Consider the following 55,778-nt stretch of genomic DNA (forward strand, 5'->3'; position numbering starts at 1 on the left):
CGCGAGTCGAGATCGAGTTCTGCGTCCCCTGCGGGATGCTCGACCGGGCACAGGACGTCCAGCACGCGCTGCTCTCGGAGTACGGCGAGCGACTCGAATCGGTGGCGCTCGTGACCGGCGACAGCGGCGTGTTCGAAGTGCGCGTCGACGGCGATCAGGTGTTCGACAAGGACGAGGACGAGTACGACGTCGACGCCATCGTCGACACCGTCGGCGAGCACGTCTCGGCGGCGGCGTAGGCGGGGACCTGCCGTCGAACGGACTCGCGACCGGTCGGTCGCGACGTCCGCGTCGAGCGGCGGCATCGCCGCGGTACCCAACGCGGTCCGCGATTCGGGTCAACCGCCGTCTTATCGGATTGCTACCTACCCCTTTGGCTCGCCCTTCGCCGACCTAAGTTGTGCCTCCCGAACACCGAAAGCGACGCGAGACGGAGGCGGCGTCACTGAGACCTCGAAGTCGGGCGGACAGATGCCGGGTCGGCGTTACGCCCGCCCTGACCCGGCGACGTCTCGACTGCGAGATAAAACCGTACTGAGGATTTATCAGCGTCCCCGTGGTCCACCCCGCAGGGGTTACGGAATGTCTCACAACCAGTACGGGGGCAGCTTCGGAGTTACAGGCGGCGCCGACGCCGACGACAGGCACCGATTGACCGCCGCGGGGAGGTGGTCGCCGTGAAGCTCGCGATGATCGGGTTCGGGCAGGCCGGCGGCAAGATCGTCGACAAGTTCATCGAGTACGACCGCCGGACCGGCGGCGAGGCCGTCCGGTCGGCGGTTGCGGTCAACACCGCGAAGGCCGACCTCGTCGGCCTCGACCACGTGCCCGAGGAGAACCAGGTGCTGATCGGGCAGTCGCGGGTGAAGGGTCACGGCGTGGGCGCCGACAACGAACTCGGCGCCGAGATCGCCGAGGAGGACATCGACGAGATCCAGGGCGCGGTCGACAACGTGCCCATCCACGACGTCGACGCGTTCCTCATCGTCGCCGGCATGGGTGGCGGTACCGGCTCCGGCGGCGCGCCCGTCCTCGCGAAGTACCTCAAGCGCATCTACACCGAACCGGTGTACGGCCTGGGCGTGCTGCCGGGCCGCGACGAGGGCGGCATCTACACGCTGAACGCCGCCCGGTCGTTCCAGACGTTCGTCCGCGAGGTCGACAACCTGCTCGTCTTCGACAACGACGCGTGGCGCGAGGCCGGCGAGAGCGTCGGCTCGGGCTACGACCGCATCAACGAGGAGATCGTCCGGCGGTTCGGCGTGCTGTTCGGCGCCGGCGAGGTGTCGCGGGGCGACGCCGTCGGCGAGAGCGTGGTCGACTCCAGCGAGATCATCAACACGCTCGACACCGGCGGCGTCTCGACCATCGGCTACGCCGCCGAGGAGGTCGAGAACCCGTCGGGCGGGCTGCTCTCGCGGTTCACGAGCGACGGGACCGACGAGGTCGACTCGACCCACGCGACCAACCGCATCACCAGCCTGGTCCGGAAGGCCGCGCTGGGCCGGCTCACGCTGCCCTGCGAGATCGACAGCGCCGAGCGCTCGCTGCTGGTCGCCAGCGGCCCGCCGGCGTACCTCAACCGGAAGGGCGTCGAGAAGGGCCGGAAGTGGCTCGAGGAGCAGACCGGCTCGATGGAGGTCCGGGGCGGCGACTACCCGGTCGACGACGCCGACCAGGTGGCGGGCGTCGTGCTGCTGTCGGGCGTCTCGGAGGTGCCGCGGGTCGAGGAGCTCCAGGACGTCGCGGTCGAGACCCAGGACAACATCGACGAGATCCGCCGGGAGAGCGAGCGGAACACCACCGACCTCATCGAGGACGACGACGGCGAACTCGACCCGCTGTTCTGAGCGGCCGGTCGGGGACGGGCCGGGTTCGCGCTACTTGCTCGGGCTCTGTCCGCCGGAGGTCTGTCCGCCCGAGCCCTGCCCGCCGGACGCCCGCTCGTCGCCCAGCACCTCGAAGATGATGACGCCGTCGTTCTCGTACACCGTCCGGTACTTCGGCGAGAGGTGCATCGACATCGCCAGCTTGCTGGTCCGGTGGTACTGCATCCCGCGGACCGTGAACTTCCCCTTCGGCAGGTAGATGTAGTCGGGGTCGACGTTCTCCGCCGCCAGCGTCTTCGACATGCAGTGGGCGCTGTTGCACCACGAGATGTCCCGGAACAGGCTCAGCTGGCGGGTGTACGGCTCGTGGCCCTTCCACTCGACGCCCCACGGCCCGACCAGCATCGTGCGGTGGGTCTGCTGGGGGAACCACTCGGCGGCGTCGCCCTGGACGACGAACGTGGCGCTCGGCTTGGTGTTCTCCTCCACCCACTCCATCGCCTGGACGTCGTCGTGGGTGATGAACTGCGGGAGCGACGGGCTCCCGGCGTGGGCGTCGACAGCGCCGGTGGCGTACATCGCGCCGCCGGCGAGCCCGACGGTCGCGATCAGCACGAGCGCGGCCGTGACGACGCCCCGCCGCCCGACTCTGACCGGCGACTCGCGCTTGAGCCACGGGCCGACCGCCTCCAGCAGGAGCACGGCGATGATGAACGCGCCCACGGTGACCGAGAGCCTGGCCTTGCCGAACGCGAGCACCACCGCGACGAACCAGACCGGGAGGAAGTACCGGCCCTCCTTCAGGAGGTACGCGATGCCGAGCAGCGGCACGACGGCCCAGATCTGCTCGACCAGCGCGCCGTGGAGGTTGAGGTGCGCGAACGCCTGGAGCGTCTTGAGGCCGCCCCCGATGCCGCCGTGGGTGCCCGCGGCGCTGGTGAACACGTCCACTCCGTGGTGGGCCATCACCTGCGCCCACCACGGCGCGGCCAGCAGGATGCCGCCGACGCCGACGATCGCGCCCCGGACGAGCCCCCAGAGCGTGCGGTCGAACGCGACGAACAGCAGGAAGTACGACAGCGCGAAGAAGGCGGTGTAGAGCGGGTGGGTGAGGACGGTGAGCGTGAACAGCGCCAGCGAGGGGACCACCCACCGCTGGTCGCGGTCGCGGTAGAGCCGGACGCCGGCGTAGATGCCCGACAGCGCGAACAGGAACGCCGGCGCCCGGACGATGCCGCCGGCCGAGATGTGCCACTGGAGGACCGGCGGGCTCACGGCGACCACCAGGCTGGCCAGGGCGGCCTCGGGCCGGGAGTCCAGCAGGTCGCGGGCCAGCAGGTACACCGGCACGAGGTAGAGGACGCTCACGACGCCCGGCAGCAACCGCGCGATGGTGATGGGGTCGAGGCCGGTCAGGTCCCGGATGACCGCGACGGCGTAGAACATCAGCGGCGGGTACGCGAACGGCACGCCCCCCTTCGTGTAGTACGGGATCGTCTCGGGCAGGGCGTAGCCCAGTTCGGAGATGCGCTCGGCGATGAGGAGGTAGAGCCCGGCCCCGAACGAGGGGTAGGGGTGCGCGCGGAGGTAGAAGTAGAACAGCACCACCGACGCGAGGAACGCGGGCGCGAGCCAGACGAACTCCCGTTTGTAGCCCTGCTCACGTACGGTCGTCTTCTGTGCGAGGTTCTGCTCAGTCATGTGGAGGATTCCCTGCGCCCGAAGCGGACGCGCTCGGTCTCGTCGGACCCTTCACGACGGGCCCCCTTTGTTATCCAGTGGCTATTCGGGACGGCGCCGCCGACCGCTCGCGCCCCGGCGTCGTTACTTCCGGGGGGTCGCGGTTCAAGGCCGGATTTCGGCGAGAACGGTTCGAAACGAACCGGCGCCGTCTGCCGGCCGCGGCCGTCCGCCCCGCAGGTGCGCGAAGGGGTCGTCCCTCGCCGCGGCTCGACGACACGTCCCGAATGCTGTCCGTGGTTCGGCACGAAGGGTTCAGCAGACTAATAACTTTTGTCAGGCAGCGTCTACGCCGCCGCTCGTATGCGACGCCGTCCCGTGCTTTCGCGGACCGCCTGGGGCGCTCACTCAACCCTGGCTCCGCGGCGCGCGGTATGCGGCGAGGCGGACTCAGCCGCGACCGGGCCCGCGAGACGACGCCCGCCGACGGGGTCACTCGTAGCGGAGCGCGTCGATGGGGTCGGTGTGGGCCGCGTCCCACGCCGGGTAGAGGCCGGCGAGCACGCCGACCACGACGCCGACCGCGACTGCGGCGACGAACCAGATCGGCTGGAACGCCAGCGGCAGCCCGATGGCCTCGGCGCCCGCGTACCCGCCGGCGATGCCGACCACCGCGCCCAGCGCCGACCCGAGCACGCCGAGCATCACCGCCTCGACCAGGAACAGCTGGAGCACGTCGCGGTTCTGGGCGCCGACCGCCTTCATGATGCCGATCTCGCGGGTGCGCTCGGTCACCGACACCAGCATGATGTTGGCGATACCGATCGAGCCGACGATGAGCGAGATGACCGCGATGCCCGAGATGTACGCGGTGAACGTGCTGGTCAGCTGCTTGATCTGGCCGACGATCTGGTCCTGGGTCGTCACCTGGAACTGGTAGGACTGGGCCTTGAGCTGGCGGGCGTCCGAGCGCTCGCCGAGGTAGTTGTACACCCGGCCCTGGACCGCGTCGACCTGGCTCGGCGACTGGGCCTTGACGAGGATGCGGCCGTACACCAGCTGGCGGGTCTGGAGGGTCGGGCTGGTCACCGTCCGCTCGTAGTAGGGCTGGGCCGGGGCGTAGACGGCGGGCTGGGCGCTCCCCCGGCTGAATCCGAGGACCTCGCCGCCGCGCTTCGGCTTGACGATGCCGACGACCGTGGCGTTCAGCGTCTCGCCGGTGGCCGCCCGGGTGAACGAGACGTTCTCGCCGACGGTGACGTTGTCGGCGAACATCTGGGCGGCGGGCCGGTTCAGGACCACCTCGCGTTGGCCCATCCGGAACGGTCGCCCCGACAGGAACTCTATGTTGCGCGCCTGGAAGTAGCCGGGCGAGGAGACGGTCACCCACTGTCTGCCCACCGACGAGTTGTTGTGAGTCACCGACGTGGCGGCGATGCCGCTCTCCGGGGCGGCGAGTTCGACCCCCTCGAGCTCCCGTATCTGCTCGACGTCGTGCTGGGTGAAGACGACCGACCCGCTCGCGCTGCCGAGCGACGGGACCCTGCTGTCGCCGGGCGACTGGGCGGTCACGTACATCGTGGCGGCGTTGCCGCCGGCCACGGTCCTGATGATGTCCTGCTGGAGGCTGGCCCCCAGCGTGACGAACGTGATGACCGCCGCGACGCCGATGATGACCCCGAGCGTCGTCAGCGTCGAGCGAAGCTTGTGTTCTCTGATGTTGCGCCAACTGATTCGTGCCCCTTCGATGACGTTCATCGTACCCCGGCCCCCGTACCGCTGTGGGTGGTCCGGGTACGGGACCGAGGGTCAAAAACCCCCGAACCGAAATCCGCCGTTACCGGGTCGGTGGAACTGTTCCGGCGGGGGCAGCCCCGTCGTCCCTCGATCAGCTCGCCAGCGTCGTGAACCGGTTGACGCCCTCGTCGGTGCCGGCAACGATGACGGCGTCGCCGTGCCGGAACCGGAACTCCGGGCCGACCTCGGTCAGGACGTCGCCGTCGCGCTCGACGCCCACGACCGTACAGCCGGTCCGGGCCCGGACGTCGGCCTCGCCGATGGTCTGACCGACCAGCCCCTCGGCGGTGGTCCGGACGACCTCGACCTGCTTGTCCATCGAGATGACCTCCTCGCGCTCCAGGATGGTCGAGGCCAGCATCCGGCCCGAGACGGTCGCCAGCGCGAGCACGTAGTCGGCGCCGGCGCGGTAGAGCTTCTGGACGTTCTCGGTCTCCTCGGCCCGGGCCAGCACCTCGACGTCGGGGTTGAGGTCGCGGGCGACCAGCGTCCCGAACCCGGTCAGGGTGTCGTCGGCGATGGTGAACACCACCGTCCGGGCCTGCTCGATGCCCGCCGCCTCGAGCGTCTCGGGGTCGGTGGTGTCGCCCACCACGTCGACGCCCGGCGTGTCCTCGAGGTCGACCACGGTGTAGGAGATGTTCGCCGACGCGAGCGCGTCGGTGACCGTCGACCCGACCTCGCCGTGGCCGACCACCAGCACCGTGCCCTGCCGGGGCCGGTGGGCCTGGGAACTCGTGAACTCCTTGAGCCGCTCGAGCTGGGACTGCCGGCCCGAGACCAGCAGCACCGTCCCGGCGTCGAGTTCGAGGTCCGGGGAGGGCGGCGTCTCGAACTCGCCGCGGACCCACGCGCCGATGACGTTGGCGCCCGACCGCTCGCGGATGCCGCTCTCGGCCAGCGTGTGGCCCGCGATCTCGCTGCCGCGCTGGACCGGGAGCTCGGCGATCTCGAAGTCGGCACCGATCTCGACCGCGTCGCCGAGCTCGGTCGAGACCGCGGTGGTCACCTTGTCGGCCAGGCTCTCGCCGACCAGCCGGCGGGGCGACAGCACCTCGTCGACCCCGGCGAGCTCGTGGTACGGCCGCTGGTCGGGGTCCTCCACGACGCTGACGACCCGGACGTCCTCGGCCGCCTCGCGGGCGGTCAGCACGATGCTCACGTCGACCTCGTCGCTGGCGTCGGCCACGAGTGCGGTCGCGGCGTCGAGGTTGGCCGCTTCGAGGGTCTCGACCGACTCGGGGTCGCCGTGGATCAGCGAGTGGCCCGACTCGTAGAGGTCCATCGCCCGCTCGCGGTCGGGCTCGACGATGACGTACTCGACGCCCCACGACTCCAGTTCGGAGATGAGCGTCTCGGCCCGCGGCGAGTAGGTGGCGATGACCACGTGGTCCTCCAGGTCGTCGACCGCGGTCGGCAGCGTCGTCGACAGCGCGTCCTCGAACAGCGGGACCACGAACACCGGCAGCGCCATGAAGATGAGGACGACCCCGGTCAGGTCCATGATCATCACCAGCACGTTCATCTCGGGGGTCGCCCACGGCGCGTCCGACCCGTACCCCGTCGTCGTGAACGTCTCGACGACGACCTGCAGCGAGTGGTAGAACGGCTGGGGGTCGTTCTCGTAGACGGTCATCCCGTAGTCGTAGACCACCGCGTAGCCGACGAAGACGACCGCGAGCGTCGAGACGTAGTACAGCGTCCGGCGCTTCCAGGTGTCCATCGGGTGGTCGTTTTCGGGAGAGGGTATAAGGGATTGGGGTCTCCGCGCCGACGCTCCCGGACCGAACCGGCGACCGGCGGGCCGGCCCTACTCCCCCGATCGGAGCCGCCGGAGCACGCTCGTGATCCTGTCGAGCGACGAGCTCGTCAGCACGGTCACCGCGGTGTCGGCCTTCTCGTAGAGGCTCCGGAGCCTCTCGACCTTCTCGAGGTCGCGCCGGGCGCGCTCGGAGTCGGCCGCCCGGAGGGTCTCGGCGGCGTCGTCGAGCGCGCGGGTCATGATGCGGACCTCGCTCCGGACCTCCTGGGTGAGGAACTGCTGGCAGACGTGCCAGAGGTCGGTCTCGGCCTCGAAGTAGGCCTTCTTGCCCTCGCCGGGGATCGACCGGCGGTGGACGAAGTGGTACCGCTCCAGCGCGGTCATCGCGGTGCTGACCGTCGACTTGGCGTAGTCGCTCCGGTCGGCGAGGTCGTCGAGCGACAGCGGCTCCTCGGCGAAGAACAGCAGGCCGTAGAGCCGGCCGTAGCTCGGCTTGATGCCGTAGACGTCCGCGGCCCGCGCCAGCGCCTCGACGACCTCCTCGCGGGCCTCCCGGACGGCCTCGTCGTCGGGTCCAGTCGCGTCGGCACCGGAGACGGGGTCGCCTTCGGCGTCCGTGTCGGAATCGGCGTTCGAGTCGGTCATTCGGTGTCGGGAATAGGCCACCGGAACAAATAAATCGTGTCCTACGGAATATTCGGTATATGGTGAATATAGAAAACGGAGTGCGGGACGACCGCGTTCCGGCCGACGGAGACGATCGCGGAGCAGCGGAGAACGGGCTCGACGGCGACCTGGTCGTCCGCGGGCGCGGGCTGACGAAGACCTACGACTCGCCGCTGCCGCTCGCTCGGACCGTCGAGGTGCTCCGGGGGGCCGACCTCGACGTCCGGGCGGGCGAGATCGTCGGCATCGTCGGCGAGAACGGGTCGGGCAAGTCCACGCTGATGAAGCTCCTCGTCGGCGCGCTCGAACCGGACGACGGCGAGGTGGTCGTCGACGGCGTCGCGGGGTGGTGCCCCCAGGACCCGCTGCTGTACGACCGGCTCACGGTCGCCGAGACGTTCCGGCTGTTCGGGACCGCCCACGGGCTGGCCGGCGACGAGATCCGCGAGGCCCGCGACCGGCTCGCCGAGCGACTGGGCTTCGAGGAGTTCCTCGACTACCGGGTCGACCAGCTCAGCGGCGGCAACCGCCAGAAGGTCAACCTGGGCGTCGCGGTGATGGCCGACCCCGACGTGCTGTTCCTCGACGAGCCGTACACCGGGTTCGACTGGCAGACGTACCTCGCGTTCTGGGAGCTGACCGAGGAGCTGACCGACCGCGGGGTCGCCATCGCGGTCATCTCGCACTTCGTCAGCGAGCGCGAGCGGTTTGACCGCATCCTCGAGCTCACCGACGGCCGGCTGGCCGACGTGACCGACGCGGACCCGGCGGACCGGCCCGGCGAGGACCCCCGGGACCCGGGCGCCGGCCGCGACTCCGCGGCCGACGAGGCGACCGACCGCGACGACCCCGCACCGGAGGCCGGGACCGATGCCTGAGAGCACACGAACCGCGGGCGGTCCGGACGGCGCTGGCGGACGGCAGGGGCCGGCCGGTCCGGCCCGACCGCAACGGAGGAGCCGCCTCCGCCGACTCCGGATCGGCGTGGCCTCGCACGTCCGGGCGTTCGTTCGCACGCCGCTGAACGTCGCGCTGCTGGTCGCCTTCCCGGTGGTCGTGATCGAGGGGTACGGCGCGGCGATGGCGGCGTTCCCCCAGTTCCCGGGGCTCGCCGTCGAGTCGATGGCCGAGATGGGCCGGGTCAACGGCGCGGTCTACGCCGCGGCCTTCCTCGCCGGGATACTGGGGCTGTTCCAGAGCATCGGCGCGGTCCAGGCCGACGAGCGCCTCCGGGTCTGCGGCTACGACCGCGCGGAACTGTTCGCCTCGCGGCTGGCGGCGGTCGCGCTCGGCAGCGCGCTCGTGGCGGCGGTCTCGACCGCGGTGCTCCAGTGGCGGGTCGAGCCCGCGGCGCCGGCGGCGGCGTTCGGCGCGCTGACGCTCGCGGCGCTGCTCTACGGCCTGGTGGGGATGCTCGTCGGGGCGGTGCTCCCGCGGGCGCTCGAGGGCTCGCTGGTCCTGGTCTTCCTCGTGGACTTCGACGACTTCCTCTCCAGCGGGGTGGTCGCGGTCGACTCGCCGGCGCTGAAGCTGCTGCCGCTGCACTACCCGCACGACATTTTCCAGGCGGCGGTGTTCGACGGGACGGTGGCGTCCGGTGACGCCCTCGCCGCCCTGGCGTACCTCGGTGCGGCCTTCGTCGCGGCGCTGGCGGTCTACGTCCGCGTGACCGGTCGGGGAGGTGTGCTGTCGTGAGCAGAATCGACGCCGGGGCGCCGGCCGGCGACGGCGGCGCTCCCCGCGACGGCGGCGACCGACCGGGGCTCGGATTCGCGAGACGGGTCGCCGCGGCGTTCGAGATGGGCCTGCGCGAGTACGCCCGGACCCCGGTGCTGCTCGCGCTGCTGGTCTTCCTGCCGGCGTACTTCGTGGGAGTGCTCGTCTACCTGCTGCCGGCGTCGCCGGTGCCCGTCGCGGTGGCCGGCGAGGGGACGGTCGCGGTTCCGTCCTCGGAACTGTACGGTATCCTGCTCGTCCCCCTGCTGTGCGCGCTGGTCGGGGGCATCGCGGGGCTGTTCCTGATGCTGAACGCCCGGGACGCCGACGGTCGGCTGGTCGTCGCGGGCTACCGGCCGGCCCAGTTGCTGGTCGCGCGCGTCGGCCTCCTGGCGGTCGCGGCCGGCGTCGCGGCCGGCGTCTCGCTCGGCGTCCTCTCGGTCGAGGTGGTCCCCGAGCGCCTCGGCTGGTTCGTCGCCGCGTCGGTGCTCGCGGGGCTGACCTACGGGCTGGTCGGCGCGCTGGCCGGCCTCGCGCTCTCGCGGCTGGCGGGGGTGTACCTCCTGCTGTTCGCGCCGATGGTCGACGTGTTCTTCTTCCAGAACCCGATGGTCGGCGACCCCCATTGGCTGGCCTCGTACCTCCCTGGCCACTTCGCCACCGAGGTCGCCGTCGACGCCGGGTTCTCCGCGAGCGTGTCGCTCGAACCGCTCGGGTGGGCGGTGGCGTACCTGCTCGCGGTCGGCGCCGCAGCCGGCGTCGCCTACTACCGGTCGATGCGATCCGGGTAGGGCGAGGGGCCGCCCCGTGGATTTATTATCCGGTGGTACAACCCAGTGTTCGTGACGCAGCTACAGCGCGCCCGGGAGGGCACGGTCACCGACGCGATGGAGCGAGTCGCCGAGCGCGAGCGGGTCGACCCCGAGTTCGTGCGCGAGCAGGTCGCCGAGGGGCAGGCGGTCATCCCGGCCAACGTCGGGCACGACCGGCTCGACCCAATGATCATCGGCCGGGAGTTCGCGACGAAGGTCAACGCCAACATCGGCAACAGCGAGACCGACAGCGGCGTCGAGGAGGAACTGGAGAAACTCCACACCGCGGTCCACTACGGCGCCGACACCGTGATGGACCTCAGCACCGGCGGGTACCTCGACCGCATTCGGGAGGCCAACGTCGAGCACTCGCCGGTCCCGGTCGGCACCGTCCCCATCTACGAGGCGGTCAAGCGAGTCGACGACGTCGCGGACATAACCCACGAACTCCTCCTGGACGTCATCGAGAAGCAGGCCGAGCAGGGCGTCGACTACATGACGATCCACGCCGGCGTGCTGATGGAGCACCTCCCGCTGACCGACGGCCGCAAGACCGGCATCGTCTCGCGCGGGGGCTCCATCCTCGCCCAGTGGATGGAGGAGAACGGGATGCAGAACCCTCTCTACGCTAAATTCGAGGACATCTGCGAGCTCTTCGCCGAGTACGACGTGACGTTCAGCCTCGGCGACGGGCTCCGTCCGGGCTGTCTCGCGGACGCGGGCGACGACGCCCAGTTCGCGGAGCTCGACACGCTCGGCGAGCTGACCGAGGTCGCACAGGACAGGGGCGTCCAGGTGATGGTCGAGGGGCCGGGCCACGTCCCGATGGACCGGGTGGCGGCAAACGTTGAGCGCCAACAGGCGGTCTGCGACGGCGCGCCGTTCTACGTGCTCGGGCCGCTGGTGACCGACGTCGCGCCGGGCTACGACCACATCACCAGCGCCATCGGCGCGACCGAGGCGGCCCGCGCCGGCGCCGCGATGCTCTGCTACGTCACCCCGAAGGAGCACCTCGGGCTCCCGGACGCCGAGGACGTCCGCGACGGCCTGGCGGCCTACCGCATCGCCGCCCACGCCGCCGACGTGGCCAACGACCGGGCGGGCGCCCGGGACTGGGACGACGCCCTCTCGGAGGCCCGCTACGAGTTCGACTGGCGCCGCCAGTTCGAGCTGGCGCTCGATCCCGAGCGCGCCCGGTCCTACCACGACCAGACGCTCCCGGGCGACAACTACAAGGAGGCCCGGTTCTGCTCGATGTGCGGCGCGGAGTTCTGCTCGATGCGCATCGACCAGGACGCGAGGGGCGCTGACGGCGAGATGACCGAGTTAGACGACGAGACCGACGTCGAGGCGTCGCCGGCCGCCGAGGTCAACCGACCGCCGGTCGGCACCCACGAGGTGTCGGGCGAGCCGACGCTGGCGGACGTCGACCTCGCGCGCGAGTACCCGACCACCGACGACTGAGACGCCGCGGTTCCCCGGTTGGCGCTTCCGTCTCCTACTCCACGCGTTCGAGGACGACGCCCTCGTCGAACCGGCCGCGCTCGTCGGCCTTCTCCTCGCAGAGTCGGTCGAGTTCCTCCCCGTCGATGTCCTCCGCGTCGCGTATCGCCGCGATCACCGCCAGCACGTCGGCGAGTTCTTCGGGGTCGCCGCTCTCGCGGAACTCCGCGGCCTCCTCGCAGAGCTTCTCGCGGAGGCGGCGTCGGTACTCCTCGCCCTCGGCCACGCGGGTCACGGGCGTCTCGCCGTTCGCGCGGATGACGGCCGGAATCTCGTCCCGGACCAGCTTGTCGTACTCGGTCACGCCGTGACCGTCACGGGGCCGGGAGGAAGCGGTTTCGGATTCGGCGGACGAGGAACCGGAATGACGTAGAGAAAGCAACTGGGTCGCGGCCCCCGCGCCGTGTGCCCGACAGTCTTCGGCGGAACGGGTGTCTGGTTATCGTTCCCTCGATCGGCGGGTTCCGGCCGGAACCCGGGGCCGGTCGCGACGCCGGTCTCAGACCGCCTCGGCGCTCTCGGCGGCGCTCTCGCCCGCCTGGAGGCACTCCTGGACCGAGTCGGTGAGCGCGTAGAGCTGCTTGCGGGCGTCGGGGATGTAGACGCGCTCGTCGATGACGCCCTGGTCCTTGAGGCGCTTGATGGAGCTGCGGACCGTGCGGGGCGACAGCCGGGTCCGCTCGCTGATCTGCTGCTGGGTCAGCGGTTCGTCGCTGTACTCGAGTACCTTCACGACCAGCTTCGCGCTCGGTGGGGCGTCGTCGTCGAGGCAGTCAGACATCGTGTTTCGAGCGTGGGCCGCCAGGGAATTATACGTTTCCTAACCCCCGTGAAAGGAGGTTACCGAGCGGTAACCGCCTTTGCCTCGGGAGCGCTCCACCGGACCGTCCCGGAGTACCGGACGAGTGCAGCTCCCGGTGGCGTTCGGGGGTCGCTCCGACACCGGACGCGGCGCAGTTCCCGTGATGCTACGGGCGGGGAAGCACTTTACTCGCTCGCCGCCGGCCTAATCGGTATGTACCTCGCCGACCAGACCTGGCCGGAGCTGGGCGACTACGTGGCCGAGGAGTCGCTGGCGGTCGTCCCGCTGGGATCGACCGAGCAGCACGGGCCCCACCTCCCGCTGTCGACCGACCACGCCATCGCGGAGGGGCTGGCCCGCGAGGCGGCGGCCCGGACCGGCTACCTCTGCACGCCGACCGTGAACGTCGGCGTCAGCGTCCACCACAAGCAGTTCCACGGCACGATGTGGGCCGACGCGCCCGCGTTCCGCGACTACGTCGAGAGCATCTCGCGCAACCTCGCGTACCACGGCATCGACCGCATCGTCTTCGTCAACGCCCACGGCGGCAACCAGACCCACCTCCGGGAGGTCGGCCGCCGCCTGCGCGAGGACGAGGCGGCCTACGCGGTCGAGTGGATGTGGGACGAGTCGATCCCCGACCTCGTCGACGACCTGTTCGCGACAAACGGTCCCCACGGCGGCCCCAAGGAGACCGCGATGATGATGCACCTCGACCCGGAGCACGTCCGGACCGAGAGGCTCGAGGACGCCCGGGACGGCGGCCTGGTCGACTGGGCGAACAGCGACGACGCGTACGTCCACGGGGCGCGCAACTTCTACGACTCCATCGACAACACCGCGAACGGCGTCCTGGGCGACCAGACCGACGCCACCCCCGAGAAGGGCGAGCGGCTGTTCGAGGCCGCCACCGAGCAGCTGGTCGAGCTCCTGGAGTGGCTTGACGCCCGGCGGTTCGAGGACCTGATGGCGAAGCCCCACGTCGACCCCCAGCCCGGCAGCCGGCGGGAGTGAGCCCGCACCGCGCCCCGCGGCCCGAACCGATAACCGCCGCGCTGGCGTCGCCTCGGGCATGGCGGACGACCCGTCCGACGACCGCGCCGGCGTCGGCCCGTCAGATGACCGCGCCGACGTCGACGCGGACGACACCGGGGTAGAGTACCGCAGAGAGCAGTCCGATGACAGGGACGACGAGGCCCTGCGCGCCGAGGCCACCGAGGACGAGAGCTGGTGGGACGAGGGACTGGTGACCCTGCTGCTGGTGGCCGGCCTCGCGCTGTTCCTGTTCCCCGAACCGGCCACGTCGGGCCTGGGCGTCGCGTTGATGGCGGTCGGCGCGGCCCTGTGGCTGCTCGACTGGCTCGCCTGATCGCGTTCCGGGTGCGCGGAGTGCCGATACTCGCCGGCTCGGCCCCAACCGATAACCGTTCTCCGGCCCGACTGGGGACCATGAGCGACGACAGCTACCCCGCCGACGCGTACGACGAGGAGGAGGTCGGAGACACGCGCGGCGTCCGCGAGGAGGAGGTCGACGACCCCTACGACGACACGCTACTGCCGCTGGGTGGCTCGATGTACCCCTTCTCCTGGCCGTTCTGGGCCACGGACGAGGACGACGTCTACGAGGACGAGTCGTTCGAGGGGGCCGAATACGACGGGGCCGACGCCGAGCGGGACGACGGCGCCGGGTGGGACGTGGGAGTGATCGGGACGCTCCTGCTGGTCGGTCTCGCGCTCTTCCTCATCCCGGAGCCCACGACGTCGGCCATCGGCATCTTCCTCATCTCGCTCGGGGTGGTCGCGTGGGTCGTCGACTGGCTGCTCTGAGGCCGTCTCGACGCCACGTCTCGACACTACTTCCGGCGTCGCCGCCGCTCGACCACCGGCTTGCGCCCGGCGTCGTCTGACACTTCGGCCACAGGTAATAACCCCGTCACGGACGTTCCGTTCGGCATGGCGAACGACCCGTACACCGACGACGAGTACGACGACACGTACCGGGAGGTCCACGGCGACGAACCCGCGGCGGACCGCGACGCGGTCGCCGACGACGACACCGGCTTCTTCGGGTACGGCCCCCGGGGCGAGTACTGGCCCACCGGGTGGGGGCTCTGGCCCGGCGGCGACACCGTCGACGCCGACCAGGACATGTACGGCTATCAGGACCCGGAGTACGGGGCGACCGACGAGGAGGACGACGGCTCGTGGCTCGACGAGGGGCTCATCGCCACCTTCCTCATCGTCGGCGCCGTCCTGTTCTTCTTCCCCGAACCCACCACGTCCGCGGTCGGTATCGCGATGCTCGCGATGGGCGTGATGGGCTGGGTCGTCGACTGGGCGATGTGAGGCGGCGGTCGGGCCGCGCCACGGTCCGGTCGACCGGTCGACGCCGTTACGGGGCGGCGCCGCCACGACCGACACGGAATGGCAACGCTGAATCCCGACTTCTCCGACCAGACGGTCGTCGTCACCGGCGGGGCCGCCGGCATCGGCCGGGCGGTCGCGCTGGCGTTCGGCGACGCGGGCGCGACGGTGCTGGTCGCGGACGTCCGCGAGGAACCGAAGGGCCCCGACGAGACCACGCCGACCCACGAGCGAATCAGCGACGCGGGCGGGACGGCCGAGTACGTCGAGACCGACGTCTCGGACCCGGACCAGATACGCACCGTCGTCGAGGCCGCCCGCGAGTTCGGGGGCGTCGACGCGATGGTGAACAACGCCGGCGTCTACACCAAGCGGCGGTTCCTGGACGTCACCCCCGAGGAGTTCGACGAGGTCCACGCCGTCAACGCCAGGGGCACCTTCTTCGGGACCCAGATCGCCGCCGAGGACTTGATCGAGCGAGGCGACCCCGGCGTCGTGATTAACACCTCCTCGGACACCCAGGGCCGGGCGGCGTGGGACCACTCCCACTACGCCGCCACCAAGGGCGCGGTCCGGATGATCACCCGGGGCGCCGCGCTCGAATTCGCGACCGAGGACGTGCGGGTCAACGCGGTCGCGCCCGGCCCGGTCGCCACCGAGATCCGCGAGGGCTGGGCCGAGGAGGCCGCGGCGATGGCGCCCGAGGGCGAGACCCCCGACCTCCCGCTCCGTGCCGCCGACCCGGAGGAGCTCGCCGGCGCGTACCTCTTCCTGGCGAGCGACGCCGCCTCCTACGTCACCGGCGAGACGGTCTGGGTCGACGGCGGCGGTCACGTCTGCTGACGGTTGCGACGCACCGCCGCGGACGGTAACGATAGTAACGACAGTAACGGAAACACCTTCACCGTCCGTCGGCCGCCAACCTCGGCCATGGTCGAGTGGTCGGACGTCGCCGGTCGCAGAGTCCCCTCCGTGTCGACGCACGCGAGGGCCGCGCTGGAAGCGCTGTTCGTCACGCTCCTCTGGTCGTCGTCGTACGTCCTCATCGACGTCGGCCTCGCGGACATCCCCGCGCTCACCTTCGCCGGACTCCGGTACGGCCTCGCCGCGATCGTCCTGCTCCCGTCGTTCGTCCGCCGGGGCCACCACCGGGCGGTCAGGCGGGCCGGGCGGTCGGAGTGGGGTCTATTGCTGGCGCTCGGGCTCCTGCTGTACGCGGTGACCCAGGGCGCGCAGTTCGTCGCGCTCGGCCACCTCCGGGCGGCGACGGTGAGCCTCGTGCTGACGTTCACCCCGGTCGCCGTGGCGCTCGCCGGGACTGCGGTCGCCGCCGAGCGACCGACCGCTCGCCAGTGGGCGGGCCTGGCGGTGCTGCTCGCGGGCGCCGGGCTCTACTTCCGGCCGTGGGCCGGCCCGCTCGGCTCCGCGTTCGGGCTGGCGGTGATGTGCGTCGGCCTGGTCGGGAACGCCGCGGGGTCGCTGGTCGGCCGACGGGTCAACCGGGACGGACCCCTCTCGCCGGTGGCGGTCACGACGGTCAGCATGGCCATCGGGGCCGCGGTGCTGCTGGCGGTCGGCGTCGCGGTGCAGGGGCCGCCGGCGCTCCCGTTGTACGCCTGGGGCATCGTCGGGTGGCTGGCGGTGGTCAACACGGCCGGCGCGTTCACCCTCTGGAACCGGACGTTGCAGACGCTCACGGCCGTGGAATCGAGCGTCATCAACAACACGATGCTCGTCCAGGTCGCCGTCCTGGGATGGCTGTTCCTCGGCGAGACGATTCGTGGTCACGAAATCGGCGGAATTCTCGCCGTCGCCGCCGGGGCGTTGCTCGTCCAGTTGGGGTCGGCCAGGCGGTGAGTGACTCGTACCGACGTGGTCGAAGGAGTACCAGCGTCGGTGAGACAGAATCGAGACGGTCCGACAGAGCCGATACCGTCGCATCGGTAACGACGTTTCCGTACTATTTTAACCGATGTGGCGGGAGAGGAGACCATGAACGACGATCCGCCCGTGGCCGAGCGCGTCCAGGTGGTCCCGCTCGGGTTCGAGTACGAGCGGCTCAGGCGACCGATATTCGAGTGGAAGGCCGACAAGGTGGTCGCCGTCGCCTACGACGACAGCCGTGCCGCGGTGCCGTACCTCGACCGACTCGTCGCGGAGCTGGCGGCCAACGAGCGCATCGAACTCGAGCGCCGGGAGTGCGACATCTTCGACCTCTACGACACCCTGGGGACGGTCGCGGCCGCCATCGACGACCACGAGGGCGACGACGTGTACGTCAACCTCTCGGGCGGCAGCAAGATCACCGCCATCGCGGGGATGATCGCCTGCATGGCGACCGGGGCGACGCCGATCTACGCCCGGCCAGACTACGGCCCGGCGGCAGAGCGGGTCCCGTCCGAACCGCTCCACGACGCGGTCGAGCGCGTCTTCTCGCTGCCGACCTATCCCATCGAGAGCCCCTCTGCGACTCACGTGGCGTTCCTCCGGTTCATCGACGAACGGGAGCGCGAGGTCGGGGCGGAGGGGGACGCGACGGAGACCGACGCGACCGCTGACGCCGACGCCGCCGACGCCCGCGGGCGGTACCGCGGCGCGAGCAAGAAGGAGCTCGTCGAGTTCGCCCGGGCGGAGCGGTTCCGGTTCGTCGCCGAGTCGTCGGCCGAGACAGAGAAGGGGCTGTACCGGCTGCTCGACCGCCACGTCGTCGATCCCCTCGAATCGAAGGGGTACGTCGACGTCGCGAAGGTCGGCCGCCGGAAGTACCTCTCGCTCACCGAGGCCGGCCGCAACACCCTCCGGGCCTACCGGCACCTCGCCTGAGGGGCGGAGGTCCGTCGCGAATCGGCCGACACCGGGGCTCCCGGTCCCGGTCACCGCCCATCTGACAGTTCCGCAACCTCTAATTCCGCGGGGAGAGACGTCTCCACCATCCGTGACTCAGGAGCTAGGTCCCCTCGCACGGCGGTTGGCGCTGCCCTACTACGACGACGCCCTCCCGGCCCACGACCGGTTCCACGCCGAGCGGGTCCGCGACGTGGCGCTCCGGCTGGCGGGCGAGTCCGAGGGTGCGGTCGACAGGGACGTGCTCGCCGCCGCGGCGTGGTTGCACGACATCGGACGGCCGCTCGAACGCACCGGAGAGATAGCCGACCACGACCAGTGGGCCGCGCGGGAAGCCGCGGACCTGCTCGCCACCGAGGGGGTGGCGACCGACAGCATCGACGCCGTCGAACACTGCATCCGGGCCCACAGCGTCCGGGCCAGCTCGCCCGAGCCCGAGACTCCCGAGGCCAGGCTGCTCTTCGACGCGGACAAGCTCGACGCCGCCGGTGCGCGCGGCATCGTCCGACTGGCCTGCATCGTCGGCGAGCGGTCGGGCCGAGCCGGCGAGCGGTACGCGGTCATCGACGACGCGTCCGCCGCCGGCGCGGACGCGCCGGACGACCCCGACGTCGGGCTCCTCCGGGAGTGGGCGCGGGAGCGGCTCGACGCGCTGTACACGCCGGCCGGCCGCCGGCTCGGCGAGTCGCGCTGGCAGTTCATGGAGGAGTTCTTCGCGCAGTTTTCCGACGAGATCGGCGTCGACGGGGAGCGATAGGTCGCCGCCCTCATCGCTGCGGGCGGCCCGTTCGACGCCGCCGGGTGTCCGTACTTCTCTGCGTCGTCATCCGATCCGGTACCGTCGGCGGGCTACGCCTCCGTCCTGTAGCTCACCGCGATGCCCTCGCCGAGCGGGATCGGGACCGTCTCGAACGACGGGTCGTCCCGGACCGACCGGAGGTAGTCGACGACGCCGCGAGTTTCCTCGTCTACGTCGCCGGGGTCGTCGCCTTCGAGTACCGACACGATGGCCCCGAAGTCCTGGGCGGAGCTCTGCATCGCGTTGTCCGCGATGATCGCCCCGCCCTCCGGGACCTTCTCCCGGACCGCGTCGAAGGCGTCGGGGTAGTCGCGCTTCCGGCAGTCGACGAGGACCACGTCGAAGGGGCCCTCGTAGCGCTCGATCGTCTCCAGGGCGTCGCCGGCCTCGAAGGCCGCGAGGTCGGCGTAGCCGCCGGCCGCGAGGTACTCCCGGGCGTCGTCGAGCTCGTCGGCGTCGTGCTCGGTCAGGACGATCTGGCCGCCGTCGGGCAGCGCCCCGGCGAACCAGTAGGCCGAGTAGCCGAACCCCGACCCGAACTCGAAGATCCGCTCGGCGTCGACCATCCGGGCCGCCAGCCGGAGGAAGCCGCCGACCGCCGGCCCGACGGTCGGGAAGCCGATCGCCTCGCCGTGGGCCTCCATCTCGCGCAGGGTGTCGTCGCGGTCGGGCACCATCGCGCGGACGAACCGCTCGGTCTCCTCGGACAGTAGCGCCATGGTCGACTCGTCGGACGGCGGTCAGTTAACTGTTCCCGGGCGGCTCGCGCCACCGGGCCGAGTCGTCCGCCGGCCGGTGACGGTCGGTCGCCCCGCACTCGGTGGGCGCGGCGGCCCTACTCCGCGTTCAGTTTCACTTTCACTGCCCAGTATACGCCTCCTTATCTCCCCGCGGCCCCAACACCTGCCGATGGCAGCGACAGAGAAACTCGACACGCTCCCAGGAGTCGGACCGGCGACCGCGGAGAAGCTCGGCGACGCGGGCTACGACTCGTTCGTCTCGATCGCGGTGGCGAGCCCCGGCGAGCTCTCGAACACGGCGGACGTCGGCGAGTCGAACGCGGCGGACATCATCCGCGCGGCCCGCGAGAAGGCCGACGTGGGCGGCTTCGAGACCGGCACCGAGGTACTGGCGCGCCGCGACCAGGTCGGCAAGCTGGAGTGGAACGTCCCGGCGGTCGACGAGATGCTCGGCGGCGGCGTCGAGACCCAGTCGATCACCGAGGTCTACGGCCAGTTCGGCACGGGCAAGTCCCAGGTCACCCACCAGCTCGCGGTCAACGTCCAGCTGCCCCGCGACCACGGCGGGCTGGAGGGGACCGCGCTGTTCGTCGACACCGAGGACACGTTCCGGCCCGAGCGCATCGACGACATGGTCCGCGGGCTCGACGACGAGACCAAGCAGGCCGCGATGCGGCTCCACCAGGTCCGGACCGAGGACGGGCTGGTCGACTCGGTGCTCGACGGCATCCACGTCGCCAAGGCGTTCAACTCCAACCACCAGATGCTGCTGGCCGAGACGGCCGAGGAGCTCGTCAAGGAGAACCAGGACTCGGAGTGGCCCGTCCGGCTGGTCTGCGTCGACTCGCTGACCGCCCACTTCCGCGCGGAGTACGTGGGTCGGGGCGAGCTCGCCGAGCGACAGCAGAAGCTCAACAAGCACCTCCACGACCTGGTCCGGCTCGGCAGCCTCCACAACGCGGCCGTGGTGGTCACCAACCAGGTCCAGTCGAACCCGGACGCCTTCTTCGGCGACCCCACCAAGCCCATCGGGGGCAACATCCTGGGCCACACCTCGACGTTCCGCATCTACCTGCGGCAGTCGAAGGGCGACAAGCGCATCGTCCGGCTGGTCGACGCGCCCAACTTGGCGGACGGCGAGGCGGTCATGCGCGTGCAGGACGGCGGCCTGAAGCCGGAGTGACGACGTTCCGGTAGCCCTCTTTTCGGTCCGAGTACCCACACACCTGTTACGTCCGCGAGCGCCCCGACCAGCGCCCAAGTCGAGGGTGCGCAGTCGTCCCAGTCGGTTCACTCCCGGAGTTGTGCGAGGCGCCGTACTGCGAGGGCGCGGACAGCGTCCCCGAGTCGATCCGACTCACGACGTGCATCGCATCGTGGGCCGCCCCGGAGTGGAGGTCCAGCGTCTCGAGGCCGGGCTCTGCGGCCGCTCCGCTGGCGCTGTCCTGCATCCGGTCGCTCATGGGCCCCGGCGGGCGGTCGAAGGACCGGCGGAACTCGGTCCCGACGCCGCGCTCGCCGGGTCGTCGACGAGAACGCCGGGCGGAGTCGCCGCCGGAATCTCAGTCGACCGGTTCGAGTTCGATGAGCCCGCTCGGGTGGACCGTCACGCGGTAGCCCTCGTACGTGAACGAGACCCGGCCGTCGACGTCGGGGAGGCCGCCCGCGCCGACGAACTCGTCGAGCACGTCCGGGTCGACGGTCCGGAACAGCGGGTCCAGTTCCAGCGGGTCCACGCCGGCGGCGTCGGCGACCGCCGTCACGAGCAACTCGCTCGGCCGGTCGTCGGCCTCCGGGTCGTAGCGGACGTGACGTCGCTCCGTGCGCCGGTTAGCGTCGTCTCGGGGTTCGTCGGTGTCTCTCATACTTCGTGGCTCGGTCCCGGTAGAACGCAGTGCGGACGGGACACTCCCTTCCCGGGGACCGTCGGGATCGGGACCGGTCGGTCCCTCGTGACTGGCCGCGAATTGGACGCGGATCCGCATATACTTACCGGCTTCCGTGTTCGATTTTAGCCCGTCACCGCCGGCCGGCTCAGGGCCCCTCCGAGGCCTCCAGGAGTCCGAGCACGGTCGACACCCGGTCGTCGCCCCAGTACCGGACGGTCCGCGACCGGGGGTCGTAGTCGAGGACCGCGGCGGCGTCGAGTCTGGGGAGGTGGTTGTGGTGGAGCGTCACCGCGACGCGCCGGCGGTGTCGCTCGCGGTCGGGTCCGGACCCCTCGCGACGCGCGGCCCCGACCTCGTCGTCAGCCGTGCCGTCCTCCGCCTCGACGTCGGTGTCGTCCGTCCAGGGATCGCCAGCGCTGTCGGCCGCCCGCTCTCGCCGCGCGACGTGTTCGGCGACGTCGTCGAGGTCCACCACGTCCACCGAGAGCGACTCGAGGTGCGCGAGGACGTACCGTGTCCGCCTGTCCGACACCGTCTCGAACAGGTCGCCGACGGGGCGTTCCCCGTCCTCGCGTGCATCGACGTCGAACGGCGGCGCCTCGTGGTCGTCCCCGTCGGAGGTGTCGTCGGGCACGTTGATTGATGGCAGAAGAACGGTAGGCTTAGGTCTGTCGGGCGAACGCGCGCTGGGCTATAAATTCAAACCCGGGCCACGCGACCGTTTACGTAAACGTAAGCGATATCGTTAACGAACGTTCGGTCTGCCCGAGTCCGTTCTCGACAGCGGCGTCCACGAGTGACCAGATCCGGCGACCGCACGCCGTCGGCGGCGACTCACGTCCAGAGCTGTCGCGCAAGCAATACGTTCCGGGGCGCCCACCGTCCGGACATGCGAGCGTACAAGGCGAAGATGGTCTCGCCGATCCGGCTCCCCGACCGCGACGAGCGCGAGGCGAACCTGGAGCGGGCGGGCTACAACGTCTTCAACCTCGACTCCGAGGCCGTGTTCGTCGACCTGCTGACCGACAGCGGCACCGGCACGATGAGCGAGAACCAGTGGGCCGCGATGCTGACCGGCGACGAGGCCTACGCCGGCAGCCAGAGCTTCGACCGCCTGCAGCAGGCGGTCGCGGACGTGATGGGGTTCGAGCGCATCATCCCCGCCCACCAGGGCCGGGGCGCCGAGAACGTCCTCTACGGCGCGCTGGTCGGGGAGGGCGACTACGTCCCCAACAACACCCACTTCGACACCACGCGGGCCCACATCGCGAACAGCGGCGGGGAACCGGTCGACTGCCCCCGGGAGGGCGCGCTCGACGACGACCGGCCCTTCGCGGGCGACCTCGACGTCGAGGCGGTCCGCGACCTGGTCGACGAGGTGGGCGCCGAGAACGTCCCCGCGGTGCTGCTGACGATCACGAACAACTCGCTGGCGGGCCAGCCGGTCAGCGTCGAGAACGTCCGGGCGGCCCGCGAGGTGGCCGACGAGCTCGACGCCGTCTTCGTGATCGACGCCTGCCGGTTCGCCGAGAACGCCTACTTCGTCCGGGAGCGCGAGCCGGAGTTCGCCGACGACTCGGTCGCGGAGGTGGCCCGCGAGCAGCTCTCGTACGCCGACGCCGTCGTGATGAGCGGGAAGAAGGACGGGCTGGTCAACGTCGGCGGGTTCGTCGGCATCCGGGACGACCCCGAACTCGACGACCTGTACGCGACGGCCCGCGAGCGCGGCATCCTCTACGAGGGGTTCACGACCTACGGCGGGATGGCGGGCCGGGACCTCGAAGCGATGGCGGTGGGCCTCCGCGAGGCGGTCGAGGAGCGGTACGTCGCCGACCGGGTCGACCAGGTCCGGCGGCTCGGCGACCTGCTGGCCGACCGGGGCGTCCCGGTCCAGCGACCCACCGGCGGCCACGCGGTGTACGTCGACGCCGCCGCGTTCCTGCCCGACGTCCCGGCCGACCGGTTCCCCGGGCAGGCGCTGGTCTGCGAGCTCTACCGCGAGGGCGCGGTCCGGGGCGTCGAGCTGGGGAGCTTCGCCTTCCCCGAGACCGACAGGCCCGAACTGGTCCGGCTGTCGCTGCCCCGCCGCACCTACGGCGCCGACCACCTCGAACACGTCGCCGAGACGTTCGAGCGGGTGGCCGACCGCCGCGACGCCGGCGAGATCGCGGGCCTCGAGATCGTCGACGAGCCCGAGATGGCCGAGCTCCGCCACTTCAGCGCGGAGCTCCGGCCGGTCCGCGAACGCGAGGCGACCACCGCGGACTGAGAACTCAGACGCCCTCGACGGTCTCGCGGTAGTCCCGGACGTCGCCGAGCGCGGCGTCGACCGTCTCTGCCTCCTCCCCGTCGAGTTCCCCGCGGACCTCCCGGAGGTTGTGCATCAGGCGGTCGAGGCTGCCGTGGTCGGGCCCGCGGTTGGCGTCGGCCATCGACCGGAGCCGGTCGGCGAGCCCGTCGAGGCGGTCGGCGACGTCCGAGTCCGGGACGCTCTCGGCCAGCTCGTCGAGGTCGTCGGCTGCGGTCCGTAGCTGCGCTCTGTCGTCGGTCATATTCGGGGGTACACGAGTCGCTGTCAAAGGCGTTCCGTCCGCGTCAAAAGTCCGGGTCCGTCGGCGGCCGGGCGTGGTGCCGTCGGCGGTCGGGCGTGGTTGCCCTCGACGATCGGACGTAAGCCGGCGATGGGTGGACGTGGTGCTGTCGTCGGACGGGCGCAGAGCCGTCGACCGGACGGACGAGGGTCGCCTGGAACCGACCGACGGTCCGCTGTTGCACGGTGATGCCGGCGACCTTATTACCGTGACCCCCAAACGAAATTCCGATGGGCAAGTCTCCCGAACGCTCGGCGGGGTCCGGGTCCGATGCGTCGGCAGCCGACCGCTTCCCGAGCGCGGCGCTGCTCGACGCCGTCGGGTACGGCGCCTTCCTGCTCGCCCCCGGCGGCGACGTCGTTGCGGCGAACGACGCGCTGACTGCGCTCACGGGGTACGACCGCGAGGCACTGGTCGGCGGTCGCTTAGGGGGATTCCTCGACGCAGAGGACGTGGTCCGGATCGAGACCGCGATCCGCGAGCGACTGCTGTCGGGGTCCCGCGAGCACGTCGACCTCGCGGTCCCGGTGTTCACGGCGGCCGGCGACGCGGTCGCCTGCGAGGTCCGGCTCCGGACCGTCACCGGCGACGGGGAGTCCCTCGGGACGCTCGGGGTCGTCCGGCGAATCGAGGAGGACGATGTCGCCAATCAGATCAGCGACGCCGCCGAGCGCCGGCAGGCGTTCGACGCCCTGGCCGAGGCGTCCGCCGACGGCATCATCATGCTCGACGACGACAGCGTCATCCGGTACGCCAACCCCGCGGTCGAGCGCATCCTGGGCTACCCGCCGGAGGAGCTGGTCGGCGCCTCGAAGATGCGCATCATCCCCGAGCGACTCCGGGAGGTCCACGCCGAGGCGCTCCAGCGCTACCTCGAGACCGGCGAGAAGCACATCGACTGGACGTACGTCGAGCTCCCCGGCCAGCACCGGGACGGCCGGGAGGTGCCGCTGGCCATCTCGCTCAACGAGTTCACCCACGACGGCGAGCACTACTTCGTCGGGACGTTCCGGGACATCTCCGACCGGAAGGCGGTCGAGGCGGAGCTCGAACGCCAGAACGAGCGGCTCCACCGGTTCGCCAGCATGCTGGCCCACGAGATCCGCAACCCGCTCCAGGTGGCCCAGATCTACCTCGACTTCGTCGGCGACGGGGAGGGCGCGTCGGTCGAGCGCGTCGCGGAGTCGCTCGAACGGATCGACGATATCATCGAGGTGCTGCTCGTGCTCGCGCGCGGCGACGAGGAGATCGAGGGGCGCGACGAGGTCGCCCTGGCCGAGGTCGCGGCCGACGCGTGGGCGAACACCGACACCGGCCCGGCGGCGTTCGAGGTGTCGACGTCCCGGCGCCTCCGCGTGAACCCCACCCACCTCCAGCAGTTGCTGGAGAACCTGTTCCGGAACGCGGTCGAACACGGCTCGACGAGCCCTCGCTCGCAGACTCACGAGGACGCCGTCGAACACGGCTCCGCGAGCCGTCGGCCCGAGGCCGACGCCGGCGGCGCTGTCGCGCGCGTCGACGAACCCATCGCGGTCCGGGTCGGCGACCTCCCGACCGGGTTCTTCGTCGAGGACACGGGGACGGGCATCCCCGAGGCCGAGCGCGATCGGGTGGTCGAGGCCGGCTACACCACCGACGAGGACGGCATCGGGCTCGGCCTGACGTTCGTCGCGGAACTGGCCGACGCCTACGGGTGGGAGTACGCTATCACCGAGAGCGCCGAGGGCGGCGCCCGCTTCGAGTTCGCGGGCGTCGAGACGGTCGACGGAGCGTGAGCCGTCGGCCGCGGGTCGGGCTCCCGGGCGACGGCCGCACCACCGGACCGCGCCGGTCGGTCAGTCGGCGCGGAAGTCCACGAACTCGGTCGCGCCGCACTGCGGACACGCCGCCCGGAGCGGTCGCAGCGCCCCGTCGGTCTCGGCGGCCCCGACGAAGTGCCCGCAGGCCCGGCACATCAGCAGCGGGCGGGACATGGCCGTGTAATCGGCAGGCGGCTCGCGGCGCGAGGCGGTGCCACCGGGCGCTGTGGAGCCACGCTCACCACCCCTCCCGCTCCGCCCGGCTCGCGAGCGCGACCAGGGCCTCGATGTCCGCCCCGCCGCGGTACTCGGCGGTCCGGTCGGCCGCGTCGTAGGTCACCGCCCCGCACCGGTCGAGCCGCGGGAGCGCGGCGTGGTGGAACCGGACGGCGAGTCGGTCCCTGGACGCGTCGGGGTCGACCCGGTCGGTCGTCACGGCCCAGTCCGCGAGCTCGCTCGGCGTCGCCGTGGCGTCGGACGACCCCCCGAAGAAGTAGAGGGCGTACCGACACGCCGGCGCGGCGAGCAGGCCGAGGTGGGCGTCGACTCGGTCGCTGGCGCGGTCGTCCGCTGGGTCTGTCGGGCACACGGTCTGTCGAACAACTCCGGAGCGCGGTCCCAAACCGGTTGTTCCTGTCAGAACAGCCCTTTTATATCGGTCAGTCGAAGTCCGACGCCGACGACAGCAGCACCGACCGGAGCACCTTCTCGTTGCCCCGGCGGATCCGGTCGGAGAGCGCCTGCTGAGTGATGCCGAGCTCGTCGGCGAGGTCGCTCAGGCTCGCCTCGCTCGGGGTGTCGAAGTAACCCCGTTCGAGCGCGAGCACCAGCGCCTCGCGCTGCTCGGCCGACAGCCCGAGCCGGTGGCCGCCCTCGATGCGCTCGCTCAGGGTGTAGGTCCGGTCGATGTGGACCGGGAAGTCGTTCTCCGTACACAGGTTGTAGAACGCCGAGAGCCTGTCGTGGTCCGGGAACCGGAGTCGGAACCGCCACCGGGCGCCGTCGCCCCGCGCCTCCAGGATGGTCGCCTCGGTCTCGCCCAGCACCTCGATCAGCCCCGCGTGCGGTTCGTCCCAGACGATGCGGTAGAGCGCCCGGTCGCCCACCTTGTCGAGCGCCCGGAGCTCCCTGACGTGCTCGCTGGCCGTGACGTTCCCCTCGAACGCCGCGAAGTCGCCGCCGGTCGCCCAGACGAACGGCATGACCGCGTCGCCGGTCGGGACGATGCGTTCGAGCTCGAACCGCATCTCCTCGGGGCCGCGGAGCACGTTGCCGAGCAGGAAGTCCCCGCTGTCTATCGAGAACTCGACGAGTACGCTCATCGTATTGGCGGACAGTAGCCGCCGACCGCCGTAGGTGTTGTTGCGGAATCTGATTGAAATGATAACGGTTCGAACTCTTCCAGACGCCGGGGCGTGCTCTACTCGGCCTCGCCCGTACGCCGCGTCAGTCGTGGCCCGAGACCGGGACGGGCTCGTAGGGCTCTTCCAGATAGGCGACGTCGCTGGCCGACAGGTCGATATCGAGCGCCTCGACCGCGTCCTCCAGATGCTCGACGCTCGTCGTTCCCACGATGGGCGCGTCGACCCAGTCCTTGTGCAGCAGCCACGCCAGCGCGATCTGGGCCATCGTCACGCCCTTGTCGGCGGCGACCTCCTGGACGCGCTCGTTTATCTCCCGGCCGCCGCCCTCGCGGTACGGGTGCTCGTACATGTGCTCCTCGGACTCCCCGCGGGTCGTCGCGTCGATCTCCTCGTGGGGCCGGGTGAGGTACCCCCGGGCCAGCGGGCTCCACGGCATCACGCCCACGTTCTCCTTCTCGCAGAGCGGCAGCATCTCGCGCTCCTCCTCGCGGTACACCAGGTTGTAGTGGTTCTGCATCGTCTGGAAGCGCTCCAGGCCGAGCCGGTCGCTGGCGTGCAGCGCCTCGGCGAACTGGTGGGCCCACATCGAGGAGGCGCCGGCGTACCGGATCTTCCCGCGGCGCACCGCGTCGTCGAGCGCCCGCAGCGTCTGCTCGATGGGCGTGTCGTCGTCCCAGCGGTGGATCTGGTAGAGGTCGATGGTCTCCATCCCGAGCCGGTCCAGCGAGTTCTCCAGCTCCTGCTCGATGGCCTTCCGCGAGAGGCCCCCGGAGTTGGGGTCCTCGTCGTCCATCTGGAAGTAGCACTTCGTGGCGACCACGCTCTCGTCGCGCCGGCCCTCGAGCGCGTCGCCGAGCACCCGCTCGCTCTCGCCGTTCGAGTACATGTTGGCGGTGTCGAAGAAGTTGATGCCGAGGTCGATGGCGCGCTCGATGATCTCCTCGCCCTCCTCGGGGTCGAGCACCCACGGCCGCCAGTCGCTCGATCCGAAGCTCATGCAGCCCAGGCAGATCCGACTGACCTCCATCCCGGTGTCGCCGAGCGTCGTGTACTCCATGTCAGGTGCGTCGGCCGGCGCGACCAAAAAGGTGCGTCCGCCGGCAGAACAGTCGGGCGGGCGAGCCCTCACGTCCTCCCGCTCAGTCGTCGGCCGCGGCGGCCGGGCGCTCGGTCTCCTCCCGGAACGCCGCCGCGGTCTCGACCGCCGCCCGGGCCTCGTCGGGGTCGACCGACTCCGAGGCGAAGGCGGCCCGGTCGACCAGTTCGGTCAGCGTTTCGAGCCGCCCCAGGCGGTCGTCCGGGACGTCGGCCGCCCGGCAGTCGGCGAGGAACTCCCAGTGGGTCTCCGCGGGCGAGGACTCCACCTCGGCCGCGAGCCGACGCCGGGCCCCGCCGTAGGCCGCGAGCACCGCCGCGTCGGGCTCGCCGGCGTCGAGCGCGTCGTCGGCCGCCGCGAACAGGCTCTCGGCCGACCGGCCGGGGTTGGCCACCGGGTGGACCTCGCCCTCGTCGGTCGCGCCGGGGCCGCCGACCGAGTCGTCCGACCGGAACCGCCAGGCGAACGCGCCGAGCACCGCGATGCCGAGCGCGCCGGCGGCGCCGACCAGGAGCGGCGAGTCGACGAGCGACCCCCCGCCGGCCGGCACCCGGACGGTCGCGCTCGCCCGGGACGGCCGGAGGTTGGTCCCCGCGGCCCCGTAGGTCAGGTTCACCCGCAGCGACTCGCCGGCGGCCAGCTCCGAGGAGACGTTCGCGGTGGCCGCGTAGCCGCCGGACGCGTTCGTGAGCGCCCTGGCGACCGGCTTGCCGCCGACCCGGAGGACGACGGTCTGGTTCGGCAGCGGCGCCCCCTGGGCCGTGCGCAGATAGCCCGAGACGAACACCGACTTGCCGAACGTCGTCGCGTTGGCGACCCGCAGCGACGTGTCGGTCGGTTCGACGGTGACGCCGGCCGCGGTGGTCGCGCCGCCGAGCGCGCGGTTCCCGGCCGGCACCCGGACCGACACCCGCCGATCGCCGGCCGAGACGTTCGCCGGCAGCGCCTCGGCGACGCCGAAGCTCCCGTTCGGCCCGGTCGTCGTCCGGTTGAGCGGGACGCCGCCGACCGACACCACCACCGGGACGTCCGCCGCGCCGACCCCGGCCGCGCCGACGGTCCCGTTGACCACCACGTTCTCGCCGTAGCCGACCGCGGTGGTCCGGTTCGCTATCGTCACGTCCGGCGCGACCCGCGTGACGTTGACCCGGACGCCCGCGGTCGCCCCGGCGTACCGCGAGGCGTTCGCCGGGCGGTACCGGACGACCAGCCGCTGGTCGCCCGGCGGGATCAGGGTCGGTCGGTACGTGACCTCGAACCGGCCGCGCGCGTCGGTCGTGGCGGCGAGGGTCTGGTTGCCGACCCGGAACCGCAGGGTCTCGTTCGCGACCGCCGCCCTGTCGGCGGTGCGGAGGCGGCCGGCGAGCGTCACCGGGTCGGTGAACGACGCCGTGTCGTCCGTCGGCCGGAGCCGAAGGTCTGTCCGGACCAGCGACCGCCGCCGGACGGTCCGCTGGGTCCGGGTCACGTTCGCCCGGATGTCGCCGACCGACGCGGTCGCGGATTCGAGGTCGATGTCGCGCTCGGCCGACGCGTTCCGGTAGGTCCGGTTGAGCCGGACCGCCGACCGGTTCACGTCCCGCGCGATGTCGGCCAGCCGGTGGGCGAGCACCCGCTCGCGGGTGACGTTCGACCCGTTGCGGACCTGCCGGTACGTGTCGAGCGTTTGGCGGTACCGGGTCACGTTCGCGAGGAACGACCGCTGGACCAGCCCGACCCGGGTGAACGCCGAGCTCTCGGCCTCGGCCGCCGACTCGCCGGTGACCTCGCGGTACTTCTCGGCGAGGTCGGCGTACTGTGAGTCGTTGCCCACCAGCCGGCGCGCGCGGTCGATCTGGCCCTGACTGGCGTTGAGGCTGCTCGAGAGCTGCTCGGCCATCTCCCGGGCCAGGTAGCCCCGTACGTCGCCCGCGTCGCCGTCGCCGACCGCGTCCGGGTCGACGTGGTAGACCGTCTCGGTCGTGGTCGCCGCGTCGCCACCGGTCGGGGTCTCGTCGGCGCCGGCCCCGCCGCTCTCGGCCGGCGCCCGGCCCGTCGTCGTGGCGTTGTCCTGCGCCTGCCGGTCGGCGGGCCCGCCGACAGCCCGGGCGTCCGCCGTCGGCCGCGGCCCGGGCTGGTCGGCGGCGCCCGCGAGCGCCGCCCCGGTCGGGACGACCAGCGCGAGGACTACCAGGACTGCGAACGTGTCACCGACGGCTCTCTCCCACCCCGTCACACACGCCCAGTACTCTCGCCTCGGTAATACCATTGTTGGACGTCTGCTCGGCCCTGTCACGCCGTCCCATGGCCGTCTCGGCGCGCAACTACCAGTAGCTTGAACTACGAGAACCCCGTCTTGTGGCCCGATGGGGGTAACGCGACGGTACTGGGGAGAGGTCGGACTCTGCGCCGCGCTGGCCGGACTGGCCGCGCTGCTCGGCGAACCGCTGCTTCTCGTCGGCGCCGCCGGCGTCGGCGGGGCGGCGCTCGCGCGCCAGTACGACTTCGTGCGGACCGTCACCGTGACCGCGTCGGCTCTCGACGCGACCCAGTCGGTGGCCGACGAGCGAGTCGGCCGGGGCGACGCGACGACGGTCGAGCTCGACGCCGAGCTGTCGCGGCCGTCCCGGGTCGACCTGGCGGTGGAGTCGTCGCCGCCGGTGGGGCTGTCCGCGACCGACGGCGACCGGCGCGCCGACCTGCCGGCCGGGACCACGAGCGCGGCGGCGAGCTACGAGGTCGAGTGCCGGCTCGCCGGCAGCTTCGCGTTCGACCCGCCGACCGCCGACGCGACCGACCCGGCCGGCCGGTTCACCGCGGCGTTCCGGGCCGGCGAGGGCGCGACGGTGACGGTCGCGTCGCGGGGCGCGATCACGCCCCACGTCGGCCGCGGCGGCGAGGCGATGTCGGTGATGGACGGCGACCACGAGACCGACGAGCGCGGCGAGGGGATCGAGACCGCCGAGGTCAGGGCGTACGTCCCTGGCGACCAGCTCCGGCGCATCGACTGGAACGCGACCGCCCGGCTGGGCGAGCCGTACGTCCGGGAGTCGGAGGCCGCGACCAGGCGGACCACCGCGGTGCTGCTGGACTGCCGGCCGTCGATGGCCCGCGGTCCCGAGGGCGAGACCAAGTTCGACTACGCCCGGAGCGTCGCGCTCCGGCTGTTCGAGTACGCGCGGAGCCGCGACGAGCTCGTCCGGAGCTTCGCGGTCGGCGAGGAGGGGCTGGTGGCCCGCCGGACCTTCGAGGACGGCGCCGACGCGGCCGACTTCGAGGACCACCTCTGGTCGCTCGACCCGACCGGCGGCGTCCCGACCGACGAGCGCGGCCCGGACTTCTCGCTGGCCGACGCCCGGCGGCGGACCCGGGCGCTCCGGGGCGACGAGTCGGCGTACGCCCGGACCCTCGGCCCGTACTTCGCGGTCCCTGAGCCGTACGTCGAGCGCGTCTCGGGCGACCCGCTCTACGGCGTCGCCCGGACCTACCTGGAGGGCGACGACGGCGCCACGACCGCGGTTATCGTGACCGACGACACCAACCGGACCGAGGTCCGCGAGACGGTGAAGCTGGCCCGCCGGCGCGCCGACCGCGTGGTGGCGATGCTGACCCCGACGGTGCTGTTCGACCGCGACGACGCGGCCGACGTCGAGTCGACCTACGACCGGTACGTCGACTTCGAGCGGTTCCGCCGCGAGATGGCCCGGCTCGACCGGGTCTCGGTGTTCGAGGTCGGGCCGGGCGACCGGCTCGAATCGCTGCTGGCCAGGGGCAGGGCCCGACGGGGCCGCGCGGGGGCGGGTGGTTGACGTGGTCGAAACGCCGTCGTTCGGTCCCGACTCCCGGTCCGCCGCGGACGCCGACCGGTTCTCGGTCGCCGAACTCGCCCTCGCGCTCGTCGCCGCGGCCGCGTTCGTCTGGGTCGCCGGCGTCCGGGGCGCGCTCGCGTCGCTGGCGGTCCTCGCGGCGTGGTACGCCCTCGACGAGACCTACGCCTTCGCGGCGGGGCAGGTCGGCGTCGTCGCCTTCCTCGGGGACGCCTCCCTGCCCGCGCTCGCCGTCGCCGAGGTCGGGCTGTTCGGCCTCCTGCTGGTCCCGCTGACCGCGGGCGCGGGCCGGGGTCGACGGGTCGCCGCGGCGGTGGCCTGGATCGCGCTCGGCGGGGTCGCCGCGTGGGCCAGCGCAGGGCGACTGCTCGAACTCCCGGTGGCGGCGGGCGCGCTGCTCGCGGCGACCGGGCTCGCGGCGTTCGGCCTCCACCGGTACCAGCGCGTCGAACTCGGGGGTGTCGCCGGTGAGTAGCGACGCGCCCGTCGACCGCGAGCGAGCCGAGGCGTCGGACGCCACCGACGAGTCGGTCGAGGACCTCGCCGCACAGGTCGAGCTGCTGACCGAGGAGAACCGCCGGCTCCGCGAGGAGTACGTCGAGGGCCGGCGGGCCGGCTACCGCCGGACCGCGGTCGGGCTGTTCGTCGTGGGCGCGCTGGCCGCCGCCGGGGCGGTCTTCTTCCCCGACGCCCGGTCGGTGCTGTTCGCGCTCGGCGGCACCGGGGTCTTCGGCGCGGTGCTCACCTACTACCTGACGCCCGAGCGACTGCTCGCGGCCGCCACCGGCGAGCAGGTGTACGCCGCGTTCGCCGCGACCGGCCGCCGGCTGGTGGCCGAGCTGGGCCTCCAGGAGGAGTTCGTGTACGCGCCCGCCGACGCCGCCGGGGAGTTCGCGAACGTCCGGCTGTACGTCCCGCAGCGCTCGTCGTTCGAGGTGCCCGCGCCGACCGAACTCGGCTCGCTGTTCGTCGCGACCGAGGACGACCGCAGCCGCGGGGTGGCGGTGCCGCCGTGCGGCGGGTCGCTGTACCGTGAATTCGAGCGGTCGATGACCGACAGCGTCGCCGACGATCCGGCGGTGCTGGCCGATCAGCTGGCCGACGCCGCGGTCGAGGGGTTCGAGCTCGCCACCAGCGCCACCGCGGACGCCGACCCCGACGACGGCCGGGTCGCCTTCGAGGTCGCGGGCAGCGCGTACGGGTCGGTCGACCGGTTCGACCACCCGGTGGCGTCGCTGTTCGGCGTCGGTCTGACGGCGGGCCTCGACGCGCCCGTGACCGTCGAGGTGACAGAGGACGAGGACGACTCGACGGCGCTCGTGGCCTGCGAGTGGGACGAGACCGAGGTCGACCTGACGGACGTCGGCGAGTCCGCCGAGCCCGAAGCCGAGCCGGAATCGGCGACGTCGGACGAAGCGGGAGCTGACGAAGCGAGAGTGACCGATACAGATGCAGAGCCGGAAGGAGACGAGGCGACCGACGTCGAAGAAGAGCGAACGGCGGAGGCGGAAGGGACTGCAGCCGCGGAGGCCGACGCGCCGGCGGAGACGCGGACCGACTGATTCTGCCGACCTCGCGTACTCAGGACTGGCCGCGCTCGGCGTCGTCGCCGAACTCGGTCGCCTCCTCGGGGATCGCCGACTCGTTCGAGACCTCCGGGACGTCGACCGACGCCAGCACGTCCGCGACCACCTCGTCGGTGGTGACGTCGCTGAGTTCGGCGTCGGCGCTCAGCGAGAGCCGGTGGGAGAGGATGGGCTCGGCGAGCGCCTTCACGTCGTCGGGGGTGACGTAGTCGCGGCCACGGATGGCGGCCCGGGCCTTCGCCGCGTCGAGGAACGACAGGGTCGCGCGCGGCGAGGCGCCGTGGTCGGTGTCGGCGCTCTCGCGAGTCTCGGCCGCGACGTCGAGCAGGTACTGCTTGATGCTCGAGTCGACGTACACGTCCGCGACGACGTCCCGCGCGTCGAGCAGTTCCCCGCGGTCGACGACCTGCGAGACGTCTCCGGGACCGAGGTCGGGCTGGTCGTCGAACCGGTCGAGCAGCGCGCGCTGGGCGCCCCGGTCGGGGACCTCGACGTCGATCTTGAGCTGGAACCGGTCGTACTGGGCGATGGGCAGGTCGTAGGTCCCCTGCATCTCGATGGGGTTCTGGGTCGCCACGACCAGGAACGGCTCGGGCAGCGAGAGGGTCTGGCCGCCGATGCTCACCGTCCGCTCCTGCATCGCCTCCAGCAGGGCCGACTGGGTCTTCGCCGTCGCCCGGTTGATCTCGTCGGCCACCACGACGTTGGCGAACACCGGCCCGCGCTTGAGCTCGAACTCGCCGGTCGACTCGCGGTAGACGTGGGTCCCGGTGACGTCGGCCGGCAGGATGTCGGGGGTCATCTGGATGCGGTTCGCGTCGAGCCCCGTGGCCCTGGCGAACGACGTGGCGATGGTGGTCTTGGCCACGCCAGGAACGCCCTCCATGAGCACGTGGCCCTTCGTGAGCAGCGCGACCGCGAGGCCCTCGACGGCCTCCTCGTTGCCCACCAGTACGGTCTGGATCTCCTCGCGGAGGTCCTCGTAGAGCGCGGCTGGGTCGGACATCGTCGCCTGTACTCCGCGGAGCCGAATAACTGGAACGGTTAGTCCCGGCTTACTGCGGGGTCGAGGCGCCGGCTCGCTCGTCCCGTAGTGTCCGCTCGTTCCCCGTCTCCCAGACTCTCACCGTTCGCCCTCACTCGTCGTCGCGCATCGCGGAGACGACCCGCTCGATGCGCTCGCGCTCCCACTCGGGGTGCTGGCGTTCGAGGTACGCGACCAGTTGCTCGCGGTCGACCGCGCTTCGCTCGACGCCCGGGTCGCCGTCCCAGCGCCGCCGGAGCGCGTCGAGCGCGCCCGACCGCCGGGAGACGACCCCGAGCAGTCCGACCACCGCCGCGCCGAGGCCGAACTGGACCAGCGGCGAGTCCCGCACCGCCCAGAGCGCGGCCCGGACCGGCGGGAGCCGGGCCGCGTGCGAGGAGTCGACCAGCACGCGGGACCGGCCGTCGACCAGTTCGCGGACGAACTGCCGATTGCCGGGCCGGTCGAGCATGGCGTTGATGAAGACGCTGGCGTCGCTCACCGCGACCACCCGGCCGGCGCCGATGCGCTCGACGGTCGCCACCGGCCGGGCGGCGAGTCGCTCGCCCTCGTCGATGGTGCCGTTCCGGTTCGTGTCGAGGTAGGCGTACTCGGAGGTGTTGAGCACCACGGTCGCGCCGCGGGGCCGGACCGCCGTGCCGTAGTTGAGCGTGACGCCGTCGACGCCCGAGACCAGCGACTGGTTGGGGCCGGTCGAGACCACCGGCATCGCGGGCGTCCGGAAGTTCACCCGGGCGTCCCGGAGCGGCCGCCCGTCGAGGCGGGCCCGCGCGCCGAGCCCCTGGAGCAGGTAGTTGACCGACTCGTTGTCGTCGGCGGCCACGACGAGGACGCCGCCCCGCCTGACGAACTCCCGGAGGCGGAGGATCGCCCGGGAGTCGTACGTCGAGGTGGGCGCGACGACGAACGCGACCGTCCGCCGGGGCGCGGCCCGGTCGTAGGCGTCGGTCTCCTGGGCGACGGTGACCTGCGCGCCGGTCCCGGCCGCGGTCGACCGGAGCGCGCTGGTCCCGTCCCACCCGGAGTTGTACGCGCCGAACGCGGCCGACGAGACGCTCCCGTACCCGACCACCGCGGCGACGACGGTCAGCGTCAGCCCGACCAGCAGCAGCCGGGGTATCGACACGTCCGGCAGTCGCGTCATCTTCCCGACCCTCCGGGCGGGGCGGGGCGTCCCCGTGCAGTGGACGCGGACCGTCGCCCTCCGGTCGACGCGCAGCGCCGCCGCCCGCCCGACGCACCGTCGACTCCCGGACCCGCGTCCCCCGTGCGGCGTGACAGCCTCATTCCGACGGTGGTACGCCGACCAGCCCATAGAATGGTTCGCATTGTTGCCCCCGGTAATCGCTCGTATCTTTCACCGCCGGGGCGAACGGCGGGCCCCGCGGGCCGCCGTCACCCGCGAACGGGCGGAACTTTCTATGGGGAGGCCGCCGTACCCCCGACGATGACCATCCGCCGGCGCCAGCGGTTCGTCCACGCCCAGATCGCCGTGATGCTGGCAGTCGCGCTCGGGCTCGCGGCGCTCGGGCGGCTGACCCTGGAGGTGTTCTTCATCGCCTCGCTGGTCGGCTTCCTCGCGCTGATCGAGCTCACCGCGCCGGTCAACGTCACCCCGGAGTGGCGCCGGCGCATCCGGTGGCTCGTCGTTCTCGGGATGCTCGGCTTCGGCGTCATCGTCGTCCGGCGCGTCGTCTCGTTCCTGCCGGAGGGGCTGATCTGAGGTTCGGACTCCGGCGGTGCGGTTCGAAGCCGAGCCGCGGAGTTCAAATCTACCACCTGTTTTTTATGAGTAGCTAGCATAGCGGTCGTGATGCCAAGATGGTAGACGCCCGGAAACTCTGGCTGATGGTGCCCCGCGGCGTCCGGACCGTCCCGTCGGACCTCGCGGCGCTGGTCGGCCTCGTGGCCGCGACGTGGGTGGTGGTCGAGGCGCCGGTGGTCAGGGGGACGCTGCTGCGGGCGGTGGTGGCGAGCGTCTTCGTACTGCTGGCGCCCGGCTACGCGTTCGCCGCCGCCCTGTTCCCGGAGTCCGACGACGACGCCGACGACGCGCGGGCGACGCTGTTCCCGCGCCCCGGCACCGGCATCGACCTCGTCGAGCGGGCGGTCCTCTCGTTCGGGCTGAGCGTGACCACGGTCCCGCTGCTCGCGTTCGCCCTCAACTTCACGCCGTGGGGCGTCCGGCAGGGGACGATGCTGCTGGCGGTGAGCGGGCTCACGCTCGGACTCACGGCGGTCGCGGTCGTCCGCCGGCGGCGGGTGCCGCCCGACGACCGGTTCCGCGTGCCGTACGGGCGCTGGGCCGACAGCGTCAGGCGGGCGTTCTTCCGGCCCGACGGCCGGCTCGACCTGGTCCTGAACGTCGTCCTGGTCGGCTCGGTGCTGGTCGGCGCCGGCAGCGTCGCGTACGCGGTCGCCGGGCCGGTCGAGGACCAGTCGTTCACCGAGTTCTACGTGGTGACCGAGAACGAGTCCGGCGCGCTCGTCCCCGACAACTACCCGACCCAGATCCGGCGCGGCCAGACCGAGACGGTGGTCGTCGGCATCGTCAACCACGAGAACGGGCCCCAGGTCTACACGGGGCTCGTCCGGTTGCAGCGCGTCCGCACGACCGGCAACGCGACCGAGGTCGTCGAGACGAGGCGGCTCGGGACCTTCGAGGCCCAGCTCGCGCCCAACGAGTCGGTGGTCCGCACCCAGCGGCTCCGGCCGATGATGACCGGCGAGGACCTCAAGGTCCAGTTCCTGCTCTACCGCGGGAACCCGCCGGCGAACCCGTCGGCCGCGAACGCGTACCGGCGGGCCCACTTCTGGACGAACGTCACCGCGGGACCGGACACCGGGTAGCCCGACCCGAGCCCGGTCGTCCTCTCCGGAAACGGAGAGTTTCCGGCGTCGACCGACGTCCGGGCCGCGAGCGACCGGTGGTCGGACCGACGGACGACGGAGACCTCCGGCTCGCTGTCCGGCTCCGCCGCGGGCAGGTGCGAACGTATCCGGTCGCGGACGTTATCGACGCGGAAACGCGGTCCGTACCGGACCGTTTCGTTCCCCATCGGCTGTTTATACGGGATACGCGGCTTCTAACTATTAATCAGCCTCTCCCAACTCTACGTCGATGGGGAGTACGAATGAGGACACGAGAGAGAGACACGTTCCGAGGGAGCTCTCGACCGAGCAGAAACAGCTGCCGGCGATAGGCATCCTCGCCTCGGAACACGACCTGGGCGCCATCGCCCGCACCATCCTGCGGGCGAACCGGCGCGGGTTCGTCACCTTCGTCGCCCTCTCGGAGTCCAGCGACTCGCTGGTCGAACCCCTCGTCGATCGGCTCGGGGGGTTCGCGCTGGAGATGGACGCCGCCGACGCGGACGCGGTGCGGGACTCGGTCGAGCGCATCTCGAAGGCGCTGGGGTTCCCGGGGCTGCTGCACGTCGAGACGGACGCCGACCGCATCGACTTCTCCCGGTGCGAGGAGGCCACGGCCACCGCCGACGGGTTCGGGACCCCGGCGCCGGTGCTCGAGGGCCCCAACAGGCTCGACGTCGACGTGCTGGCCGCGATCCCCGCCTACAACGAGGGGGCCACCGTGGGAGAGGTCGTCTCGCGGGTGCGACGTCACGTCGACGAGGTCGTGGTCGTCGACGACGGCAGCGACGACGACACCGTCGAGGCGGCCGAGCGAGCGGGCGCGACGACCGTCTGCCACGACACGAACCGCGGTTACGGCGCGGCGCTCCAGACCGCGTTCGCCGAGGCCGACCGGCGCGACGTCGACTCGCTGGTCATCCTCGACGGCGACGGCCAGCACGACCCCGACGACATCCCCGACCTGCTCCGCGAGCAGCGCGAGACCGACGCCAGCGTGGTGGTCGCCAGCCGCTTTCGCGGCGACTCCGACACCGTCCCCCGGTACCGCCGGCTCGGCCTGCTGATCATCAACGTCCTCACCAACCTGACGCTCGGCAGCACCTCCCGGGGCTCGTGGGTCTCGGACACCCAGAGCGGGTTCCGGGCGTTCGACCGCGAGGCCGTCCGGAGCCTGGCGGCCGACGACACCCTCGGCGAGGGGATGAGCGCCAGCACCGACATCCTCTACCACGCCCGGACCCGGGGGTACGCCATCGGCGAAGTGGGCACGACCATCCGGTACGAGGGCGAGGACACCAGCACCCAGAACCCGCTGGTCCACGGCCTCTCGCTCGTGCGCAACATCCTGAACACCATCGAGCACGAGCACCCGCTCACGTTCTTCGGCGTCCCCGGCATCGCCATCGTCGCGGGCGGCTTCGGCGTCGGCTACTGGGCCGTCCTCAACTACGTCGAGAGCGGCACGCTCCCGGTCGGACTGGTGCTGCTCTGCATCTTCGGCACGTTCCTCGGCGCGCTGCTCTCGTTCACCAGCGTCATCCTCCACTCGGTGAAGACCCACATGGAGCGGCTCCACGAGCGGGGGTCGAACGGATGACGGCGGGCGAGGACTCGCTCCACGTGCTCGGACTGGCGGACATGCGCGTCGACGAGATGCGCGACCCGTTCGACGCGCTGGGCGACCGCGGCACGCTCGTGACCGTCGACCCCGACGAGGGCGTAGCGGCCTACCTCGCGGCCCTGCGACGCGGCAGCCGGTGCGTGGACAGCCGCGACTCCGACGCGGTCCTCGTCTACAACGGGTCGGGGCTGGTCGGGACCGTCGGGACGCTGCTCGGCCGGTACCACGACGTCCCGGTGCTGATCAGGCTGAACGGCGACATCTTCCGGCAGCACCGCGAGACCGCGAGCGAGCAGGCCGGCAACGGCGAGTGGCGCTCGCTCGCGGCCCACCTGCCCTTCGCCCTGCTGACCCGCGCGATATTCCGCGGGGCCGACGGGTTCGTCCCGGTGTCGGCCGCGCTCGACGACGTGGTCGGCCGGCAGACGGGGTGTCCACCCGACCGCGTCCGCTCGGTCCCGAACCCGGTCTCGGTCGGCGACTACGCCCCGCCGGCGGACGCGGATTCGGCCCCGGATGCACATGCCGAGCCCGCGTCCGAGCCCGAGTCTGACGCCGCCTCCGCGACCCCCGGCGTTCCGCCGGTCGGGTCGGGCCAGCGTCTGCTGACCGTCACGAACCTGAACTTCCGCGGGAAGTACGAGGGGGTCGAACAGCTGGTCGACGCCGTGGTCCCGCTGCTGCGCCGGCGCGAGGACCTTCAGTACGTCATCGCCGGCGACGGGCGGTATCACCGGCGGCTGCTGGAGTTCCTCGACGCCCGGGCCGGCGACGTCCGCGACCGGATCCACGCGCCCGGGTTCGTGGAGGACGTCGCGCGGCTCTACTGGACCGCGGACGTGTTCCTGTACGCGTCGTACATCGACGGCTACCCGAACGTGATCCTCGAGGCCAAGGCGGCCGAGCTCCCCGTCGTCACGAACCCGGCGTACGGCATCGCCGAGCAGATCGACGATGGGACGTCCGGGGTGTTCGTCGACCCCGCGGAGCCGGCCGAACTCGGGGACGCGGTCTCGTCGCTGCTCGACGACCCGGCCGAGCGCGAGCGACTGGGCCGGAACGCCCGCCGGCAGGTGGAGACCGAGAACGACCCCGAGGCGGTCGCGTCGCGGCTCCACGAGGCGGTCCGGCGCATCGTCGACGACGAGGCGGACACCTCCCGTCCGGACGTGCGGGTCGAGCGGAGCGTCCGCGCGGAACCGGCGCCCGGTCCCGGAGGTGAGCGCGATGGTCGGTGACGCCGGCGTCCTCCAGCTCCACCGCGGCGACCTCTACCCGCCGTCGAACGGCGAGGAGGTCCGGATCTGGGAGACCGCCAAGAAGCTGGCGGAGTTCGGGTCGGTGACGCTCGCCCACCCCGACGACGTGGCGGTCGACCATCCGGGTGTCCGGGCCGTGAACACCGACAACCCGTTCCTGGACCGCAAGCTGTCGCGCATCTACGCGTGGTACGCCTCGTTCGCCGCGGGGGCCGACAACCGGCTCGACCGGCTCCAGGCCGAGCGGACCGTGCGGCGGTGCAAGCGCCTGGACCGGGAGTTCGACGTCGTCTGCTGCGAGAACCCCCAGATGCTCCGGGCCGGCGTCCGGCTCGCGGACCACTACGACGCCGCGCTGCTGCTGAACAAGCACAACGCGATGTACGACCTCGTCGACCAGCAGTTCGGGCTCCGGCCGGTCCCCGGGGTCGTGCGGCGGCGGGCGGTCCGCAACCTCAGGCGGTTCGAGCAGTGGGGCATCGACGCCGCCGACGCGGTGGTGTTCCAGTCGCCGGACGACGCCGAGGGGTTCCGGCTCCCCGACGACACTATCGTCGAGACGATCCCCAACGGCACCGACTTCGAGGCCATCGACGCGGGCGGCGACCCCGACCGGGTCCGCGAGCGGTTCGGGATCCCGGACGCGGCGACCGTCTGCCTCTTCGTGGGCGCGTTCGACTACGACCCGAACGCGGTCGCGGCCGACGTGATCCTGGACGAACTGGCGCCCGCGCTCCCCGACGTCGAGTTCCTCCTCGTCGGCCGCGACCCGCCGGCCGCGACCCGCGACAACGTCCACGCGCCGGGGTACGTCGAGGACCTGCCGGGCGCGCTCGCGGCCGCCGACGTCGCGGTCTGTCCGCTCACCCTGGGCTCGGGGACGAAGCTGAAGATGCTCGACTACCTCGCAGCCGGACTGCCCGTCGTCACGACCGACGTCGGGGCCCAGGGGCTGCCGCTGGAGGACGGCGAGACGGCGCTGGTCCGCAACTCGTGGGACGCGTTCGCCGATGCCGTCGAGACGCTGGCCGAGTCCGAGCAGTTGCGGGCGTCGCTGGCGTCGAACGGGCGGGAGCTCGGCCGCCAGTACTCGTGGGACGCGCTGTTCGAGGCGTACGACGCGGTTCTGGACGAACTCCTCGGGGAACCGCTGCTGACCTCGTAGCGTCCGCTACCGACGCTACACCCCCGGTTAATCCTCCGTTACCCCGGCTCAACCAGCCGTTTCGGTTATCAGTTCCGGACTGTTCCATTAACCCTAGTACAGCCAACAAAACATGGGGCGGTTCCGATAATGTTTTAAGCTGGTAATCAAGCATTGAAAGTGGCATGGCACGCGACAAGACGGCACGCGAACCCGACGAAGAGGCGTCACTGCTCGACCGCCGCGGCTACCTCCGACTCGCCGGCGCCGCGGCGGCGTCGGTGGCCGGAATGAGTACCGCCTCTGCGGCTGCGAGTTCGAGCCAGGGCGCACTCCTCCGGGAGGACTTCTCGACCGCCGACTACACCAGTAACTTCACGAGCACGTGGCGACAGGGCCAGTACGACGAGCGGGTCTCCTCGCCCGTGAAGTCCGGCAGCAACTCCCTGTGCGTGGACATCCCCAGCGGGAACCACTACGGCATCGCCTCGCTGTACGACCCGGTCGAGGCCGGCGACGTCGATTCGGAAGTGACCGAACTCTACGCGAGCTACTGGGTTCGGTTCTCCTCGGACTTCCAGGCCGACGGCAACGTCTCGAAGATCCCCGGGCCGGCCAACACCGAACCCGGCGGCGGCAAGGGCGGTGAACCGTCGAACGGGACGAACGGCTGGTCCGCGCGCGGCGGGTTCACGGACCGCGGGGGCGACATCGGGATCGGGTACTACTGCTACCACATGGACATGGACGGCCAGTACGGCGACTACTTCCACGCCGCCACCGTCACCGGCGGGGAGTGGGTGAAGGTCGACCAGTACATCAAGCTCAACTCGGTGAGCGGCGGGAACGCCAACTCCGACGGCGAGCTCAAGATGTGGATCGACGACGAGCTCAAGGTCGACCGGTCCGGGATGCGGTTCACCGAGGACCTCTCGATCGGCGTCAACTACAGCTTCAACGTCTACTTCGGCGGCGGCAGCCCCTCCCCGCAGGACCAGTCGGTCTACATCGACAGCTGGGCGCTGAACACGAACCAGCGGCCCGCGATGACGGACGGCACCCAGACGTCCCAGCCCTCGAACACCGACAAGGGAACCGTCCTCGAACTCGTGAGCAGCGACGGGATGCCGACCACCCAGTACCAGTTCACAGTCGACGGCACCGTCAGCAAGCGCACGAGCGCGGACAGGAACTCCTCGGAGGACAACGACAGCGTGACCGACAACGGCGACGGCACGATGACGGTGACCGGCGCCACCGGCAACGGGTACGGCGACTCCTACCTCGTCGACGGTGCGATCACCTCCGTCACGGGCATCGACGAGTCGAAGTGGACCATCCGGTACGGCGGCAGCGAGGTGAGCGTCGACGAGCTCACCGCCGGACCGGCCGTCGACAGCTTCGACGTCTCAAAGAGCGAGACGCTGGGCGACGACCGGATGTTCTCGGTCAACTGGTCGGTCTCGGACCCCGACGGCAACCTCGACACCGTGGAGGTGGTCGTGGTCAAGAACGGCCTCGACATGAACTTCGCCGTGACCGACGTGAACGGCCCCAGCGCCTCGGGTTGGGACCTCTTCCAGTTCCCGATCGGCACCGAACTCGACGTGAACCTCCGTGTGACCGACTCCGCCGGGAACGTCACCGAGAAGACCAGGACCGTCACGCTTTGACGCGGCAGGACGCGCTGGTACGCGACGCCGACTGAGAACCGCGGACCCGGACGTCGCGGCCGGTTCGGGCCGGCGACGGCGAGACCGTCGGCGTCTGCACAGATTGAACGCCTCCCCGCGGCCCCCGGTTGATCGGGGCTCCGTCACCGGTAGCGGTCCGCTAAGGATTTATTGGGGAGCCAGTCCACAAACGGCCATGGAGTGGGAACACCGGGGGGTTAGCTGGAACGCCACGCACGGGTCGGTCGGGTGGTACGTAGCGCCGTTTCTCGTCGGGGCCGCCGTGTACGCGACGTACCTGCTGACAGTTCCGTTTCCGGGCAACTACGCCGGCCTCTACCTGGAGATGGCCCAGCAGATACACCAGCACGGCTACCAGCTCCCGGCGCGAGTACCCCACTACACGCGGGGCGGTCTCCCCTTCGCGTACCCGCCGCTCGGTCCGTACCTCGTCGCGGTCCTGCACGGCGCGACCGGCCTTTCGTACCTGACCCTCGCCCGGTACCTCCCGGGCGTCGTGACCCTGCTCTACCTCGTTCCGACGCTGTTCGTCGGGCTCGAACTCACCGACTCCGCTCGGAAGGCCGGCCTCGCGACAGCCGTGGTGGCGTTCTCGCCGGCGGTGTTCGGGTGGCACCTCTCGGCCGGCGGCGTCGTCCGCGCGCCGGCCTTCCTGTTCACGGTGGCCGGCGTCTACACCGGCCTCAAACTGTTCACGGCCCCGAGGCGCCGGTGGCTGCTACTCTCGGCCGCGCTGTTCGGGTGCACCGTCCTGACCCACCCCGTGAACACCGTGTTCTTCGGCGTCTCGTACGTCACCTTCTTCCTCTACTTCGATCGCACCCCGGCCGGCCTGGTCCGGGGCGCGACCGTCGCGGCCGGCGGCTTCGCGCTCGCGTTCCCGTGGCTGTGGCAGGTGAGCCAGGTCCACGGCATCGACGTGTTCACCAACGCCGCCGGGACCCGCGGCGGCATCTTCCCGGGCGTGCTGGTGAGCGGCGCCCAGTTCCTGTCGGACTTCAGGACCGAACTGCTGCCGCTCTGGCGCGCCCTCGCGGTGGTCGGGCTGGTCTCGCTGGTCGGTCGCGCCAGATACTTCCTCCCGGTCTGGTTCGGCGCCGTCCTGCTGACCATCCCCCGGCCGCGGTTCCTGATGTTCGTCGGCGCGTTCGCAGCCGCCCACTTCGTCGTGGACGACGTACTGGCGGCCGTCGGCGACGCCACCGTCCCGTTCGAGATCCCGCGGTCGTACCTGTCGGCCGCGGCGGTCGGGCTGCTAGTCGGCTTCGGCCTCGTCGGCGGCGTCCTCTTCACGGCCGGCTACCCGGTACTCGGGCCGAGCGACACGTCGACGACGTCTGACGTGACGTCGGCTGACCGAAGGGCCATCTCCTGGGTCGAGCGGAACACGGCCCCGGACGCGTCGTTCGTCGTCACCGGGGGTCCGTACGAGTGGTTCCCGTTCATGGCGGACCGGACGCTCGTGGTCTCGCCGCTCGGCGCCGAGTGGTTGGGCGAGGAACGGTACCAGGACCACCTGCGGAAGTACGGTGAGCTGTCGAACTGCGAGTACGCGGCGTGTTTCGCCCGGACGCTCCGGACCGAGTCCGTCGAGACCGACTACGTCTACGTCTCTCGCGGCGACCGCGACGAGCTGACGTGGCGACTGCTCCGCGAGGGGTTCCGCGACTCGGCGGCGTTCGAGGTCGCCTACGAGAACGACGGCGTCGTCGTGGTCCGGACGACGGCGGCGCTCTCACGCCCGGCGTAGCGGGACGGTCGCGCGTCCGGCGTCGACCGGCCGGTATCGGGCCGTCGGGGTCCACCGCTCACTCGTTCATCGTGTTCCACGTCACGATGTTCTCCCCGCGGAGGAAGTTCCAGACGCCGACGACCAGGCTGTAGTGGCCCACCAGGAAGTAGTGGGGGACGTGGAACAGGAACGGCACCGAGCTCCGGCGCCGGTCGAGGTAGTAGCCGACGGCGGCGAACGCGACCAGCGCGAGGTGGCCCGCCGCGACGAGGCCGGCCAGCGGGCTGCCGGTCAGCGCCCACAGCGCGGCGGCGCTCAGGAACGCGGCCGCGAACAGGAACGGTGTGCTCCACCAGAGCACGGTGTCGGTGAACGTCTTGAGCGAGAACCAGCCGTAGTTCAGGGGGTTGAGCAGGCCGACGTGCTGGGCCATCGTGTGCCACGACCGGGTCGCCATCCGGGTCTTGCGGGACTGCTCGGCCTCGACCGAGCCGGCGGTCCGCTCGCGGGCCACCGCGTCGTGGGCGTACTTGACCGTCCGGCCGTTCTCCCGGACGGCCAGCGGTTCCGCGAAGTCGCTCATCGCGTCTGCTGGCAGCGGCACGTAGTCCTCGCTGCGGACCGCGTAGATGGCGCCGTTGCCCTTGACCACGGAGCCGAGCTGGGTCTCCAGCCGCTTGACGAGCCGGGTGTACCGCCAGTAGAGCGACTCGCCCTCGACGTCGTCCTCGGTCCGGGTGTGGCGGAGCTCGCCGACGACGCAGCCCACGTCGTCGTCGAACCGCGCGAGCAGTCTCCGAACGGCGTTGGGCTCGTACATGCAGTTGGCATCCGAGAACACGAGTATCTCCCCGTCGACCATCTCGGCGACCCGATTCTGGCACTCGGTCTTGCCGACCCGGCCCTCGATGCGTTCGAGCCGGACGCCCCGGTCGGCGTACGACCGGACGATCTCGTCGGTCCGGTCGCTGGAGGCGTCCGAGAAGACGACGATCTCGAGCTTCTCGTCGGGGTAGTCGAGTTCGAGGCTGTTCTCTATCTTCTCGGCGATGACGTCCTCCTCGTTGTACGCGGCGACGATGAGCGACACCGTCGGCAGGTCCGCGTCGTCGGCGTCCAGCGTCGGTTCGGGCGACGAGACGAACCGGGTCGCGGTCCAGAGCGCGGCGGGATACAGGAAGTACGCGTACGCGGTGAGGAGGAGCGACACCGCCAGGACGGCGAGCAGCGCGAGCGTGACCGGCGTCATGGGTCGGGCTATCCACGGCGACCGTCAAAGACGTAGCGGCCTAGCGGCGGCTTACCCGGGCGGTCGGCCCGGCTTACCTCGGGGTCGGCCGGCGCCGCGAGCGTCGGCGGTCGCCCTCCGGTCACCGGCGACCTGTCGGGCGCACGGGAGTACCGCGTTCGGTGGTATCGCGGGGCACGACGCCCCAGAAGAACCATTACCGAGGCGATTGGACAGGGAGACGATGGGGGCGTGTCGGGCGTGGACCGAGTCCTGAAGCTGAAAGCTCTCTCGGCGGTCGGTGCGGCGTCGGTAGCGACCGCGCTGCTGTTCGTCGCCTCGAACCCGGCCGCCGGCGACTACGAGATAACGGTGTACGACGCGTACACCCCGGCGTTCTGGCTGCTCGTCATGTTCGCGGTGCTCGCCGGCCAGCTGGTCATCTTCGGCAGCCGCCACGACGACGGCCGCCGCCGGTTCTGGAAGTACGGCCTGGGCGTCGTGCTCGCGGCGAACCTGGTGGTGCTGATCATCCCGGCCCTGCGGTACCACCTGTTCGCGCGGGGCGACATCATCACGTACATCGGGATGATCCGACGGATCACCGACCTCCACCACGTCCCGCGGAGCAACTACTACCCGAACATCCACCTGCTCGCGGCGACGTTCAGCTACCTGACCGGCATCCGGCCCCAGGAGGTCGTCAACGTCCTGCCGCCGATGATGTCGATCTTCTACATCGTCTCGACGTTCGCGCTGCTGAACGTCCTGTTCGCCGACTTCCGGAAGGTGGCGTTCGTCCTGCCGTTCTCCGCGCTGCTGGTGCTGGGCTACGACCAGATCTTCTTCCACCCGAGCGTGTTCGCGTTCATGCTCGTCCCCTTCCTGCTGTTCCTGGTGTTCCGGGGGTACGGCGGCGGGTCGCTCTACCGGTACCGGCTCCCGCTGGTGGTGTCGGTGGTCGCGCTCGCGTTCTACCACCCGGCGGTGACGGTGTTCTTCACCGGGATGCTCGTGCTGCTGAAGCTGGCGCTGCTGGTGGGCCGGCGGTTCTCGGTCAACGTCCCCACCAACGAGACCACGTCGGTGGTCGCGGCGTCGATCGCGTTCGTGCTGTTCTTCTCGTGGTACTACTCGTTCGAGTCCATCATCGGCAGCACGCTGCTCATCGTCTACACCCTCGTCGGGATGTCGGAGGGCTCCTCGACGTTCGGCCACATCGCGGGCGTGTTCGGGCGGACGTCGCCGGAGCTGGCCGACGTCGCGCTCGTCGGCATCTACACGTACGGGTTCGTCGCCGCCATCCTGAGCATGGCCGGCGTGTTCCTGTGCTACTACGCCTACCTCGTCGTCCGGGGCCGTCGCCGGTTCGACCCCGTCGAGGCGTTCCTCGGCGCGACGTTCGTGGTGTTCAGCTTCGCCGGCGTGGTCGCGTTCTTCGTCGACGTAACCCTCGGGTTCAACCGCTTCGTCCGGTACGCCCGCCTCTCGGGGATCGTCCTCATCGGGAGCGGGCTCTACACGCTGTTCCGGCGCCTCGACTCCGAGACCGTGGTTCGGTACCTCCGGCCGGTCGTCGTGATCTCGTTCTTCGTGTTCGCGTTCTTCTCGGTGTTCGGGCTGTACGGCTCCCCGCTCGACAACGAGGAGAACAACCAGATCACGAAGGCCGAGGTCCAGGGGATGGAGTGGCTGTTCAACCACTGGAACCGATCGCTGCTCATCGACCAGCTCGGCGTCCAGCAGTACCGGATGTACACCCTCCAGCGGGGCAAGAGCGACCCGGCGGGGACGATACGATGGGGTGCCCCACCACCGCCGATGCACTTCAATTACACCAACGTCACCGCCGAGGACGTCCCGGAGTCGGCCGACCTCGACCGCCGGTACCTCGTGACCACCCGGCTGAGCCGCATCAAGAACCCGCGGTTCTACCCGGCCTACCGGGAGTACTGGCGCCACACCCCGGCCGACTTCCGGCGGCTCCGGACCGACCCGTCGTTCTTCCACGTGTACGACACCGGGACGCTGAACACGTACCTCGTGCGGGGCGTCGAGTACGCGAACGAATCGGCGGTCGAGCGCCGCGCGCGCCCGGTTCCCCGGGCCGGGTAGTCCGGCGCCCCCGTCTCCCGGGCCAGTTAGTCCTCCTCGATCGCGGCGCGAGTCCTCCCCTCGACTCGTCGACGGACGACCCCACGTCTCGGCTACCGGACACATCCTTTTTGGGACCCGACGCCGTCCGGAGGGGTATGGGGGAACACGCAACCGCAAGGGGGTCGCGTACCGCCGGGGCGCGGTCTCTCGCGCCGGGCGGACGGAACGAGGAGACCGGGAGCGGAGCCGATGCTTGGTAGGTTCCGACCGGTGCGGCGGGCCTCGTGGACCGTCGGCGAGTTCGTCCACCGGGACGTCGCCGACAGGCTGGCGCCGACCGGGCGCGAGCGGGCGGCGGCGCTGCCACCGGCCGACGCCGAGGCGGTCCGGCCCGGCCACCGCGCCGGGGGCGACCTCCCGCGACCGTTCCGACCGCAGCCCGCCGTCGCCGCCGCCGGCAACCCCGTGGTGACCGCGGCCGACGTCGACGACTACGGCGACGCGGAGTTCGTCGCCGACCCGTTCCTGTTCGCGGCCGACGGGACCTGGCACCTCTTCTTCGAGGTGTTCAACCGCGACCGGCGGCCGACCGGCGTCATCGGGCACGCGACCAGCGACGACGGCCGGGCGTGGTCGTACGACCGGGTCGTACTTCGCGATGCGGTCCACCTCGCATTTCCGTACGTGTTCGAGTGGGCGGGCGACTACTACATGCTGCCCGACCGCTGGGACCGCGAGGACCCGGCGGCGATCCGGCTGTTCCGGACCGACTCGCTGCCCGGCGGCTGGGAGCCCGCGTCGACCGTCGTCGACCCCGACCGCCAGCTCGCCGACTGCGTCGTCTTCCGGTGGGACGACCGGTGGTGGGCGCTGCTCGGCAGCGACGACGGCCGGTACGACCTCTGGGCCTACCACGCAGACGACCTGCTCGCCGACGAGTGGACGCCCCACCCCGACAACCCGGTCGTCTCGGGCCGACCGGAGGGCGCCCGGCCCGCCGGGCGCCCCGTCGTCGGCGACGACGGCGTCCTGGTCTTCCTCCAGGACTGCGCCGGTCGGTACGGCGAGCGGGTCCGGGCCTACGACGTCGAGACGCTCACGCCGGAGGCGTACGCCGACCGCGAGCGGCCCGAGTCGCCCGTCCTGGAGGGGGCCGGCGGGGTGGTTGGGTGGAACTCCGGCCGGATGCACCACATCGACCCGTGGCGGACCGACGACGGCTGGGTCTGCGCGGTCGACGGCAACGTCGGCCTCGGCGGCAGGCTGTTCGGCCCGGACCACTGGTCGGTCGGCCTCTACCGCGCCTGACGCGCGGAACGGTCCGGACAGTTCGACCGTACTCACCGAAACGGATGAATAACAAAGACACCGCACCCCACAACGTGAGGAGGAATGAAGTCAGTCGTCGTTAGCGCGGTCGACGTTCCCAGTTCCTTCGTGGCGCTGCGCTCGCTCCACCGGCGCGGCGTCCACACCGTCGCCGTCTCGGAGCGGGAGTCGCCCGAGGTGTTCTGCTCGCGGTACTGCGACGAGACGGTCCGGGTCCCGTCGCCGGCGCGGAGCGCGGTCGCGTACCGGGACGCGCTGCTCGACCTGGCCGCGCGCGACGACGTCCGGACGATCCTCCCGTTCCGGGAGGAGGACGTCCACGTGCTCTCGCGGTACCGCGACGAGTTCGCCGAGCACGTCGCCACGCCGTTCCCCGACTTCGAGACGCTCCGACGGGTCCAGGACCGGAAGGCGCTGTTCGACCTGGCGGCCGACGTCGGCGTCGGCGTCCCCGAGACCGAACTGCTCACCGAGTGGTCCGACTGGTCGCGGCCCAGCATCGTCAAGGGCCGGTACACGGTGCTGGCCGACGCCTTCCGGGAGCCGATGGGGTCGGCCGAGGGCCACCCCGTCAGGGCCAACGGCGACGCGCCCGCCGGGGGACTCCGCCAGCCGCCCGCGACCAGCTACCTCCCGCCGGGCGAGCGACCCGACGTCGAGGCGCTGTGCGACGCCGCCGGCCACGTCCCGCTGGTCCAGGAGTACATGCCCGACACCGACGAGTACAGCTTCTGCGCGATGTACGACTCGGGCGAGCCGCTGGCGACGTTCCAGCACCGCCAGATCCGGGGGTTCCACTACAGCGGCGGCACCAGCTGCTTCCGGAAGTCGGTCGACGAGCCCGACCTGGAGGCGGCCGGACTGGCGCTGCTCGACGAGCTCGACTGGCACGGCCCGGCCGACGTGGAGTTCAAGCGCGACCCGGACACCGGGGCGTTCAAGCTGATGGAGATCAACCCCCGGTTCTGGTCGTCGGTGCCGTTCGCGGTCCAGGCCGGCGCCGACTTCCCGCTGTACTACTGGCTGGTCGCGAACGGCCGGCCCGACCTGGTCGAGCCGGGCTACGAGGTGGGCGTCGGCGGCCACCTCCTGATGGGCGAGGTGTCGTACCTCCTCAGCGTGCTCCGGGAGGACGTGCCGCTGGTCGAGCGCCCGTCGGTGCCCGAGGCGCTGGCGTCGGTGCTGACCTCGCTCGTGCGGTACCCCCGGTTCGACTACCTCGACGCCTCGGACCCGTGTCCGGCCGCGCGGTACGCGTACAACACGGTCAAGGAGGCGTTTCGGCGCCGGGTCTGAATGTCGGTGGAACTGACGGGAACCGGGGTCCCGAAGGCGGAGCGTGGGCCGACACCGCACGACGACGACGGGCTAGCCGGTACTTCTATGGCCCAGTCAGAAGTTACAAGCAGGAGAGATGGGACGTAGCATCCTGAGAGGCTTCCTCTCAATCTTCGGGGGCCGGATCGGGTGGCTGGTGGTGGGGATGGTGAGCACGCCCGTCGTGGTCCGCGTGCTCGGGGCCTCGAACTACGGCGACTACGGGGTCGTGCTCTCGGTGATCAGCATCATCTGGATCCTCGTGAACGCCGGCATCTTCGACGGCATCCGGAAGTACATCGCCGAGGACCGCGACGCGCCCGACTGGGAGAGCGACGTGTTCGTCTTCTACCTCCGGGTCGGGATGGTGACGGCCGTCGCCGCCGCGGTGCTCCTCGCCGCCGCGGCGTACTTCGGCGTCGTCCAGACTGTGTTCGGTCCGGCGTTCGAGTCGTACTTCTACATCGCGGCCGGCATCATCGTCGCCAAGCAGGTGTGGGCGGTCAGCCGCGGGGCGCTGATGGGGTTCCGGTACGAGGAGTTCTCCGAGTCGATCCGGCTGTTCCGGCTCGTCCTCCTGCTGAGCATCGGGCTGTCGCTCGCGGTCGCCGGGTACGCCGTCGACGGGATGCTGCTGGGCCGGCTCGCGGCGACGGTGGTGGTCGCCGCCGGCGGGTTCCTGCTCGTCCACCGGAAGGTCTCGCTGGACTCGGTCACCTCGCCCATCCGCGAGGAGTTCCCCCGGCGCGAGCTCCTGACGTTCAACTCGCTCAGCGTCGTGCTGACCTTCCTGATGGCGTCGCTGTACCACACCGACGTGCTGCTGCTCAAGGCGTTCGTCGGCAGCACCAAGACGGGCTACTACAAGGCCGCGCTCGTGATGGCGGAGTTCATGTGGTTCGCTCCCCGGTCGCTCCAGATGGTGCTGCTGCACTCGACCTCCCAGCTCTGGTCGAACGACCGCCGCGAGCGCATCACGGAGCTCGCCTCGCGGACGACCCGGTACTGCCTGCTGTTCGCGCTGCTGCTGGCCACCGGGCTGGCGTCGCTGGCGGACGTCGTCGTCCCGCTGTACTTCGGCGAGGGGTTCGCGCCGGCGGTCACGCCGCTGCTGGTGTTACTGCCCGGCGCGGTCGGGTTCGCGGTCTCGCGGCCCATCTTCGCCATCGGGCAGGGCGAGGGGTCGCTCCGGGTGCTCATCTACGCGACGTCGGTCGCGGCAGCGCTGAACCTCGGGCTGAACGTCGCGCTGATACCCCAGTACGGCATGCTCGGCGCGGCGATCGGCACGAGCGTCGGGTACGGCTCGATGGTGGTGCTCCACGTCTGGAGCGCCCGGCGCATCGGCTTCGACCCGGCGGGCGACCTCCGGCTCGGCCGGGTCGCGCTGACCGCCGTCCCCTCGGCCGCGGTGATCTTCTTCCTCGCGGACGCCATCCGGACGGAGCTGCTCGCGCTGGCGGTCGTCCCGCCGGTCGGCTTCGTGGTGTTCGCGGGGTTCGCGTACGCGACCGGCGCCGTCGACCGGAGCGAGGTCGACGAGCTGGTCGACCAGCTCCCCATCGCGCGCTTCCCCTTCGTATCCGCCGAGTGAGGCCGTGAAAGCCACTACGTTTAACTTGGCGACCGTGATATCGACGGGACGATGGGGCCGTCTCAGAGTCCGGTAGTCAGCGTCGTCATCCCCACGTACAACCGCGCCGACCGGCTGGCCGACGCCGTCGGGACGGTCGCCGAGCAGACCTACGACCCGATCGAGCTCGTCGTCGTCGACGACTACTCGGACGTGCCCGTCGCCGACCACCTAGACGACGACGTCGCGGACCGCTTCGCGGCGTTCGAGGTCATCCGCCACGACGAGAACCGGGGCGGGGCCGCCGCCAGGAACACCGGGATGCGGGCGGCCACCGGCGACTACGTCGCGCTGCTCGACGACGACGACCGGTGGGAGCCCGAGAAAGTGGCCCGCCACGTCGAGCGCTTCCGGGAGGGCGACGTCGGACTGGTGACCTCAGGGTCGAAGGTCCTCGACGACGACGGCAACGAGATCCAGCGCAAGACCAGGTTCGACATGCCCCGCGAGCGGGACGCGCTGACCAAGACGCTGCTCTGCAAGAACGTGGTCGGCTCCTGCTCGGCCGTGATGGTCGACGCCGACGTCGTCGAGGCGACCGGCGGGTTCGACGAGCGGTTCCCGAGCTGGCAGGACCTCGAGTGGTACGTCCGGCTCTCCCGCCACTGCCGGTTCGGCGCGGTCTCCGAGCCGCTGCTGCGGTACACCAGGCACTCGGGCGACCGGCTCACCGACGACCTGGACGCGATGAAGAACGGCTCTTACCCCCTGTTCGTCGAGAAGTTCGCCCCGCTGGCCGCCGAGTTCGGCCCCGTGTTCGAGCGGAAGATGCGGGCCTGGACCGCCTACCGGGTCGGCAAGCAGCTCGTGATGGCCGACCGGGTGTGGGAGGGCCGGCGGCTCCTGAAGCGGGCCGTGAAGCTGTACCCGGTCGAGCCCAAGTTCTACAAGCACTTCCTGCCGTCTGTCGGCGGCCCGCCCACCTACGAGGCCGCGCGGTGGACCAAGCGGACCATCAACCGGCTGCAGTAGCGGTCGGGCGCGCTACCCCTCGGAACCGATCAGGTCGCCGCGGACCGCGGTGTAGGCGCCCGCCGCGATCACGACCGCGAGCCCCAGGAACCACGCCATCCGGATGAGCGAGACGGCCCGCTCGCCGGTGCTCTCGAACAGCGTGACGCTGTGGAGCACGACGAACCCCGCCATGCCCGCCCAGAGCACCGCGAACAGCACCCCGTCGGCCGAGGGTCGCAGTCCGTCAGCCACGGGTGCTCAGACCTCCGCAGTGGACCGGGTGCGTTCCGCGACCGGCCGGCGAGCGAGTGCTCTCGTCGCCCCTGGAGCGGTTCGCTCGGACCGTCGCTGGTGTCGGTGGCGCGCCATGGGACGGCGAACGTGAGACTCGCATAAACGTGTTCTGTCCGGGACCGAAGTGTCCTCACGACTGCATTCGCTCGCGGAGCCCCGACAGGACCCCCTCGGCGAACGGCCGGGGGTCGTCGAGCCGGAGCGTGTCGAACCGGGGTTCGAGCAGAGTCGAGACGACCATCTCGCCCACCGTCGCGTAGAGGTTCGGGCGGTCGTCGTCCCCCTCGGCGTCGACGATGCTCTGGAGGTGGTTGACCTCGCCGCGTATCAGGTGGCTGCCGACCCCGACCCGGGGCTCGGGGTCGATCAGGTCGCGCCGCCCGTTCGCCAGCAACCAGTAGTAGTACGGGAAGTCCACGCCCGCCCGGACCGCCGGCACCAGCGACTGCCACATCCGGGGGTTGATCTCGGCGAGCTTGTACTCGCCCGTCTCCTCGTCCTCCATGTACTCGAGGCAGGCGAGCCCGTGCCAGTCGAGTTCGGCGAGCAGGTCGCGGGCCACCCGCTCGAGTTCCCGGTCGTACATCGACTTGCGGTACACCCCGCCGCCGCCCTTGTACGAGTCCTCGCGGATCTGGCGGAGCTGGAGCGTGGCGACGGGCTCGCCCCGGTCGTACAGCGCGCCCACCATGTACTCGGCCGCCCGCGGGACGCACTCCTGGACGATGGGGACGTGGCCCATCCGGTCGACCGTCTCCTCGCGGTCGGGGACCTCGCCCGGGTCGAGGTAGGTCACGTCCTTGACGATGTCGACCCGGTCCCGCGGCAGCGACGCGTCGTAGTCGTGCGCCAGCAGGTTGTACCGCGACTTGACGATCAGCTCCCGGTTCCAGTCCTCGACCTCGTCGAACGGTCGCGTCTCGGGCACCGGCACGCCCGCCGCCTCGGCAGCCTCGGCGAGGCGCACCCGGTCGTGGACGGTGTGCAGCGACTCGAACGGCGGCACGGGCAGCGACACCTCGCCCGCGAACGATTCGTGGAACTTCGAGAGGACGTAGGCGTCGTACTCGTTGGTGGGAACGATGGTCCGCACGTCGGGCCGCTCTGCGATCTCCAGCAGTCGGTCGCGGTAGGCGAGGACGTCCTCGTCGGGGTCGGGCAGCGAGACGGCCTCGTCGCAGTAGCGCGACGCGGGTATCGTGTCGCTGTCGTACTTCTTCCCGTAGATCGTGTGGACGCCCGCCCGGCCCAGCGACCGCAGGCACTGGTACCCCGGCGGCTCGCGCGCGCCGCTCGGCACCAGCGCCGCCGCGCGACCGTTCCGCGTCTCCCCCATGGGTGACGTATCCGCGCGATTCGTAATGAAGGTACCTGCCAGTTCGCGCACCTGCCGGCGGGCCGACCCGGCCGACCTGCGGGCCCCACGTCCGGAGCGTGCCACCGCGTGTGCCGAACCACTTTTCATCGCGCCCGGCGTCAGAGGGAGGTAATCGGGGGAACTACTCTGATGTCTCTAGACGTTCGCGGCGTCGACACGATCGAGGCGGTGAACCGGAACCAGTGGAACCAGGTGGTCGAGAACGCGGCGGTGGGACGGGTGTACCACCGGTGGGGCTGGCAGCGCGCGATCGAGCGGGGGACCGAGTACGAGCCGCGCCACCTCGTCGTCGAGAAGAAGGGCAATCCGGTCGGCCTCTTCCCCAACTTCGTGATGGAGAGCGACGGGCTGCCGGTCAAGCACCTCTCGTCGCCCAAGCCCGGGCCCGCCGGCCCGATCGCGATGACCGACGAGGAGGCGGTGATCGACGCGCTGCTCGACGCGGTGCCCGCGGTCTGCGACGACGACGTCGTCTCGAACCAGGTCCAGACCTCCGGGCCGGAGTTCAGCCGCTACCACGAGCTGTTCCGCGAGCACGGCTACCGCCAGCGGCTGGTGTACGGCGACTTCACGCTCGACATCGACCGGGACTGGGAGGACATCCTCGACGGGATGGACAGCTCGCGCCGGCGAGCCATCAGGAAGGCTCACGACCAGGAGTACGAGGTCGTCCACCGCGAGGTGACCGAGGAGTCGATGGCCGAGTTCTACGAGGGGTTCTCGGCGGTGATGGA

At 71.1% G+C, this 55,778-nt stretch carries 54 protein-coding genes (2 of these 54 only partly in view); 33 read left to right on the plus strand and 21 right to left on the minus strand.

Annotation, left to right across the window (positions count from 1 at the left end; translation table 11 throughout):
- Together ACQUQF_RS23085 and ACQUQF_RS23090 are read left to right on the plus strand one after the other, a co-directional pair.
- Positions 1 to 239: the 3' portion of a SelT/SelW/SelH family protein gene (locus ACQUQF_RS23085; RefSeq protein WP_435181658.1), read on the plus strand. It extends 4 nt beyond the left edge of the window; the window shows 239 of its 243 coding nt (coding positions 5–243); the start codon falls outside the window, past its left edge; its stop codon occupies positions 237 to 239.
- Positions 240 to 689: 450 nt separating this feature from the next.
- On the plus strand, positions 690 to 1,850 hold the full coding sequence (locus tag ACQUQF_RS23090; protein ID WP_435182044.1) for a tubulin/FtsZ family protein: 1,161 nt from the start codon (positions 690 to 692) through the stop codon (positions 1,848 to 1,850).
- A 30-nt stretch (positions 1,851 to 1,880) separates the two neighbouring features.
- Here the strand turns inward: ACQUQF_RS23090 and ACQUQF_RS23095 are convergent, their stop codons facing one another.
- The 4 genes from ACQUQF_RS23095 to ACQUQF_RS23110 all read right to left on the minus strand — a co-directional run bounded on the left by ACQUQF_RS23095 (position 1,881) and on the right by ACQUQF_RS23110 (position 7,713).
- Positions 1,881 to 3,530 (minus strand): ArnT family glycosyltransferase, encoded by a 1,650-nt coding sequence (locus tag ACQUQF_RS23095; protein ID WP_435181660.1) that lies wholly within the window; start codon positions 3,528 to 3,530, stop codon positions 1,881 to 1,883.
- A gap of 471 nt (positions 3,531 to 4,001) precedes the next feature.
- Positions 4,002 to 5,267 carry an ABC transporter permease gene (locus tag ACQUQF_RS23100; RefSeq protein ID WP_435181662.1) on the minus strand — a complete coding sequence of 422 codons (1,266 nt, stop codon included), beginning with the start codon at positions 5,265 to 5,267 and terminating at the stop codon, positions 4,002 to 4,004.
- A gap of 130 nt (positions 5,268 to 5,397) precedes the next feature.
- Positions 5,398 to 7,029 (minus strand): potassium channel family protein, encoded by a 1,632-nt coding sequence (locus ACQUQF_RS23105; RefSeq protein ID WP_435181664.1) that lies wholly within the window; start codon positions 7,027 to 7,029, stop codon positions 5,398 to 5,400.
- 87 nt (positions 7,030 to 7,116) lie between these two features.
- Positions 7,117 to 7,713, minus strand: coding sequence for a GbsR/MarR family transcriptional regulator (locus ACQUQF_RS23110; RefSeq protein WP_435181665.1), 597 nt, complete (start codon positions 7,711 to 7,713; stop codon positions 7,117 to 7,119).
- 59 nt (positions 7,714 to 7,772) lie between these two features.
- On the opposite strand from ACQUQF_RS23110, the gene ACQUQF_RS23115 reads away from it, so the two are divergent.
- From ACQUQF_RS23115 to thiC, 4 genes are read left to right on the plus strand one after another with little or no spacing between them, the layout of a single operon-like run.
- Entirely contained in the window at positions 7,773 to 8,612 is an 840-nt protein-coding gene (locus tag ACQUQF_RS23115; protein WP_435181666.1) for an ABC transporter ATP-binding protein, read from the plus strand.
- Positions 8,605 to 9,429, plus strand: coding sequence for an ABC transporter permease (locus ACQUQF_RS23120; protein ID WP_435181667.1), 825 nt, complete (start codon positions 8,605 to 8,607; stop codon positions 9,427 to 9,429). The genes ACQUQF_RS23115 and ACQUQF_RS23120 overlap by 8 nt, the downstream gene beginning before the upstream one ends.
- On the plus strand, positions 9,426 to 10,241 hold the full coding sequence (locus tag ACQUQF_RS23125; protein WP_435181668.1) for an ABC transporter permease: 816 nt from the start codon (positions 9,426 to 9,428) through the stop codon (positions 10,239 to 10,241). The genes ACQUQF_RS23120 and ACQUQF_RS23125 overlap by 4 nt, the downstream gene beginning before the upstream one ends.
- Positions 10,242 to 10,292: 51 nt before the next feature.
- Positions 10,293 to 11,726 (plus strand): phosphomethylpyrimidine synthase ThiC, encoded by a 1,434-nt coding sequence (gene thiC / locus ACQUQF_RS23130; protein ID WP_435181670.1) that lies wholly within the window; start codon positions 10,293 to 10,295, stop codon positions 11,724 to 11,726.
- A gap of 34 nt (positions 11,727 to 11,760) precedes the next feature.
- On the opposite strand, the gene ACQUQF_RS23135 is transcribed toward thiC, so the two are convergent.
- Together ACQUQF_RS23135 and ACQUQF_RS23140 are read right to left on the minus strand one after the other, a co-directional pair.
- A complete protein-coding gene (locus tag ACQUQF_RS23135) occupies positions 11,761 to 12,069 on the minus strand; it encodes a nucleoside triphosphate pyrophosphohydrolase (RefSeq protein ID WP_435181671.1) in 309 nt (102 codons plus the stop codon).
- 195 nt (positions 12,070 to 12,264) lie between these two features.
- Entirely contained in the window at positions 12,265 to 12,546 is a 282-nt protein-coding gene (locus ACQUQF_RS23140; protein WP_435181672.1) for a winged helix-turn-helix transcriptional regulator, read from the minus strand.
- A gap of 234 nt (positions 12,547 to 12,780) precedes the next feature.
- Between ACQUQF_RS23140 and ACQUQF_RS23145 the strand changes: the two genes are divergently transcribed.
- From ACQUQF_RS23145 to ACQUQF_RS23180, 8 genes are all read left to right on the plus strand, one after another.
- On the plus strand, positions 12,781 to 13,581 hold the full coding sequence (locus ACQUQF_RS23145) for a creatininase family protein (RefSeq protein ID WP_435181674.1): 801 nt from the start codon (positions 12,781 to 12,783) through the stop codon (positions 13,579 to 13,581).
- 58 nt (positions 13,582 to 13,639) lie between these two features.
- Positions 13,640 to 13,936, plus strand: coding sequence for a hypothetical protein (locus tag ACQUQF_RS23150; RefSeq protein WP_435181676.1), 297 nt, complete (start codon positions 13,640 to 13,642; stop codon positions 13,934 to 13,936).
- Between the two features lie 80 nt (positions 13,937 to 14,016).
- The gene (locus ACQUQF_RS23155; RefSeq protein ID WP_435181677.1) at positions 14,017 to 14,394 is read left to right on the plus strand and encodes a hypothetical protein; all 378 of its coding nucleotides are present in this window, start codon (positions 14,017 to 14,019) and stop codon (positions 14,392 to 14,394) included.
- Positions 14,395 to 14,520: 126 nt separating this feature from the next.
- Positions 14,521 to 14,913 carry a hypothetical protein gene (locus tag ACQUQF_RS23160; protein ID WP_435181678.1) on the plus strand — a complete coding sequence of 131 codons (393 nt, stop codon included), beginning with the start codon at positions 14,521 to 14,523 and terminating at the stop codon, positions 14,911 to 14,913.
- A gap of 78 nt (positions 14,914 to 14,991) precedes the next feature.
- Positions 14,992 to 15,774 carry an SDR family NAD(P)-dependent oxidoreductase gene (locus ACQUQF_RS23165; protein ID WP_435181680.1) on the plus strand — a complete coding sequence of 261 codons (783 nt, stop codon included), beginning with the start codon at positions 14,992 to 14,994 and terminating at the stop codon, positions 15,772 to 15,774.
- Positions 15,775 to 15,861: 87 nt separating this feature from the next.
- Complete coding sequence (locus tag ACQUQF_RS23170; RefSeq protein WP_435181681.1) at positions 15,862 to 16,788, plus strand: DMT family transporter; 927 nt, start codon at positions 15,862 to 15,864, stop codon at positions 16,786 to 16,788.
- A 135-nt stretch (positions 16,789 to 16,923) separates the two neighbouring features.
- Positions 16,924 to 17,754 (plus strand): HFX_2341 family transcriptional regulator domain-containing protein, encoded by an 831-nt coding sequence (locus ACQUQF_RS23175; RefSeq protein WP_435181683.1) that lies wholly within the window; start codon positions 16,924 to 16,926, stop codon positions 17,752 to 17,754.
- Between the two features lie 112 nt (positions 17,755 to 17,866).
- On the plus strand, positions 17,867 to 18,532 hold the full coding sequence (locus ACQUQF_RS23180; protein WP_435181685.1) for an HD domain-containing protein: 666 nt from the start codon (positions 17,867 to 17,869) through the stop codon (positions 18,530 to 18,532).
- Between the two features lie 92 nt (positions 18,533 to 18,624).
- Here ACQUQF_RS23180 and ACQUQF_RS23185 read toward each other — a convergent pair whose 3' ends face one another.
- Complete coding sequence (locus ACQUQF_RS23185; RefSeq protein WP_435181687.1) at positions 18,625 to 19,293, minus strand: O-methyltransferase; 669 nt, start codon at positions 19,291 to 19,293, stop codon at positions 18,625 to 18,627.
- Positions 19,294 to 19,483: 190 nt separating this feature from the next.
- Here ACQUQF_RS23185 and radA point away from each other — a divergent pair, with 190 nt between their 5' ends.
- The gene (gene radA / locus ACQUQF_RS23190) at positions 19,484 to 20,497 is read left to right on the plus strand and encodes a DNA repair and recombination protein RadA (protein ID WP_435181689.1); all 1,014 of its coding nucleotides are present in this window, start codon (positions 19,484 to 19,486) and stop codon (positions 20,495 to 20,497) included.
- A gap of 46 nt (positions 20,498 to 20,543) precedes the next feature.
- On the opposite strand, the gene ACQUQF_RS23195 is transcribed toward radA, so the two are convergent.
- The 3 genes from ACQUQF_RS23195 to ACQUQF_RS23205 all read right to left on the minus strand — a co-directional run bounded on the left by ACQUQF_RS23195 (position 20,544) and on the right by ACQUQF_RS23205 (position 21,837).
- A complete protein-coding gene (locus ACQUQF_RS23195) occupies positions 20,544 to 20,777 on the minus strand; it encodes a hypothetical protein (protein ID WP_435181691.1) in 234 nt (77 codons plus the stop codon).
- Between the two features lie 99 nt (positions 20,778 to 20,876).
- Positions 20,877 to 21,179, minus strand: coding sequence for a HalOD1 output domain-containing protein (locus ACQUQF_RS23200; RefSeq protein WP_435181693.1), 303 nt, complete (start codon positions 21,177 to 21,179; stop codon positions 20,877 to 20,879).
- Positions 21,180 to 21,348: 169 nt separating this feature from the next.
- Positions 21,349 to 21,837: a DUF7344 domain-containing protein gene (locus tag ACQUQF_RS23205; RefSeq protein ID WP_435181695.1), complete on the minus strand. Its 489-nt coding sequence runs from the start codon at positions 21,835 to 21,837 to the stop codon at positions 21,349 to 21,351.
- A 255-nt stretch (positions 21,838 to 22,092) separates the two neighbouring features.
- On the opposite strand from ACQUQF_RS23205, the gene ACQUQF_RS23210 reads away from it, so the two are divergent.
- Positions 22,093 to 23,472: a tryptophanase gene (locus ACQUQF_RS23210; protein WP_435181697.1), complete on the plus strand. Its 1,380-nt coding sequence runs from the start codon at positions 22,093 to 22,095 to the stop codon at positions 23,470 to 23,472.
- A gap of 4 nt (positions 23,473 to 23,476) precedes the next feature.
- Here the strand turns inward: ACQUQF_RS23210 and ACQUQF_RS23215 are convergent, their stop codons facing one another.
- The gene (locus ACQUQF_RS23215; RefSeq protein WP_435181699.1) at positions 23,477 to 23,755 is read right to left on the minus strand and encodes a DUF7553 family protein; all 279 of its coding nucleotides are present in this window, start codon (positions 23,753 to 23,755) and stop codon (positions 23,477 to 23,479) included.
- Between the two features lie 269 nt (positions 23,756 to 24,024).
- On the opposite strand from ACQUQF_RS23215, the gene ACQUQF_RS23220 reads away from it, so the two are divergent.
- A complete protein-coding gene (locus ACQUQF_RS23220) occupies positions 24,025 to 25,569 on the plus strand; it encodes a PAS domain S-box protein (RefSeq protein WP_435181700.1) in 1,545 nt (514 codons plus the stop codon).
- A 60-nt stretch (positions 25,570 to 25,629) separates the two neighbouring features.
- On the opposite strand, the gene ACQUQF_RS23225 is transcribed toward ACQUQF_RS23220, so the two are convergent.
- The 5 genes from ACQUQF_RS23225 to ACQUQF_RS23245 all read right to left on the minus strand — a co-directional run bounded on the left by ACQUQF_RS23225 (position 25,630) and on the right by ACQUQF_RS23245 (position 30,268).
- Positions 25,630 to 25,767, minus strand: a complete 138-nt coding sequence (locus ACQUQF_RS23225; RefSeq protein ID WP_435181701.1) for a hypothetical protein — start codon at positions 25,765 to 25,767, stop codon at positions 25,630 to 25,632.
- 64 nt (positions 25,768 to 25,831) lie between these two features.
- Positions 25,832 to 26,182, minus strand: a complete 351-nt coding sequence (locus ACQUQF_RS23230; protein ID WP_435181702.1) for a DUF7344 domain-containing protein — start codon at positions 26,180 to 26,182, stop codon at positions 25,832 to 25,834.
- A gap of 70 nt (positions 26,183 to 26,252) precedes the next feature.
- Entirely contained in the window at positions 26,253 to 26,915 is a 663-nt protein-coding gene (locus ACQUQF_RS23235) for a bacterio-opsin activator domain-containing protein (RefSeq protein ID WP_435181703.1), read from the minus strand.
- A gap of 124 nt (positions 26,916 to 27,039) precedes the next feature.
- The gene (locus ACQUQF_RS23240; protein WP_435181704.1) at positions 27,040 to 28,014 is read right to left on the minus strand and encodes an aldo/keto reductase; all 975 of its coding nucleotides are present in this window, start codon (positions 28,012 to 28,014) and stop codon (positions 27,040 to 27,042) included.
- Between the two features lie 82 nt (positions 28,015 to 28,096).
- The gene (locus ACQUQF_RS23245) at positions 28,097 to 30,268 is read right to left on the minus strand and encodes a hypothetical protein (RefSeq protein WP_435181706.1); all 2,172 of its coding nucleotides are present in this window, start codon (positions 30,266 to 30,268) and stop codon (positions 28,097 to 28,099) included.
- 130 nt (positions 30,269 to 30,398) lie between these two features.
- On the opposite strand from ACQUQF_RS23245, the gene ACQUQF_RS23250 reads away from it, so the two are divergent.
- The 3 genes from ACQUQF_RS23250 to ACQUQF_RS23260 are packed head-to-tail and all read left to right on the plus strand — an operon-like array spanning position 30,399 to position 33,421.
- The gene (locus tag ACQUQF_RS23250) at positions 30,399 to 31,841 is read left to right on the plus strand and encodes a DUF58 domain-containing protein (RefSeq protein WP_435181707.1); all 1,443 of its coding nucleotides are present in this window, start codon (positions 30,399 to 30,401) and stop codon (positions 31,839 to 31,841) included.
- 1 nt (position 31,842) lies between these two features.
- The gene (locus ACQUQF_RS23255; protein ID WP_435181708.1) at positions 31,843 to 32,334 is read left to right on the plus strand and encodes a hypothetical protein; all 492 of its coding nucleotides are present in this window, start codon (positions 31,843 to 31,845) and stop codon (positions 32,332 to 32,334) included.
- Positions 32,327 to 33,421: a hypothetical protein gene (locus ACQUQF_RS23260; protein ID WP_435181709.1), complete on the plus strand. Its 1,095-nt coding sequence runs from the start codon at positions 32,327 to 32,329 to the stop codon at positions 33,419 to 33,421. Before ACQUQF_RS23255 ends, ACQUQF_RS23260 begins: the two co-directional genes overlap by 8 nt.
- 19 nt (positions 33,422 to 33,440) lie before the next feature.
- Here ACQUQF_RS23260 and ACQUQF_RS23265 read toward each other — a convergent pair whose 3' ends face one another.
- Complete coding sequence (locus ACQUQF_RS23265; RefSeq protein ID WP_435181710.1) at positions 33,441 to 34,451, minus strand: AAA family ATPase; 1,011 nt, start codon at positions 34,449 to 34,451, stop codon at positions 33,441 to 33,443.
- A 130-nt stretch (positions 34,452 to 34,581) separates the two neighbouring features.
- Complete coding sequence (locus ACQUQF_RS23270) at positions 34,582 to 35,634, minus strand: DUF4350 domain-containing protein (protein ID WP_435181711.1); 1,053 nt, start codon at positions 35,632 to 35,634, stop codon at positions 34,582 to 34,584.
- 303 nt (positions 35,635 to 35,937) lie between these two features.
- On the opposite strand from ACQUQF_RS23270, the gene ACQUQF_RS23275 reads away from it, so the two are divergent.
- From ACQUQF_RS23275 to ACQUQF_RS23305, 7 genes are all read left to right on the plus strand, one after another.
- A complete protein-coding gene (locus ACQUQF_RS23275) occupies positions 35,938 to 36,213 on the plus strand; it encodes a hypothetical protein (RefSeq protein ID WP_435181712.1) in 276 nt (91 codons plus the stop codon).
- A gap of 98 nt (positions 36,214 to 36,311) precedes the next feature.
- Positions 36,312 to 37,340, plus strand: a complete 1,029-nt coding sequence (locus ACQUQF_RS23280; protein WP_435181713.1) for a DUF1616 domain-containing protein — start codon at positions 36,312 to 36,314, stop codon at positions 37,338 to 37,340.
- 271 nt (positions 37,341 to 37,611) lie between these two features.
- The gene (locus tag ACQUQF_RS23285; RefSeq protein ID WP_435181715.1) at positions 37,612 to 38,961 is read left to right on the plus strand and encodes a glycosyltransferase family 2 protein; all 1,350 of its coding nucleotides are present in this window, start codon (positions 37,612 to 37,614) and stop codon (positions 38,959 to 38,961) included.
- Positions 38,958 to 40,223, plus strand: coding sequence for a glycosyltransferase family 4 protein (locus tag ACQUQF_RS23290; protein WP_435181716.1), 1,266 nt, complete (start codon positions 38,958 to 38,960; stop codon positions 40,221 to 40,223). The genes ACQUQF_RS23285 and ACQUQF_RS23290 overlap by 4 nt, the downstream gene beginning before the upstream one ends.
- On the plus strand, positions 40,213 to 41,409 hold the full coding sequence (locus ACQUQF_RS23295; protein WP_435181718.1) for a glycosyltransferase family 4 protein: 1,197 nt from the start codon (positions 40,213 to 40,215) through the stop codon (positions 41,407 to 41,409). The genes ACQUQF_RS23290 and ACQUQF_RS23295 overlap by 11 nt, the downstream gene beginning before the upstream one ends.
- Positions 41,410 to 41,573: 164 nt before the next feature.
- On the plus strand, positions 41,574 to 43,061 hold the full coding sequence (locus ACQUQF_RS23300) for a polysaccharide lyase (RefSeq protein WP_435181719.1): 1,488 nt from the start codon (positions 41,574 to 41,576) through the stop codon (positions 43,059 to 43,061).
- A gap of 196 nt (positions 43,062 to 43,257) precedes the next feature.
- Positions 43,258 to 44,832, plus strand: coding sequence for an ArnT family glycosyltransferase (locus tag ACQUQF_RS23305; RefSeq protein ID WP_435181720.1), 1,575 nt, complete (start codon positions 43,258 to 43,260; stop codon positions 44,830 to 44,832).
- Between the two features lie 58 nt (positions 44,833 to 44,890).
- On the opposite strand, the gene ACQUQF_RS23310 is transcribed toward ACQUQF_RS23305, so the two are convergent.
- The gene (locus tag ACQUQF_RS23310) at positions 44,891 to 46,063 is read right to left on the minus strand and encodes a glycosyltransferase family 2 protein (RefSeq protein ID WP_435181721.1); all 1,173 of its coding nucleotides are present in this window, start codon (positions 46,061 to 46,063) and stop codon (positions 44,891 to 44,893) included.
- A 240-nt stretch (positions 46,064 to 46,303) separates the two neighbouring features.
- On the opposite strand from ACQUQF_RS23310, the gene ACQUQF_RS23315 reads away from it, so the two are divergent.
- From ACQUQF_RS23315 to ACQUQF_RS23335, 5 genes are all read left to right on the plus strand, one after another.
- The gene (locus ACQUQF_RS23315; protein WP_435181722.1) at positions 46,304 to 48,157 is read left to right on the plus strand and encodes a hypothetical protein; all 1,854 of its coding nucleotides are present in this window, start codon (positions 46,304 to 46,306) and stop codon (positions 48,155 to 48,157) included.
- A gap of 231 nt (positions 48,158 to 48,388) precedes the next feature.
- A complete protein-coding gene (locus tag ACQUQF_RS23320; protein ID WP_435181723.1) occupies positions 48,389 to 49,447 on the plus strand; it encodes a glucosamine inositolphosphorylceramide transferase family protein in 1,059 nt (352 codons plus the stop codon).
- Between the two features lie 84 nt (positions 49,448 to 49,531).
- On the plus strand, positions 49,532 to 50,764 hold the full coding sequence (locus ACQUQF_RS23325; protein ID WP_435181724.1) for a carboxylate--amine ligase: 1,233 nt from the start codon (positions 49,532 to 49,534) through the stop codon (positions 50,762 to 50,764).
- Positions 50,765 to 50,882: 118 nt separating this feature from the next.
- Complete coding sequence (locus ACQUQF_RS23330) at positions 50,883 to 52,379, plus strand: flippase (protein WP_435181725.1); 1,497 nt, start codon at positions 50,883 to 50,885, stop codon at positions 52,377 to 52,379.
- 51 nt (positions 52,380 to 52,430) lie between these two features.
- On the plus strand, positions 52,431 to 53,390 hold the full coding sequence (locus tag ACQUQF_RS23335) for a glycosyltransferase family 2 protein (protein ID WP_435181727.1): 960 nt from the start codon (positions 52,431 to 52,433) through the stop codon (positions 53,388 to 53,390).
- 12 nt (positions 53,391 to 53,402) lie between these two features.
- On the opposite strand, the gene ACQUQF_RS23340 is transcribed toward ACQUQF_RS23335, so the two are convergent.
- Positions 53,403 to 53,624: a hypothetical protein gene (locus ACQUQF_RS23340; protein WP_435181729.1), complete on the minus strand. Its 222-nt coding sequence runs from the start codon at positions 53,622 to 53,624 to the stop codon at positions 53,403 to 53,405.
- 172 nt (positions 53,625 to 53,796) lie between these two features.
- Positions 53,797 to 55,002 (minus strand): carboxylate--amine ligase, encoded by a 1,206-nt coding sequence (locus tag ACQUQF_RS23345; RefSeq protein ID WP_435181730.1) that lies wholly within the window; start codon positions 55,000 to 55,002, stop codon positions 53,797 to 53,799.
- A gap of 171 nt (positions 55,003 to 55,173) precedes the next feature.
- On the opposite strand from ACQUQF_RS23345, the gene ACQUQF_RS23350 reads away from it, so the two are divergent.
- Positions 55,174 to 55,778, plus strand: the 5' portion of a protein-coding gene (locus tag ACQUQF_RS23350; RefSeq protein WP_435181732.1) for a lipid II:glycine glycyltransferase FemX. 457 nt of this gene lie beyond the right edge of the window; only the first 605 of its 1,062 coding nucleotides appear in the window; its start codon is at positions 55,174 to 55,176; its stop codon lies off the right edge, out of view.

It is taken from the genome of Halorussus sp. AFM4, assembly GCF_051194995.1.
Classification (GTDB): Archaea; Halobacteriota; Halobacteria; order Halobacteriales; family Haladaptataceae; genus Halorussus.

Coding starts and splice junctions, on each gene's coding strand:
- ACQUQF_RS23090 (WP_435182044.1), top strand. CDS start 690: ATGATCGGGTTCGGGCAGGCCGGCGGCAAGATCGTCGACAAGTTCATC.
- ACQUQF_RS23095 (WP_435181660.1), bottom strand. CDS start 3,530: ATGACTGAGCAGAACCTCGCACAGAAGACGACCGTACGTGAGCAGGGC.
- ACQUQF_RS23100 (WP_435181662.1), bottom strand. CDS start 5,267: ATGAACGTCATCGAAGGGGCACGAATCAGTTGGCGCAACATCAGAGAA.
- ACQUQF_RS23105 (WP_435181664.1), bottom strand. CDS start 7,029: ATGGACACCTGGAAGCGCCGGACGCTGTACTACGTCTCGACGCTCGCG.
- ACQUQF_RS23110 (WP_435181665.1), bottom strand. CDS start 7,713: ATGACCGACTCGAACGCCGATTCCGACACGGACGCCGAAGGCGACCCC.
- ACQUQF_RS23115 (WP_435181666.1), top strand. CDS start 7,773: ATGGTGAATATAGAAAACGGAGTGCGGGACGACCGCGTTCCGGCCGAC.
- ACQUQF_RS23120 (WP_435181667.1), top strand. CDS start 8,605: ATGCCTGAGAGCACACGAACCGCGGGCGGTCCGGACGGCGCTGGCGGA.
- ACQUQF_RS23140 (WP_435181672.1), bottom strand. CDS start 12,546: ATGTCTGACTGCCTCGACGACGACGCCCCACCGAGCGCGAAGCTGGTC.
- ACQUQF_RS23145 (WP_435181674.1), top strand. CDS start 12,781: ATGTACCTCGCCGACCAGACCTGGCCGGAGCTGGGCGACTACGTGGCC.
- ACQUQF_RS23150 (WP_435181676.1), top strand. CDS start 13,640: ATGGCGGACGACCCGTCCGACGACCGCGCCGGCGTCGGCCCGTCAGAT.
- ACQUQF_RS23155 (WP_435181677.1), top strand. CDS start 14,017: ATGAGCGACGACAGCTACCCCGCCGACGCGTACGACGAGGAGGAGGTC.
- ACQUQF_RS23160 (WP_435181678.1), top strand. CDS start 14,521: ATGGCGAACGACCCGTACACCGACGACGAGTACGACGACACGTACCGG.
- ACQUQF_RS23165 (WP_435181680.1), top strand. CDS start 14,992: ATGGCAACGCTGAATCCCGACTTCTCCGACCAGACGGTCGTCGTCACC.
- ACQUQF_RS23170 (WP_435181681.1), top strand. CDS start 15,862: ATGGTCGAGTGGTCGGACGTCGCCGGTCGCAGAGTCCCCTCCGTGTCG.
- ACQUQF_RS23175 (WP_435181683.1), top strand. CDS start 16,924: ATGAACGACGATCCGCCCGTGGCCGAGCGCGTCCAGGTGGTCCCGCTC.
- ACQUQF_RS23185 (WP_435181687.1), bottom strand. CDS start 19,293: ATGGCGCTACTGTCCGAGGAGACCGAGCGGTTCGTCCGCGCGATGGTG.
- radA (WP_435181689.1), top strand. CDS start 19,484: ATGGCAGCGACAGAGAAACTCGACACGCTCCCAGGAGTCGGACCGGCG.
- ACQUQF_RS23195 (WP_435181691.1), bottom strand. CDS start 20,777: ATGAGCGACCGGATGCAGGACAGCGCCAGCGGAGCGGCCGCAGAGCCC.
- ACQUQF_RS23200 (WP_435181693.1), bottom strand. CDS start 21,179: ATGAGAGACACCGACGAACCCCGAGACGACGCTAACCGGCGCACGGAG.
- ACQUQF_RS23210 (WP_435181697.1), top strand. CDS start 22,093: ATGCGAGCGTACAAGGCGAAGATGGTCTCGCCGATCCGGCTCCCCGAC.
- ACQUQF_RS23215 (WP_435181699.1), bottom strand. CDS start 23,755: ATGACCGACGACAGAGCGCAGCTACGGACCGCAGCCGACGACCTCGAC.
- ACQUQF_RS23220 (WP_435181700.1), top strand. CDS start 24,025: ATGGGCAAGTCTCCCGAACGCTCGGCGGGGTCCGGGTCCGATGCGTCG.
- ACQUQF_RS23225 (WP_435181701.1), bottom strand. CDS start 25,767: ATGTCCCGCCCGCTGCTGATGTGCCGGGCCTGCGGGCACTTCGTCGGG.
- ACQUQF_RS23235 (WP_435181703.1), bottom strand. CDS start 26,915: ATGAGCGTACTCGTCGAGTTCTCGATAGACAGCGGGGACTTCCTGCTC.
- ACQUQF_RS23240 (WP_435181704.1), bottom strand. CDS start 28,014: ATGGAGTACACGACGCTCGGCGACACCGGGATGGAGGTCAGTCGGATC.
- ACQUQF_RS23250 (WP_435181707.1), top strand. CDS start 30,399: ATGGGGGTAACGCGACGGTACTGGGGAGAGGTCGGACTCTGCGCCGCG.
- ACQUQF_RS23265 (WP_435181710.1), bottom strand. CDS start 34,451: ATGTCCGACCCAGCCGCGCTCTACGAGGACCTCCGCGAGGAGATCCAG.
- ACQUQF_RS23270 (WP_435181711.1), bottom strand. CDS start 35,634: ATGACGCGACTGCCGGACGTGTCGATACCCCGGCTGCTGCTGGTCGGG.
- ACQUQF_RS23275 (WP_435181712.1), top strand. CDS start 35,938: ATGACCATCCGCCGGCGCCAGCGGTTCGTCCACGCCCAGATCGCCGTG.
- ACQUQF_RS23280 (WP_435181713.1), top strand. CDS start 36,312: ATGGTAGACGCCCGGAAACTCTGGCTGATGGTGCCCCGCGGCGTCCGG.
- ACQUQF_RS23285 (WP_435181715.1), top strand. CDS start 37,612: ATGGGGAGTACGAATGAGGACACGAGAGAGAGACACGTTCCGAGGGAG.
- ACQUQF_RS23290 (WP_435181716.1), top strand. CDS start 38,958: ATGACGGCGGGCGAGGACTCGCTCCACGTGCTCGGACTGGCGGACATG.
- ACQUQF_RS23295 (WP_435181718.1), top strand. CDS start 40,213: ATGGTCGGTGACGCCGGCGTCCTCCAGCTCCACCGCGGCGACCTCTAC.
- ACQUQF_RS23300 (WP_435181719.1), top strand. CDS start 41,574: ATGGCACGCGACAAGACGGCACGCGAACCCGACGAAGAGGCGTCACTG.
- ACQUQF_RS23305 (WP_435181720.1), top strand. CDS start 43,258: ATGGAGTGGGAACACCGGGGGGTTAGCTGGAACGCCACGCACGGGTCG.
- ACQUQF_RS23310 (WP_435181721.1), bottom strand. CDS start 46,063: ATGACGCCGGTCACGCTCGCGCTGCTCGCCGTCCTGGCGGTGTCGCTC.
- ACQUQF_RS23320 (WP_435181723.1), top strand. CDS start 48,389: ATGCTTGGTAGGTTCCGACCGGTGCGGCGGGCCTCGTGGACCGTCGGC.
- ACQUQF_RS23325 (WP_435181724.1), top strand. CDS start 49,532: ATGAAGTCAGTCGTCGTTAGCGCGGTCGACGTTCCCAGTTCCTTCGTG.
- ACQUQF_RS23330 (WP_435181725.1), top strand. CDS start 50,883: ATGGGACGTAGCATCCTGAGAGGCTTCCTCTCAATCTTCGGGGGCCGG.
- ACQUQF_RS23335 (WP_435181727.1), top strand. CDS start 52,431: ATGGGGCCGTCTCAGAGTCCGGTAGTCAGCGTCGTCATCCCCACGTAC.
- ACQUQF_RS23345 (WP_435181730.1), bottom strand. CDS start 55,002: ATGGGGGAGACGCGGAACGGTCGCGCGGCGGCGCTGGTGCCGAGCGGC.